The sequence below is a fragment of the Paraburkholderia sabiae genome (assembly GCF_030412785.1).
Lineage (GTDB): Bacteria > Pseudomonadota > Gammaproteobacteria > Burkholderiales > Burkholderiaceae > Paraburkholderia > Paraburkholderia sabiae.
This window is the reverse complement of sequence record NZ_CP125295.1, coordinates 5,226,572-5,284,242: the sequence shown is the minus strand read 5'-3', so window position 1 is coordinate 5,284,242 and position 57,671 is coordinate 5,226,572. Positions and strand designations below refer to the sequence as shown.

General features: G+C 63.6%; 50 protein-coding genes (2 of these 50 running past the window's edge). 35 read left to right on the top strand and 15 right to left on the bottom strand.

Translation table 11 applies throughout. From position 1 onward, the window contains the following. On the top strand, positions 1-609 hold the final stretch of the coding sequence (mdeB, locus tag QEN71_RS23700; RefSeq protein WP_201660128.1) for an alpha-ketoglutarate dehydrogenase. It extends 2,115 nt beyond the left edge of the window; the window shows 609 of its 2,724 coding nt (coding positions 2,116-2,724); the start codon falls outside the window, past its left edge; the stop codon is at positions 607-609. A 6-nt stretch (positions 610-615) separates the two neighbouring features. On the opposite strand, the gene QEN71_RS23695 is transcribed toward mdeB, so the two are convergent. Next, positions 616-1,017, bottom strand: a complete 402-nt coding sequence (locus QEN71_RS23695) for a YybH family protein (RefSeq protein ID WP_201660130.1) — start codon at positions 1,015-1,017, stop codon at positions 616-618. Between the two features lie 105 nt (positions 1,018-1,122). Beyond that, entirely contained in the window at positions 1,123-2,016 is an 894-nt protein-coding gene (locus tag QEN71_RS23690; protein WP_201660134.1) for an EamA family transporter, read from the bottom strand. 115 nt (positions 2,017-2,131) lie between these two features. Between QEN71_RS23690 and QEN71_RS23685 the strand changes: the two genes are divergently transcribed. The 3 genes from QEN71_RS23685 to QEN71_RS23675 all read left to right on the top strand — a co-directional run bounded on the left by QEN71_RS23685 (position 2,132) and on the right by QEN71_RS23675 (position 4,273). Further along, on the top strand, positions 2,132-3,031 hold the full coding sequence (locus tag QEN71_RS23685) for a LysR substrate-binding domain-containing protein (RefSeq protein ID WP_233472121.1): 900 nt from the start codon (positions 2,132-2,134) through the stop codon (positions 3,029-3,031). A 172-nt stretch (positions 3,032-3,203) separates the two neighbouring features. Continuing rightward, the gene (locus QEN71_RS23680; protein ID WP_201660141.1) at positions 3,204-3,875 is read left to right on the top strand and encodes a TetR/AcrR family transcriptional regulator; all 672 of its coding nucleotides are present in this window, start codon (positions 3,204-3,206) and stop codon (positions 3,873-3,875) included. Between the two features lie 242 nt (positions 3,876-4,117). Next, positions 4,118-4,273, top strand: coding sequence for a hypothetical protein (locus QEN71_RS23675; protein ID WP_407675447.1), 156 nt, complete (start codon positions 4,118-4,120; stop codon positions 4,271-4,273). Between the two features lie 97 nt (positions 4,274-4,370). Here QEN71_RS23675 and QEN71_RS23670 read toward each other — a convergent pair whose 3' ends face one another. The 3 genes from QEN71_RS23670 to QEN71_RS23660 all read right to left on the bottom strand — a co-directional run bounded on the left by QEN71_RS23670 (position 4,371) and on the right by QEN71_RS23660 (position 6,267). Then, a complete protein-coding gene (locus tag QEN71_RS23670; protein ID WP_028368672.1) occupies positions 4,371-4,532 on the bottom strand; it encodes a DUF1328 domain-containing protein in 162 nt (53 codons plus the stop codon). A gap of 180 nt (positions 4,533-4,712) precedes the next feature. Further along, positions 4,713-5,363, bottom strand: coding sequence for a LysE family translocator (locus tag QEN71_RS23665; protein ID WP_201660147.1), 651 nt, complete (start codon positions 5,361-5,363; stop codon positions 4,713-4,715). A gap of 88 nt (positions 5,364-5,451) precedes the next feature. Further along, the gene (locus QEN71_RS23660) at positions 5,452-6,267 is read right to left on the bottom strand and encodes an AraC family transcriptional regulator (protein WP_201660150.1); all 816 of its coding nucleotides are present in this window, start codon (positions 6,265-6,267) and stop codon (positions 5,452-5,454) included. A 503-nt stretch (positions 6,268-6,770) separates the two neighbouring features. Between QEN71_RS23660 and QEN71_RS23655 the strand changes: the two genes are divergently transcribed. From QEN71_RS23655 to QEN71_RS23620, 8 genes are all read left to right on the top strand, one after another. Next, on the top strand, positions 6,771-9,632 hold the full coding sequence (locus tag QEN71_RS23655; RefSeq protein ID WP_201660153.1) for a polysaccharide deacetylase family protein: 2,862 nt from the start codon (positions 6,771-6,773) through the stop codon (positions 9,630-9,632). After that, positions 9,622-13,590: a tetratricopeptide repeat protein gene (locus tag QEN71_RS23650; RefSeq protein ID WP_201660156.1), complete on the top strand. Its 3,969-nt coding sequence runs from the start codon at positions 9,622-9,624 to the stop codon at positions 13,588-13,590. The genes QEN71_RS23655 and QEN71_RS23650 overlap by 11 nt, the downstream gene beginning before the upstream one ends. 52 nt (positions 13,591-13,642) lie before the next feature. Continuing rightward, complete coding sequence (locus QEN71_RS23645; RefSeq protein ID WP_201660159.1) at positions 13,643-14,194, top strand: penicillin-binding protein activator LpoB; 552 nt, start codon at positions 13,643-13,645, stop codon at positions 14,192-14,194. A 106-nt stretch (positions 14,195-14,300) separates the two neighbouring features. Continuing rightward, a complete protein-coding gene (locus QEN71_RS23640; RefSeq protein ID WP_201660161.1) occupies positions 14,301-15,704 on the top strand; it encodes a PelD GGDEF domain-containing protein in 1,404 nt (467 codons plus the stop codon). Continuing rightward, positions 15,697-16,746, top strand: coding sequence for a tetratricopeptide repeat protein (locus QEN71_RS23635; protein ID WP_201660163.1), 1,050 nt, complete (start codon positions 15,697-15,699; stop codon positions 16,744-16,746). The genes QEN71_RS23640 and QEN71_RS23635 overlap by 8 nt, the downstream gene beginning before the upstream one ends. Next, positions 16,743-18,359 (top strand): GT4 family glycosyltransferase PelF, encoded by a 1,617-nt coding sequence (gene pelF, locus QEN71_RS23630; RefSeq protein WP_201660165.1) that lies wholly within the window; start codon positions 16,743-16,745, stop codon positions 18,357-18,359. Before QEN71_RS23635 ends, pelF begins: the two co-directional genes overlap by 4 nt. Further along, positions 18,359-19,732: an exopolysaccharide Pel transporter PelG gene (gene pelG / locus QEN71_RS23625; protein WP_201660167.1), complete on the top strand. Its 1,374-nt coding sequence runs from the start codon at positions 18,359-18,361 to the stop codon at positions 19,730-19,732. Before pelF ends, pelG begins: the two co-directional genes overlap by 1 nt. A gap of 18 nt (positions 19,733-19,750) precedes the next feature. Beyond that, positions 19,751-20,686, top strand: coding sequence for an endo alpha-1,4 polygalactosaminidase (locus QEN71_RS23620; RefSeq protein WP_201660169.1), 936 nt, complete (start codon positions 19,751-19,753; stop codon positions 20,684-20,686). A gap of 36 nt (positions 20,687-20,722) precedes the next feature. Here QEN71_RS23620 and QEN71_RS23615 read toward each other — a convergent pair whose 3' ends face one another. Further along, positions 20,723-21,346: a LysE/ArgO family amino acid transporter gene (locus QEN71_RS23615; RefSeq protein WP_201660171.1), complete on the bottom strand. Its 624-nt coding sequence runs from the start codon at positions 21,344-21,346 to the stop codon at positions 20,723-20,725. Between the two features lie 98 nt (positions 21,347-21,444). On the opposite strand from QEN71_RS23615, the gene QEN71_RS23610 reads away from it, so the two are divergent. Further along, positions 21,445-22,338, top strand: a complete 894-nt coding sequence (locus tag QEN71_RS23610; RefSeq protein ID WP_201660173.1) for a LysR family transcriptional regulator ArgP — start codon at positions 21,445-21,447, stop codon at positions 22,336-22,338. Positions 22,339-22,350: 12 nt separating this feature from the next. Here QEN71_RS23610 and QEN71_RS23605 read toward each other — a convergent pair whose 3' ends face one another. Continuing rightward, a complete protein-coding gene (locus tag QEN71_RS23605; protein WP_201660175.1) occupies positions 22,351-23,703 on the bottom strand; it encodes an NAD(P)/FAD-dependent oxidoreductase in 1,353 nt (450 codons plus the stop codon). A 127-nt stretch (positions 23,704-23,830) separates the two neighbouring features. Between QEN71_RS23605 and QEN71_RS23600 the strand changes: the two genes are divergently transcribed. The 3 genes from QEN71_RS23600 to QEN71_RS23590 all read left to right on the top strand — a co-directional run bounded on the left by QEN71_RS23600 (position 23,831) and on the right by QEN71_RS23590 (position 28,087). Further along, positions 23,831-24,784 carry a LysR family transcriptional regulator gene (locus tag QEN71_RS23600; protein ID WP_201660178.1) on the top strand — a complete coding sequence of 318 codons (954 nt, stop codon included), beginning with the start codon at positions 23,831-23,833 and terminating at the stop codon, positions 24,782-24,784. A gap of 260 nt (positions 24,785-25,044) precedes the next feature. Further along, positions 25,045-26,634: a purine-cytosine permease family protein gene (locus tag QEN71_RS23595; RefSeq protein ID WP_201660180.1), complete on the top strand. Its 1,590-nt coding sequence runs from the start codon at positions 25,045-25,047 to the stop codon at positions 26,632-26,634. Between the two features lie 61 nt (positions 26,635-26,695). Beyond that, entirely contained in the window at positions 26,696-28,087 is a 1,392-nt protein-coding gene (locus QEN71_RS23590) for an NAD(P)/FAD-dependent oxidoreductase (RefSeq protein ID WP_201660205.1), read from the top strand. A gap of 658 nt (positions 28,088-28,745) precedes the next feature. Here the strand turns inward: QEN71_RS23590 and QEN71_RS23585 are convergent. Then, complete coding sequence (locus QEN71_RS23585) at positions 28,746-29,117, bottom strand: cupin domain-containing protein (RefSeq protein WP_201660183.1); 372 nt, start codon at positions 29,115-29,117, stop codon at positions 28,746-28,748. Between the two features lie 151 nt (positions 29,118-29,268). Between QEN71_RS23585 and QEN71_RS23580 the strand changes: the two genes are divergently transcribed. Next, entirely contained in the window at positions 29,269-30,696 is a 1,428-nt protein-coding gene (locus QEN71_RS23580) for an aldehyde dehydrogenase family protein (protein ID WP_201660185.1), read from the top strand. A 15-nt stretch (positions 30,697-30,711) separates the two neighbouring features. Here QEN71_RS23580 and QEN71_RS23575 read toward each other — a convergent pair whose 3' ends face one another. Further along, positions 30,712-31,662: a LysR substrate-binding domain-containing protein gene (locus QEN71_RS23575; RefSeq protein WP_201660188.1), complete on the bottom strand. Its 951-nt coding sequence runs from the start codon at positions 31,660-31,662 to the stop codon at positions 30,712-30,714. Positions 31,663-31,800: 138 nt separating this feature from the next. On the opposite strand from QEN71_RS23575, the gene QEN71_RS23570 reads away from it, so the two are divergent. From QEN71_RS23570 to QEN71_RS23560, 3 genes are all read left to right on the top strand, one after another. Beyond that, positions 31,801-32,973 carry a M20 aminoacylase family protein gene (locus QEN71_RS23570; protein ID WP_201660191.1) on the top strand — a complete coding sequence of 391 codons (1,173 nt, stop codon included), beginning with the start codon at positions 31,801-31,803 and terminating at the stop codon, positions 32,971-32,973. 18 nt (positions 32,974-32,991) lie between these two features. Continuing rightward, positions 32,992-34,341, top strand: a complete 1,350-nt coding sequence (locus QEN71_RS23565) for an MFS transporter (protein WP_201660194.1) — start codon at positions 32,992-32,994, stop codon at positions 34,339-34,341. Between the two features lie 210 nt (positions 34,342-34,551). After that, positions 34,552-35,691 (top strand): IS481 family transposase, encoded by a 1,140-nt coding sequence (locus tag QEN71_RS23560; protein WP_290468217.1) that lies wholly within the window; start codon positions 34,552-34,554, stop codon positions 35,689-35,691. A gap of 180 nt (positions 35,692-35,871) precedes the next feature. On the opposite strand, the gene QEN71_RS23555 is transcribed toward QEN71_RS23560, so the two are convergent. Next, positions 35,872-37,143, bottom strand: coding sequence for an MFS transporter (locus tag QEN71_RS23555; protein WP_201662110.1), 1,272 nt, complete (start codon positions 37,141-37,143; stop codon positions 35,872-35,874). After that, a complete protein-coding gene (locus tag QEN71_RS23550) occupies positions 37,140-38,177 on the bottom strand; it encodes a PRC-barrel domain-containing protein (protein ID WP_201662108.1) in 1,038 nt (345 codons plus the stop codon). Before QEN71_RS23550 ends, QEN71_RS23555 begins: the two co-directional genes overlap by 4 nt. Positions 38,178-38,781: 604 nt before the next feature. Between QEN71_RS23550 and QEN71_RS23545 the strand changes: the two genes are divergently transcribed. The 4 genes from QEN71_RS23545 (at position 38,782) to QEN71_RS23530 (ending at position 41,854) form a co-directional block, all read left to right on the top strand. Beyond that, positions 38,782-40,167, top strand: coding sequence for an NCS2 family permease (locus QEN71_RS23545; protein WP_377792105.1), 1,386 nt, complete (start codon positions 38,782-38,784; stop codon positions 40,165-40,167). 101 nt (positions 40,168-40,268) lie between these two features. Then, on the top strand, positions 40,269-40,691 hold the full coding sequence (locus QEN71_RS23540; RefSeq protein WP_201662102.1) for an ArsR/SmtB family transcription factor: 423 nt from the start codon (positions 40,269-40,271) through the stop codon (positions 40,689-40,691). After that, positions 40,598-41,026 carry an SRPBCC family protein gene (locus tag QEN71_RS23535; protein ID WP_201662099.1) on the top strand — a complete coding sequence of 143 codons (429 nt, stop codon included), beginning with the start codon at positions 40,598-40,600 and terminating at the stop codon, positions 41,024-41,026. The genes QEN71_RS23540 and QEN71_RS23535 overlap by 94 nt, the downstream gene beginning before the upstream one ends. Before the next feature lie 51 nt (positions 41,027-41,077). Beyond that, positions 41,078-41,854, top strand: a complete 777-nt coding sequence (locus QEN71_RS23530) for a DUF899 domain-containing protein (protein WP_201662096.1) — start codon at positions 41,078-41,080, stop codon at positions 41,852-41,854. 42 nt (positions 41,855-41,896) lie between these two features. On the opposite strand, the gene QEN71_RS23525 is transcribed toward QEN71_RS23530, so the two are convergent. Together QEN71_RS23525 and QEN71_RS23520 are read right to left on the bottom strand one after the other, a co-directional pair. Next, a complete protein-coding gene (locus tag QEN71_RS23525; protein ID WP_201662093.1) occupies positions 41,897-42,079 on the bottom strand; it encodes a hypothetical protein in 183 nt (60 codons plus the stop codon). Positions 42,080-42,242: 163 nt separating this feature from the next. Continuing rightward, the gene (locus tag QEN71_RS23520; RefSeq protein WP_201662091.1) at positions 42,243-43,148 is read right to left on the bottom strand and encodes an NAD-dependent epimerase/dehydratase family protein; all 906 of its coding nucleotides are present in this window, start codon (positions 43,146-43,148) and stop codon (positions 42,243-42,245) included. Between the two features lie 394 nt (positions 43,149-43,542). On the opposite strand from QEN71_RS23520, the gene hutH reads away from it, so the two are divergent. From hutH to QEN71_RS23480, 8 genes are all read left to right on the top strand, one after another. Beyond that, positions 43,543-45,066 carry a histidine ammonia-lyase gene (hutH, locus tag QEN71_RS23515; protein ID WP_201662089.1) on the top strand — a complete coding sequence of 508 codons (1,524 nt, stop codon included), beginning with the start codon at positions 43,543-43,545 and terminating at the stop codon, positions 45,064-45,066. A 42-nt stretch (positions 45,067-45,108) separates the two neighbouring features. Beyond that, positions 45,109-45,804: a histidine utilization repressor gene (hutC, locus tag QEN71_RS23510; protein ID WP_201662087.1), complete on the top strand. Its 696-nt coding sequence runs from the start codon at positions 45,109-45,111 to the stop codon at positions 45,802-45,804. A gap of 61 nt (positions 45,805-45,865) precedes the next feature. Next, positions 45,866-47,554, top strand: a complete 1,689-nt coding sequence (gene hutU / locus QEN71_RS23505) for a urocanate hydratase (protein WP_201662085.1) — start codon at positions 45,866-45,868, stop codon at positions 47,552-47,554. An 8-nt stretch (positions 47,555-47,562) separates the two neighbouring features. Then, the gene (locus QEN71_RS23500; protein WP_201662083.1) at positions 47,563-48,174 is read left to right on the top strand and encodes a HutD/Ves family protein; all 612 of its coding nucleotides are present in this window, start codon (positions 47,563-47,565) and stop codon (positions 48,172-48,174) included. A 30-nt stretch (positions 48,175-48,204) separates the two neighbouring features. Further along, positions 48,205-49,419 (top strand): imidazolonepropionase, encoded by a 1,215-nt coding sequence (gene hutI / locus QEN71_RS23495; RefSeq protein ID WP_201662081.1) that lies wholly within the window; start codon positions 48,205-48,207, stop codon positions 49,417-49,419. Between the two features lie 2 nt (positions 49,420-49,421). Further along, entirely contained in the window at positions 49,422-50,813 is a 1,392-nt protein-coding gene (locus tag QEN71_RS23490; RefSeq protein ID WP_201662078.1) for a formimidoylglutamate deiminase, read from the top strand. A gap of 46 nt (positions 50,814-50,859) precedes the next feature. Then, positions 50,860-51,672 carry an N-formylglutamate deformylase gene (gene hutG / locus QEN71_RS23485; RefSeq protein WP_201662075.1) on the top strand — a complete coding sequence of 271 codons (813 nt, stop codon included), beginning with the start codon at positions 50,860-50,862 and terminating at the stop codon, positions 51,670-51,672. 333 nt (positions 51,673-52,005) lie between these two features. Next, positions 52,006-52,668: a hypothetical protein gene (locus QEN71_RS23480; RefSeq protein WP_201662072.1), complete on the top strand. Its 663-nt coding sequence runs from the start codon at positions 52,006-52,008 to the stop codon at positions 52,666-52,668. Between the two features lie 22 nt (positions 52,669-52,690). Here the strand turns inward: QEN71_RS23480 and QEN71_RS23475 are convergent, their stop codons facing one another. Next, positions 52,691-53,545, bottom strand: a complete 855-nt coding sequence (locus QEN71_RS23475; protein ID WP_201662069.1) for a LysR substrate-binding domain-containing protein — start codon at positions 53,543-53,545, stop codon at positions 52,691-52,693. Positions 53,546-53,669: 124 nt separating this feature from the next. Here QEN71_RS23475 and QEN71_RS23470 point away from each other — a divergent pair, with 124 nt between their 5' ends. Together QEN71_RS23470 and QEN71_RS23465 are read left to right on the top strand one after the other, a co-directional pair. Continuing rightward, complete coding sequence (locus QEN71_RS23470; RefSeq protein ID WP_201662066.1) at positions 53,670-54,893, top strand: aminotransferase class I/II-fold pyridoxal phosphate-dependent enzyme; 1,224 nt, start codon at positions 53,670-53,672, stop codon at positions 54,891-54,893. A gap of 120 nt (positions 54,894-55,013) precedes the next feature. Next, positions 55,014-56,405, top strand: a complete 1,392-nt coding sequence (locus QEN71_RS23465) for a DHA2 family efflux MFS transporter permease subunit (protein WP_201662063.1) — start codon at positions 55,014-55,016, stop codon at positions 56,403-56,405. A gap of 6 nt (positions 56,406-56,411) precedes the next feature. Here QEN71_RS23465 and QEN71_RS23460 read toward each other — a convergent pair whose 3' ends face one another. After that, positions 56,412-56,960: a hypothetical protein gene (locus QEN71_RS23460; protein ID WP_201662060.1), complete on the bottom strand. Its 549-nt coding sequence runs from the start codon at positions 56,958-56,960 to the stop codon at positions 56,412-56,414. A 108-nt stretch (positions 56,961-57,068) separates the two neighbouring features. Here QEN71_RS23460 and QEN71_RS23455 point away from each other — a divergent pair, with 108 nt between their 5' ends. Continuing rightward, a protein-coding gene (locus QEN71_RS23455) for a helix-turn-helix transcriptional regulator (protein WP_201662057.1) crosses the window boundary here: on the top strand, positions 57,069-57,671 show its 5' portion. The gene runs 318 nt beyond the window's last position; 603 of the gene's 921 nt are visible here — the first part of the coding sequence; it begins with the start codon at positions 57,069-57,071; the stop codon falls past the right edge of the window.

Here is a 57,671-nt window from a genome sequence, read left to right as displayed (position 1 = left end):
GTCACCAACGAGAACTACGCGCAGCCTTCGTTGCCTGCTGCCGTGTCTGTCGACAAGATTCGCGAGGGCGTGCTCAAGGGCATGTATCCGCTCGATGACGCATCGCTCGCAACGGCGCACGTGCAGTTGCTCGGCTCGGGCGCGATTCTCGGCGAAGTGCAGGCGGCGGCGCGCATGCTCAAGGAAGACTGGAACATCGAAGCGTCGGTGTGGAGCGTGACGAGCTTCACCGAACTGCATCGCGACGGCGTTGCAGCGGAACGTGCAGAGCGCCTCTCCGACGATGAAAGCACCACGCCCTATGTGACGTCTGTTTTCTCAGCGACGAATGGCCCGGTGATTGCCGCAACCGACTACGTGCGCGCCGTGCCCGAACTGATCCGCGCGTATGTGCCGCGCCGCTACGTGACGCTCGGCACCGATGGCTTCGGGCGCAGCGATACCCGTGCCGCGCTGCGGGCGTTTTTCGAAGTGGATCGCGGGTCGATTGCGATTGCCGCGTTGAAGGCGCTTGCCGATGACGGCGCCATTGCGCGTGACATCGTCAGGCAAGCACTCGATCGATACGCCAAGCGCGCCACGGACAACAGCACGCCCTGGGAGAAGTGACGTACTTTAAGTCTGCGAAGCGGTCTGCGGCACGAGGAGATTGGCGTCACGCGCGAGCAGCCAGCGGCCGTCGGTTTCCTTGCGCAGAATCGTCATCGTGTTGCCGGCGAGGCGCATCGGCGGCGCGGAGCCGTCCTTCGGCGTGATCGAGATTTCGAGGTGCGAGCGCAGGAAGGCCCAGTCGCCCAAAACCTGAAGTTCGAGAATCTCGCTTTTGCCGTCGATTGAAATGTTTTTCTGGCCCTCGGACGCCGCCATGAATGCGGCTTTGCCGAACGGTTTCTGGCCGGGCACCATGAAAATCACATCGTCGGTCATCAGGGACAGCACGGTTGCCGTGTCGCCGGCCTTGCTGGCGGCAAGCCAGGTGTCGATCAACTGGCGGATGGCGCGTTCGTCGTCGGTCATGATGGAGTCCTCGCGGTTCAGGTTCGTCTGTTCATGCGTCGATTCATACGTCGATTCGATTCTAGACGCCCGACGTCGCGCATCATTCGCGCCCGGCCGCAGCCCTCACCGCGACGTGACAATCACACCGACACTCGCGCTCACGACGAACAGCGTTCCCGCCAGTTGCAGCGCCGTCATCGGCTGATGCAGCACGATAAAGCCCGCAAGCGCGCCGATGGCCGGTTCAAGGCTCATCAGAATGCCGAACGATGCAGCGGGCATATGACGCAGCGCGATCATTTCCAGCGCGTACGGCAAAAGCGGCACGAGCACGGCGAGGCCAGCCGTCGCGGCGAACTGCATCGGCGCGATATGCACGCCATGCTCGGTCAGGCCGAACGGCGTCGCGACGAGCGCCGCCGCGATCAGCGATACAGAGAGCCCTTCGAGTCCATTGAACAGCGCGCCCGTCTTTTTCATCAGAACGATATAGCTGCCCCAGCCGCATGCCGCGCCCGCTGCAAGCAGCATGCCGACGGGGTCGCCGATCCAGCCCGCGCGATCGCGCGCGAGCAGGAGTACGCCCGCGACCGCCAGCAACGGCCACAGCAGCGCACGCAGACGCCGCACGCCGAGCGTAGCGACCGTCAGCGGCCCCAGAAAGTCGATCGCGACGGCGAGGCCGAGCGGAATGCGCTCGATCGCCGAGAAGAAGCACAGCGTCATGCCCGCCATCGCGACGCCGAGCACGCCCGCGGCCAGCCAGTGCGCGCGCGAGTAGCTGCGCAGCTTCGGACGCACGACGATGGCGAGAATCACGGCTGCCCACGCGAGCCGCAGCCACGTCGTGCTAAACGCGCCGAACGCGTCCATCGTCGGCGCGGACAGCGCGGCGCCGAACTGCACGCACGACATCGACATCAGGCCGAGCAGCGCGGCCACGCCGACGTGGCGCTTCGGCGCGGCGGGCGGCGTGGCGTCGAAGGTGAGGGGATCGGCGAGCGTGGAGTCTTTCATGTATGTGAGTAGTGGGGCACAACGGCGACGCACAGCGGGCGAGGAACGATCATGATATCGGTGAAACGGGCGTTAAGATAAGCTGATATTCCTTATGCCGATATCACGATTCTTAATGATGCGCGACTTCGACAGCAGTCTTCTCCGGGCCTTCGTGACGGTCGCCGAAACGGGCGCCGTCAGCGCGGCGGCCGTGCGTCTCGCGCGCACGCAGGCGGCCGTGAGCATGCAGTTGCGCCGACTCGAAGAGGACATCGGCCAGCGTCTGCTGGAGCGTTCGCCGCGCGGCGTGCGGCTGACGGACGCCGGGCATCGGCTGCTGCCGTATGCGCACGCGATCCTCGGTGCCGGCGAAGACGCGCGTCGCGCGCTCGAAGTCGGCGACGTGGCGGGCACGGTGCGGCTCGGCATGCTCGAAGATGTGGCCGTCGGCCGTTTGCCGCGCGCGTTGCGGCGCTTCTCGGCCGCGCATCCGCAGCTCGCGCTGGAGATCGTCGTCGATGCGAGCGCGGCGCTGTCGCAACGTCTTCACGATGGCGCGCTCGACGTGCTCGTCGGCGATCCCGCGATGGTCGACGCGACGCCGCTCGTCGCGTGGACACAGCCGCTGTTCTGGGTCGGCGCGCGTGGTTACCTGCCCGATCCCGACGCACCGTTGCCGCTCGTCGCGTTCGGCGGCGCGTGTCTGTGGCAGCAGCAGGTGATGACGATTTTGCGGCGCGCGGGCATCGCGTGGCGGGTCGTCTGCACGAGTACGAGCCTGCCTGCCGTGCAGTCCGCCGTCGAGGCGGGGCTGGGCGTATCGGTGCTGCTCGACGGCAATATCCGCAGCGACACGATGCGTGTGCTCGGCGCCGCCGACGGCCTGCCCGAGCCGCCCGCCGCCGATCTCGGCCTGTTCGTGCGGCATGCGGCAAGCACCCGGAAAGCCGCCGTCGATGCGCTTCAGCGCTTTCTCTGCGAGGAACTCGACCTGGGCCTGAGCGACCGGCCATCGAGGGCGGCGCGCCGCTGAACGGGTGCGAATTCCTGGGGCGCACGCGTGATAACCTCGCTCGACGGGATCGCGCTGAAGTTTCCCACCATTCCACAATCGCCGTGATTGATGCACACTGCGTGCGTCAACGTTTGATGCGCAATGATGTTGCGCACTCAACAATCAACCTTCATTCATTCACGGAGCTTCTTTGCCCACGACTCCCACGTCGCGTCGGCGGCCCAAACAGGCGCGTGCCGAATTCGCGCTCGACAGCATCATGGAAGCCGCTGCCCGCACGCTCGAAGCGCATGGAAAGGCGGGGCTGACGACACAGCGCGTCGCCGATACGGCGGGATTCAGTATCGGCGCGATCTATCAGTACTTTCCGAACAAGGAAGGGCTGATCGAAGCGCTCGCGCGACGCGAACTGGACCGCCTGACGGCGATGATGAAAGAGGCGCTCGTGCAGCCAGCGCCGTTCGGCACGGGGCTCAACGCGCGCCGCATGATCCGCGTGGTCGCGGCGTTTATCGGCGACCGTCCGCGCCTCTATGGGATCCTGCGCGCCGAGTGGGCGGCGGCTGCGCCCGACTCGCCGCTCGGACAAGGGATGCTGCGCTACTTCGGCCTGATTTCGGGCACGTTGAACCGCGAGAACCCGGATCTGGGCAAGCGCATCGGCAACGACGAAGCGCGCTTCGTGCTGTTTCGCGCGATCTCCGGCGTGCTGCTCGCGACGGCGCTGGAGCGTCCGCATTACTTCGGCACCGACGCCTTCGAAGACGAAATGGTGCGCCTGATCCTCGGCTTCCTGAACTACAGCCTCGCCGTGGATACCCCGCGGCTCGCGCGAGAGGACGACAGTTTTACAAGCGCGTGAAAGCCGGAATCATTTCGCCATCGTTTCTCCGATATGCAACGGCGGGCTTGCGGGCCGTTTTTCCCTGATGTCATATTGAACGTCCGACGGCCGCAAGCGCAGTGCGCATGCCGGCCGCTTTCAGCGCATATCAATTCGACGCCGCCGCGACGACATGTCTGTCGACCGCGCGAACGGTGCGATCGGGGAAACGCATGAACCATCATCAGCTTGAGTCGGATATAGAACATCTCGAGCATGTCATGGCGCGCATTTCAGGAACGGATCATCTGCCGCTGTCGTACTGGCGCAAGCGCGTCGACGACGTGACGGCCGCCGCGCGCATTCCCGCGCAGCAGACCCGCGCAAGAAAGCTCGATGAAGTGCTTAGCGCGCTCGAATCGCGCGCAGACGTCTGATCGCAGTGATGTAGATGCTGCGGCGGCAACTATTGCAAGCGGACGCGCGACAAATTGCACGTCCGCCTGCGTTGCCGGCATGGATCCGCGAGCAGCGTTAGCGTCGGATCACGCCCATGAGCAGCGTGACGAGAAAGATCACGATAAAGATAAAGAACAGCACCTTTGCTATTTCAGCAGCGCCTGCGGCAATGCCGCCGAATCCGAAGACGGCCGCAATGATGGCGATGACGAAGAAGATGGCAGCGTATCGAAGCATGGAATCCTCCATCGGTGTTTGGCTGAACGGATCGATGCAATGACCGATCCACGGGCGCGGAAACCGCGTCGGCAGACACAGGCGCCGCCGTCACCGCATGGAGCAACACCCATGCCTATCGACACGGACGTCGCCGGAACCCGTTATCTGCGACATCAGGAAGCATAGCTCCTCGCTGCCTCATAGCCAGTCGCGTGCGAGCATCGCCAGCACGCTTGCGCCAATCGCGAGCAATACGACGCCCGTCACGCGTTCGATCGACGCGCTATGGCGCGTGAAGCGCGCAACCACGGCGGGATGCCCGATCCCCATCGCTACCAGCAGATCCCAACCGAACACGGCCGCGAACATCCAGACGCCGTAGACGATCTGCGCGCCGAAAGGCGCGTCGCGTGCCGCGAGCAACGCGAACAGGCTTGCATAGAAGAGCGCGTTCTTCGGATTGAGAATCGCGGAGGCGAAACCCGTTGCGAATCGTGTGAGCCACGCGCTCGGCCTCGGCGCGGACGATTCATCGCGATCGGGCGTCGCGATCGAAGCCGCGCTCGCATGCCGCAGCATCAATCCGCCCAGATAGAGCAGATAGACGCAGCCCGATGCCTGCACGAGCGCGAACGCTACGCCATGCCGATGCAGCGCCGCCACGCCGCCCACCGCAAGTGCGATGAAGACGCCGTTCGCGCACGCGATGCCGAAGCACACGGCGCCCGTCTTGCGCCATCCGCGTAAAAGCGCGCTGCGTGCGATCAGGAAGAAATCCGGGCCGGGGCTGAGCAGGGCAAGAAGATGCGCGCCCGCGACCATCGCGAATTGCTGAAGAGAAAGACCCATCTCGACTCCTTGTGTGTGCGGGGAGTCTGCGGGACAGGTGCGCGGAGATATTGAAGAAAAGTGCGCGATGCGAAGCAGGGCACAGCGCTTATGAACCGGCCGCGCGTCGATAGGCGCCCGGCGTCATCGCGACGCGCTCCTTGAAGGCGCGCTGGAAATGCGCCTGATCCGCGAAGCCGAGGTCATGTGCGACGGCAGTGAGCGCCTGGCCATCGCGCAACAGGCGGCGCGCGGCGTTGATGCGCAGATCCAGTTGATAAGCGTGCGGCGCCATGCCCGTCGCAGCGCGAAACGCGCGAATGAACGCATAGCGGCTCATGCCCGCCATCTGCGCGAGCTGCTCGATGGGCAGGCGCTCGCCGTACGCGTCATGCAGCAGATCGGTGATGCGTCTCAGGCGATCGGCTGCGATGCACGGCACAGGCGGAAGCTCGCGCGCTACGCCGAGCCACGTGCGCTCGCTGACGAAGAGAATCAGCGCCGCTTCCTTCTCCGCGCTATCCGCGTCCGAGAACAGCAGCCGGTTCAGCGAGCAATAACGCAGATACGCCTCGCGGTCGTGATTGATCGACGGACGCGCGAGCACGTCGTCGGCATCTGCGCTGCCGCTTTCGCGCAGCACGGCGCTCGCCCACGCGACATCGAGATGCAGCATCTGGTAGCTCCACTCGCTGTCCGTATCCGGATTGCACGAATGAACGCGCGTCGCGGGAATCAGCACCAGACTGCCCGGACCGAGGCGCGCGCGATCGTCGCCGCAGACATAGTTGCTGTGGCCGCTGTCGACGGCGCCGATGGAGAGCGTGTCGTGCGTATGCGGCACGTAGCACGCGCGCGAGCCGAAAGCGAGCCGGCTTTCGACAAACGGCAGCTGCGGGTCGCGCCAGTAACGTTGATCGTTCATGGACCGATGATCGCATAAACGCAACGCCGCGTGAGTTGCACCTCATCGCAACCGCGAAATCGTTTGCGCGCCTTTCCATTCCTGACAATTCGACTTTTAAAATGAGTCAGGCATGCATGAAATAGTCGGTAATAAGAACCGGTCGAATTGAAAAATAATGAAAATCGAATATCCGTTCGCGATTATCTGGTTAAACGTTTGCGAGCCTTTCTCAGCATAAATCGATATTCACGGAGCATGCAGTTATGCCGTTTTCAGCCCCGTGATATTTTTGCGACACCCCTTCTCAGGCAGTCGGAACGCGCTAAAATGCGCGCCGATTCACAGAGATAGCGCTTCGTATCCTCTGATCTTTCCAGTCTGCAGATTTTCCTCAAGTGCGCGGCGCATTGTCCGTTATTTGACATATGGCCATGCGCTGCTGATCGACGGGACGTAAATCCCAGGAAAACCGGTTTTTTAATGCCGGTCGGTAAAAAAGAAATAACCGAAGAAAAAATCGTATGCGAGCGGGGATTCAAACGATATTCGAAGCGCAATCGGCGCTCGACGGGGTGTTGCAAGGCTTCGGCCTCACAGTGCACAGAACGATGATGGCGCAACCGCGCGCGCTCGTTCGTGCGCTTGCGCACGCTCGTGTGGTTGCACTGGCTGCGACGGCTGCGTTCGCGATGCATGGCGTCGCTGCGCAGGCGCAATCTTCGACCGGGGCGGCCACCCAGTTGCACGCGCAGGCATCGAACGGTGCTGCGTCGCCGCGCGTCAATCTCGCGTTCTTCTATGGCTCGCGTGTGCCCGTCGGCGAATTGCAGGCGTTCGATGCCGTCGTGATCGATCCCGCCAGCGGCTTCGACCCCGATGCGCATCCGCTGCGTCACACCGTCTGGCTCGCGCGCACGCACGCCGATGCCGCGCAAGCCACGCCGGACACATTCATCGGCGCGCAGATCGAACCGTTGTGGAAGCGCGGCTATCGCGGCTTCCTGCTCGACACGCCCGCGGCCATTGCATCGATCGACGCAATCCACGCCGCGCATCCCGATGCGCGTCTCGTGATCGGCGGCGAGGGCGCGTTGCAGGCCGCACAGCCGCACGCGAATGCGCTCTATGCCGTGATCGGGCCGTCGCTGGTGCGCGATGCGCAGAACGGCAACGTCGCCGCGAGCGAGCGCGATGCGCGCGCCGCCGCCGCGAAAAACTTCACGCAATCGACAGGCGTGCCTGTCGTTTCGATCGAAACCTGTCCCGCCGACGACCGCGCATGCGCGCGCACGACGGCGGCACAAGTGCTCGCGCAGGGCGTGACGCCCTACGTGACGAACGCGTCGCTGAATCAGGTGGGCATCGGCGCGATCGAAGTGCTGCCGCGCAAGGTGCTGATCGTGCAGGACAGCGAGGTCGACCTGCCGCTCGACGAAACGCCCGGCGTGCGCGATCTCGCGACGCCGCTCAACTATCTCGGCTACGACGTCGAATACGCGAACGTCAACGAGCCGCTGCCCGACGGCATCACGCCGGACCGCTACGCGGGCATCGTCGCGTGGCTGCAGAGCGATGAAACGGCGAATAGCGGCGCGTGGCGCACGTGGGTCGATGCGCGCATGGCCGCGCATGTGCCCATGGTGTTCATGGGGCAGTTCGGTTTCGACGCGGCGGAAGACGAAGGCCGCGCGCTCGATCTGCAAGCCGTCGCGGGTCCGTTTACCGACAAGATCGAGGTTGTGTCGCGCGATCCGATGGTCGGCTTCGAAGTCGATCCGAAGCTCGGCGCGCGCGATCTGACAGGCGTGCAGGTCGGCAGCGCGAGCAAGTCGCTGTTGCGCGTGAAGAGCGGCGAAGCGACGCTCGACCAGATCGCGATCACGCCGTGGGGCGGCTTCGCGATGAGCCCGTACACGGTCGTGTCGCTGAACGGCATCGGCCAGGAGCGCTGGGCGATCCAGCCGATCGATTTCCTGCGTCAGGCGCTGCGCCTGCAGGCGATGCCGTCGCCGAGCGTCACCACGGAAAACGGCCGCCGCCTCTTTATGACGCACGTGGACGGCGACGGCTTTGCGTCGCGCGCGGAATTCCCCGGCGCCGACTATTCGGGCGAAGCGCTCTATCAGCAGATTTTCACGCGCTACAAGGTGCCGATGACGCTGTCGGTGATCGAAGGCGAAGTGGGGCCGAAGGGTCTGTATCCGCAGATTTCGCCGCGTCTGGAAGAGATCGCGCGCAAGATGTTCGCGCTGCCGTACGTGGCGATCGGCACGCACACGTATTCGCATCCGTTCGAATGGGAGAACGTCGACGCGAAGACGGGCGAGCGCGTGGATCGCGGCGGCGGCGACACGGCGTTCTCGCTGAACATTCCGAACTACACGTTCAATATCGATCGCGAAGTAACGGGCTCGATCGATTACATCAATTCGCGTCTCGCGCCAGCCGGCAAGAAGGTGACGATCCTGCAATGGCCGGGCAACTGCGAGCCGCCCGCGATCGTCGTGCGCAAGACGTATCAGGCAGGCGTCGACAACGTGAACGGCGGCGACACCGTCATCACGAAGAGCGCGAACAGCTGGACCAATATCGCGCCCATCGGCGTGCTGAAAGGGCCGGGCGCGTATCAGGTCTATGCGCCGAACCAGGACGAGAACGTCTACACGAACGACTGGCTCGGCCCGTTCTACGGCTTCACGCGTGTGCTCGAAACGTTCGACATGACCGACAAGCCGCGCCGCTTCAAGCCGATCGACATCTACTACCACATGTACAGCGGCACGAAGGTCGCGTCGCTGCGTGCGCTCGACCAGATCTTCGCAGCGGTGCTCAAGCAGCCCGTGCTGCCCGTGCATATGACGGACTACGCGCACAAGGTGCTCGACTGGCGTACGTTCGCCGTCGCGCGCTCGGTGCAGAGCGAAGGCGCTAACGCGAAGTCCGATGACTGGCTCGTGCGCGGCAACGGCGAAGTGCGCGAACTGCACTGGCCGCAGACCACTGCGCCCGACCTGCATGCGTCGCGTGGCGTGACGGGCTATGCGCCGGGACCGGACGGCACGTATATCCACATCACGGACGGCGCGGCGCGCGTGTCGTTCGACGAACCGGGTACGTTGTCGAAGGCGAGCGCGCTGCCATATATCGCCGAGGCCAACGGTTTCGTGCGCGATTTCAAACGCGACGCGAAGGGCATGTCGTTCGAGTTTGGCGGCTATTACGAGCCGTTCGTGAAGCTCGCGAATGCGCAGACGTGCAGCGCGAGCATCGCGGGCCGCCCCGTGCCACTGAAACACGACGGCGCCTTCGTCCGCTTCGATACGGCCCCGCTCAACGCCCTCGAAGTCCACTATCAGCCCGTCGAGATCCGCTGTGAACGATAAAACGAACGACAAACGTCCCCGTATCGTTCCGACGTGGCTCATCTACACGCTCGCGGGCGTGGTGGTCGCGACGATGTACGGCGTGTCGCCGCGCGGCGGCTTGCGCCAGCGCGTCGCGTCGGTCGGCGCGCCGAGCGAGCTGAGCGTCGCGTATCTGGAAGCGTGGTCGAAGGTTCAGCCCGATAACGAAGAGTTTCTGTCGCTGCTGGGCGCGCAGTATCTGTATCTGGGTCGCACCGACGACGCCGAGCGCATCGCCGCACGCATGGAAAAGCTCGGTTCGGACGACATGCTGCGCAGCGCGATGATGCTGCATCTGTCGGTGACGGAGCAGCGCACGTTCGCGATTCCCGAAGACGATCCGCGCCGCGTTCCCGCGCTTGAAAACCTGCGCGCGCGTCTGACGCAGGCCGCGAAGTTGCCGTGGGCGCCGCGCGATCTCGAATGGCTTGCGCAGCGTTCGGCCGCCGTCGGCATGCCCGATCTCGCGGCGCAACTGTACGCGCGGCTGTCGGCGAACGATCCCGACGGACGCAACAAGTGGGACACGCAGATCACGCGTTACGCGCTGCAGGTCGGCGACTATCGTGCCGCTGCCGATGCGTGGTTCCGTCAGGAAGCCGCCGCGACGACGCGCGACGAGCAACGCCGCTGTTTTGTCGCGGGCATCCGCACGCTGCAGTCGGGCAATCTGCTGAACGACGCGCTGACGGCCGCCGACGCACATCTCGGCCCGCTCGCCGACGATCCCGCGACGCTCGTCGTGCTGTTGAATCTTGCGCGCGCGGCGAACCGTCCCGATGCCGTCGACCATTACGCGAAGCTGCTCGCGAAGTACGCGCTGGCTGAGCCGACGCCTATGCACGATGTGGCGCAGGCAGGGTATGCGTATATGGATGGTCCTGTGGCTTATCGCCGGGGCGCTGCGCTGGTGAGTCTGCGTGCAGCGATGCGCGCGGCAGCCGATGAAGAGCAGGGCGGCGTTCGCGTGATTCGCGTCGCCGCGGCAGCAGTACCGCAAGCCGTGAGCAGCACGAAGGGCGCGCAAGGCCCGCAAGAAACGAACACCCCCAGCCGCGACGCAATCCGCTCGGACCCGAGCGTCGCGAACGTCGTGTTCCAGGCCTTCGTCGAATCGGGCGATCTGGCGAGCGCGCAGAAGATCGCCGCGCAGCAGGTGCAGCGCGATCCGCGTTCCGTCGAATGGGTCAAGCGTCTCGCACAGGTCGCGGAATGGAATCGCGATCCGTCGCTCGCGCTGAAGTCGTGGCTCGACTACGCGCAACTGTCGAACGATCAGGTCGGCTGGCAGAACGTGCTGCGCATCGCGCCGATGCTCGACGATGACGAGGCGTATCTGACGGCGCTCGTGCACGAAGCGCGCGCGACGCCGAACGATCTGAAGCTGATCGACAACGTGACGGCCACGTATGAACGTCTCGGTCGTCCCGACGACGGCCTCGCCTTCCTGCGCTCGCTGCCGCGCGCGCAGAACGCCGACGCGCTCGACCAGCGCATCGGCCAGCTCGCCGAACGCGCGGGCCACGACGATCAGGCGCTCGCGACGTATCGGGCGGTGCAGGCGCGTCATCCGAACGATGCGAACGCGGCGCTGCGCACGGCGAGCGTGCTGTATCGCCAGGGCGACTATCGCGCGTCGCTGGCTGCGCTGAAGACGGCGCGCGCGGGCGCGAAAGATACCGACGAAGACTTCTGGCGCAACTATGCGGAACTCGCGCGTCTGCTGCAACTCGACGACGACGCGAACGAAGCGTATCGCCATCTGATCGCGAGCGGCGCGGCGACGTCCGAAGACCTCGGCGACATGACGTACTTCTACGATCCGTATCCGATCGATGCGGGCCGCGTCGCCGAGTTGCGCTATCGCCGCGATCACACGGTGCGCGCATTGCAGGACGCGATCTTCTATTACACCGACGCTCAGGCGATGGACCGCATCGCGTTCCTGCTCGCGAGTCTCACGCCGGAAGAACTGAAGGCGGCGGAAGCATCGCCCGCGCTGCTCGGCGTGCGCGCCGAATACTATCGCCTGATCAACGAGCAGCAGAAAGCGCTCGCCGATCTGAAGCGCGCCGTCGATCTGCCCGGCGCGAGTTCCGATCTGCGCGCGGCGTATCTGTGGACGCTCGTCGACTACGGCAGCGACGGCGATCTGCGCGAAGCGTTGAAGCGCTGGCGCGGCAGCGCCGATCAAAGCTCGGCGTTGTGGGAACCGTACGCCGCCGCCGAAATGCGCCTGAACCGTCCTGTCGCCGCGCTCGAATATCTGCGCCGTCAGTCGGCGATGATGTCGCGCGATCCGCTGTGGCTGCTGACTTACGCCGATGCGCAGGAACAGGCGGGCCACGACGGCCTCGCGTGGTCGATCCGCAAGAAGGTGTGGCTGCAGATGCAGCAGGACGAAGCGCGGCTCGTGAAGCTGCACGGTGCGCAGCGCGCGGCAATGCGCGGCCGCACCGCGCAGGACGCCGAGACACTCGAAGATCTGCGCGGCCGGCGCGTGACGCTCTCCGCCGAATACGCGACGGGCGATGAATCGGCGGCGCTGCTCGACAGTCTGATGTCGGCGAAACCGGCATCGACGGACAACGCGATTGCGCGCCGCACGATGATCGGCACGGCGAAGGGCTTGCCGGGTGGCGCTCCGCTCGACGGCGCTGGTTTGCCCGTGAATGCGCGTGTACGCGGCGCCGTCGCGAAGGACGTTGCCGTGGCGTGGGCGATGTCGAAGGAAAGCAATCCGCTCGCGAAACGCTGGCTCGCGCAGCAGTACGCCGAGCGTCTGTCGCGTCCCGTCGACGCGCAGCTGACCATCGCGCTCGCCGAGAACGACATCCCGACGATGGAGCGCCTGCTCGCGCAAGAGCGCTCGCGTCTGCCGATCAACGACCGCATCGACGCGACGATTGCCGTCGACCGGCCCGACCGCGCGCAGCAACTCGCGTTCGATGCGCTCGACGGCGCGCCGGAAGACACCGACCTGCATACGCGCGTGACGGAAACCACGCTCGACTGGCCGCAGTTCGTTGGCGCGGAAGTGGAGAATCACATCGAGCATCCGCTCGATTACGTGGAGACGACGCTTGCCGCGAGCCGCAAGATCGCCGAGCGTTATCTCGTCGGCGTGACGGCCGTTCAGCACTTCCAGCATTCGACCGATATCACGCAGCTGACCAACGTGCCGTCCGTCGACCGCTGGCTGAACATTTCCGGCGAGCGCCGCACGCGCGACACGTCGTTCTCGATCACGGGCGGCCGCCGCATCGCATCGGATTCGTTCTATACGCTCGATCTCGCGGGCCAGGTGGGGCGCAACTCGGCGCTGACGCTCGGCTTGCGCGCGGGCCGCAATCAGGTCGCCGACGAAAACCAGACGCTGCTCGTGGGCGGCATGAAAGACAACCTGATCGGCGACTTCACGTATCGCGCGACGGATCGCATCACGTTCACGGGCAGCATCGAGGCGGACCGCTTCTATAGCCAGGCGCGGACTTACCTCGGTAGCGGCGTGCTGTCGACGGGCGAAGTGAGCTACCGGATTCGCACGAATTATCCGGACTACACGCTGCGCGCGCTGATCACGCATGGCGGCTACGGCGCGAGCGGTCAGGCCGACGCGCTGATGACGCGTCTCGTGCCGACGGCATTGCAGCCCGCGACGCCGCAAGACTTCATGCCCGACACGTACACGCAGTACGGTTTCTTCTTCAGCTTCGGCGACGAATTGCTCGAGCAGTACACACATGCGTGGCGTCCGTTTCTCGACGTCGGCATCGTGCACGACTCGATTCAGGGCTGGGGGCCGGACGTGAGTCTCGGCATTGCGGGCACGGTGTTCGGCGGCGATCACGCTGCCGTGTATCTGTCGCATCAGCGCGTGTCGAAGATCGGCACGCCCGTCACGGTGCTGGGTGCGCGCTATCGATGGTTCTACTGATGCCGGAGACGGCGACATGAGCGAAATAACGACATTTCTGAGGAGTGGTTCGATGAGCAACATCAACGGGTGGTCACGTTTGATCAAGTGGGTGGCGGCCGCGGCCGCATCGGCGCTGGTGCTGGGCGCATGCGGGTCGATTCGCCAGGCGGGCTCGCCCGCGCTCGAATCGAAGGATGCCGTCGCCGTCGTGACGATGGCGAACTTCACCGAAACGCCGGCGGCAGGCAGCAGCGCGGCGGCGATTGCAGCGAACGCATTGCGCGCGAACGGTTTCGCTGACGTGCGCCTCGCGCCCGTCGACGCATCGGCGAACGCGATGTTCGATACCGCGCAGCGCGATATCGGCGAGAAGAAACTCGCATGGGCGCGCGAGCAGCGCGTGAAGTACGTGCTGACGGGCGCCGTGGAAGAGTGGCGCTACAAGGTCGGTGTGGACGGCGAGCCCGTCGCGGGCGTGACGTTCGAACTGATCGACGTGGCCTCGGGCCAGGTCGTGTGGAGCGCGACGGGTTCGAAGAGCGGCTGGACGCGTTCGAGCCTGTCGAGCGTCGCGTCGTCGCTGATCGGCAACCTGCTGTCGCCGCTGCGCACGCGCGGCTGATGTATCGCATGTGGATGAGCGCCGCGCATCGCCGCGACGCTCATGCGCTGCAATCTGCTGCATTTTGCAATACCAGAGTAATTCGACACGTGATGAGGAGTCGGCTGTGAATACCGTCACCGCGCAAAGCGCCGCCAATGCGGCGAAGCCGCGTCAATCGAACCCGTTCGGCAACCTGAGCGCGTGGCGGCGTCTCGTCGCGCCTGCGGTGTCGCGTCCGTTTTCCATCGCGGAGACGATCGTGTTCATCGGCGTGGCATTCGCGGTGTCGTATGCACTCGACCGCAACGATCCGTTCCTGATGCGCACGGGGTTTCCGTGGCTGTGGTTCGCGCCGCTGATCGTCGCGCTGCGCTACGGCACACTGCTCGGCATGCTGGGCTGCGCGATGCTGATCGGCGCATACCAGGCGATGAACCACGGCAGTGCCGCCGCATGGCCGACGCTGTTCTTCACGGGCGGCGTGCTGCAGACCATCGTCGCGGGTCACTTCGGCGACACGTGGGGCAGCCGCGCGCAACGCGCGAACGCGATCAACGATTACCTCAACGACCGTCTCGTCGCGATCACGAACAGCCACTATCTGATGCGCCTGTCGCACGAGCGGCTCGAGAAGGACTTGCTGACGAAGCCGACCACGTTGCGAGACTCGATCACCGAGCTGCGCCGCATTTCCGTCGCGCATGGTCTCGATACGAAGCCGCGTCATTCGGGCGACATGGCGGGCACGCGCGAGCTGCTCGAATTCGTCGCGCAGGCGTGTCAGATCGAAGTCGCGGCGCTGTATCCCGTGCATGACGACAAGGTGGGGCGTGAAGCACTCGCGCGCGTCGGTGACGCGTTCGATTTCGATCCGCGCGACGATCTGGCTCAGCGCGCGCTCGAAACGCGCGCGGTCGCGCATCTGAAGAGCGAAGACCGTCCCGTGACGAACACGGATCTGCTCGTGTGCGCGCCGCTCATTTCCGCCGACGGCCGCATGCTGGCAATGCTCGCGATCCGCCGCATGCCGTTCCTGTCGCTGAACTTCGACAACCTGCAACTGCTGCTCGTGCTGCTCGGCTACTACGCGGACGGCGTCGAACACTCGCAGCAGGTGCGCGACATCCTGAAGGCCGTGCCCGATTGCCCGTACGAATTCGCGCTCGACGTGAACCGTCTCACGCGACTCGAACGGTCGGCGGGAATCACGTCGTCGCTGGTGGCGCTCGTGTTCCCGCACGACGATGCCGGCGACTCGTTCTTCGAACACGTGATGCGCCGCCGCCGGTCGCTCGATCTGATGTGGCCGGTCAAGGCGGCAGGGCAGTCGGTGCTGCTGAACCTGATGCCCGCGACGGATGCGACGGGTGTCGACGGCTATCTCGCGCGGATCGAATCGAGTCTGCGTTCGCAGTTCAATCTCGACCTGGAAGGCGCGCGTATCGGCGTGCATACGCTGCATCTCGGCGGCGACGAGCCGGGCGTGGCGTTGAAGCGTCTTCTCACGCGAAGTGGCCTCGATGGGTAAGATCATCACAAACCGCCCGGCGGGCGGCGTCATCGGCTTCATGCTGTCGGTGCTCGCGGCGCTCGGCATCGTCATCGTCGCGTGCGCGCAGGGCGTGGGCATCGTGTATTTCGCGGAAATGCCGACGACGTACGATCCGCTCCTGTCCGTGATCGCGCTCGATGTTGTATGCGGTGCGTTGCAGGCGCTGCTGTTCCGCCAGCTGCTGCCGCTGCGTTATCGTGAGCCGCGTGCATGGAGCCTGCTGCTGCTCGGTCTCGCGTGCACGTTTGTGCCGCTGTGCGGCGGACTCGTGGTGCTGGTCAGCTGCATCTGGGCCGCGCTCTCGCCCGCATCGCATCCCGAGGACGAAATGGGCGACGTGCCCGCACCGGAGTTCGTCACGTATCTGATGTCGCGCGTGTCGCATGGCGGCGGCGCGCGCCTGCAGGCGCGTCTGATCAACACGAAGGTCGCCGCGGCCGATCGTCTGTCGGCGCTCGTCGCGATCCAGAACATGCCGACGCGCACGACGGGCACGCTGCTGCGCGACCTGCTCGCCGATCCCGTCGAAGACGTGCGTCTGATTGCCTACGGCACGCTGGATCAGGCGGAAAACGACGTGATGCAGCGCATCTTTCATACGGCGAAGACGCTGGAGTCGGCGGAGTCGGACGGCGATCGCCGCGCGTTGAACCGTCAACTCGCCGAACTCTATTTCGAACTGATCTATCAGAACCTCGTGCAGGGCGCCGTTTATCGGCACACGCTCGAGCAGGCGGACCGCTATGCGCGCGCCGCGCTGGAGATCGACGACAGCGACGCCGCGTTGTGGATGATTCGCGGCCGCCTTGCGCTGACCAACGGTAACGCGGACGAAGCCGCGCGCTACATGGACCGCGCGCAATCGCTCGGTTTTCCGCGCGAGCGTCTGGTGCCCTGGCTCGCCGAAGTCGAATATCTGCGCGGCGATTACGCGCGCGTCTCCGAACTGCTCGCGTCGCTCGGCAATGCCGCGACGCTGCCGATGCTCAAACCTGTTGCGCGTTACTGGTCAACATGAAACCGTCACTGATGCGCCGCGCTGCGGACGCCGATGTTTGCCTGCTGCTCGAAGGCACGTTCCCGTTCGTGCGCGGCGGCGTGTCGAGCTGGGTCAATGAAATGCTCCGCTCGTATCCGGAGCTGCGCTTTGCGATCGCGTTTATCGGCAGCCGCGAAGAGGACTACAAGGGCGCGGCGTATGCGCTGCCCGACAACGTCGTGCATTTCGAAGCGCACTATCTGTACGAAGCAGGATCCGCCGATGCTCAGGCCGCGCGCGAAATTCCCGGCGATGCCGATGCATTTGCGAAGTCGGCGGCGCTGCACGAGGCCTGGCGCAACAGCGGCGAGGTCGAGCCCGGCGCAATGATGGCCGACATGGTGCAACTGATCGGTGACAAGGCGCCGCTGAGTGAAGAACAGTTCCTGACGAGTCGCGCGGCGTGGGACTTCATCGTCGATCAATATCATCGCTATTGCACGGACCCGTCGTTCACCGATTACTTCTGGACCGTGCGGATCATGCACAAGCCGCTGTGGCAGCTCGCGCGTGTTGCGGAGCAATTGCCGCCCGCGAAGGTGTATCACACGGTATCGACGGGTTATGCGGGCTTTCTGGGCGCGTTGCTGCATTACCGCACGGGCCGTCCGCTGCTGATCTCCGAGCACGGCATCTACACGAAAGAGCGCAAGATCGATCTGCTGCAAAGCCAGTGGATCCGCGACAACCGCGGCGCGTTCGAACGCGACATTTCGAAGATCAGCTATTTCCGCGAACTGTGGGTGCGCTTTTTCGAAGCGCTCGGCAAGCTCGCGTACGACGCCGCCGACGACATCGTCGCGCTCTATGAAGCGAACCGTCAGCGGCAGATAGCAGACGGCGCGCAGGCCGAACGCACGCGCAATATTCCGAACGGCGTCGACGTGGAAGGGCTCGCGCCGCTCGTCGAACTGCGCGAAGTGCGGCCGCGTAACGTGGTCGCGCTGATCGGCCGTGTGGTGCCCATCAAGGACATCAAGACTTTCATTCGTGCGCTTTTCATCGCGTCGCGCACGATGCCCGATATCGAAGGATGGATCGTCGGTCCCGAGGAAGAAGACCCCGCGTATGCGCAGGAATGCCGTGCGCTGGCGGAGAGTCTTGGCCTCGCGAAGAACGTGAAGTTTCTCGGCTTCCAGCGTATACACGACATTCTGCCGAAGGTCGACGTGATCGCGCTGACGTCGATCAGCGAGGCGTTGCCGCTCGTCGTGCTCGAAGGTTTCGCGGCCGGTATTCCGTCGATCACGACGGACGTCGGTTCGTGCCGTCAACTGATCGAAGGTTACGGCGAAGAAGATCGCGCGCTGGGCGTTGCGGGCAGCGTCGTGCCGATTGCGAACCCTGCTGCGTTCGCGCAGGCGGTGATCGATCTGCTCGGCGACGAACCGCGCTGGCTCGCAGCGCAAGAGGCGGGTCTGCAACGCGTGCGGCGTTTCTATACGAAGGCGCAAATGACGGATCAATATCGCGTGCTGTATGAGCGCCTGATGGCTGCGCCGTCGCGCGTCAAGGCCGCCGACGGCAAGCAGACCGGCTGTCCGATGCATGCGGGCAGGGCGGCAGCGGCACAGACGGAAGAGGTGCGCTGATGGCAGGCATTGGTTTCGAGCTTCGCAAGATCCTGAAGCACCAGACGCTGCTCGGCGTCGCGCGCGCTTACGCGTATGCAGGGCTGATCAGTTCGGGTCCGCTGATCCTGTCGATCTTCGGCATTCTGATCATCGGTGTGATGAGCCTCGCGTTCGTGATACCGAAGTACGCGATCGTGCAGTTCCAGGTGTCGGTCACGTACATCATCGCGTGCAGTCTGATACTGACGGGTCCGCTGCAGCTGTCGTTCACGCGCTTCATTTCGGACCGGCTGTTCGAGAAGCGCGACGACCTCGTGCTGTCGAACTATAACGGCGTCGTGCTGGTGTCGACGGGGGCTTCGGGCGTGCTCGGCATGCTGGCCGTTCTGTTCGCGTTTCGCGGCGAACCGCTCGTCTACCGGCTGCTGATGGTGGCGGGCTTCGTCGTCGTCAGCAACATCTGGATCGCCGTGATCTTTCTGTCGAGCGTCAAGCAGTACCGGCAGATTCTTTATGTATTCGCACTCGGCTATGGATGCACCGTCGCGTTCGCGCTGATGCTGAACACGCATGGTCTGTCGGGGCTGCTCGGCGGTTTCGTCGCGGGCCATATCGTGTTGCTCGCGGGGCTGTCGGGGCTCATCTATCGCAACTATCGCAGCGAGCGTTTCGTCTCGTTCGAAGTGTTCCAGAAGCGCTTTGCGTATCCGTCGCTCGCGATGGTCGGCTTCCTGTTCAATCTCGGCGTGTGGCTCGACAAGTTCATGTTCTGGTACGCGCCGGGCACGGGCTCGAAAGTGATCGGGCCGCTCAATGCATCGGTGATTTACGACATTCCCGTGTTCATCGCTTACGTGTGCGTGATGCCGGGCATGGCGACGTTCCTCGTGCGTATCGAAGCGGATTTCGTCGAGTACTACGACCGCTTCTACGACGCCGTGCGCAGCGGCGCAACGCTGCGCCATATCAACGACATGCGCGACATGATGGTCGGCAGCGTGCGCGCGGGTCTCTATGAGATCGTTAAGATTCAGGCTGTGGTGCTGCTGCTGATTCTCGCGTTCGGTCATCTGGTGCTCGATGCTGCGGGGATTTCATCGCTGTACATGCCGCTGATGATCGTCGACGTGATCGCCGCGAGCCTGCAGGTGCTGCTGCTCGGTCTGCTCAACGTGTTCTTCTATCTCGATGCACGACGCACGGTGCTGCGGCTGTGTATTGCATTCGTGCTGTTGAACGGTATCCTGACTGGCGTTACCCTGCTGATGCAGCCGGACTTCTACGGCTACGGTTTCGCGCTGACGCTGCTGATTCTTGTCGTCGCCGCGGTGCAACTGCTCGATCGCAAGTTCAGCAAGCTCGAATACGAAACCTACATGCTGCGCAACTAGGCGCCACGTGTTCCCATCATGACAGCCAGTTCTCTCGCCCGTCTGGGCGTTTCGTGGATCGTCATCGCCTGCGCGGCCGTGGTCATCCTGTTGCTGTCGGTGGCGTGGGTGCGGCCCGCGCTGGCCGCATGCAAGCGGGTGTCATCGACGGGCATCGGGGCCGTCGCGTTCTTCTACGGCGCGAACGTGCAGGCCGAGCGCTTGGAACAGTTCGATACCGTCGTGATCGAGCCCGACAGCGGCTTCGATCCGCGCACGCATACGGCGCACTGTCCGAACTGGTACGCGTATGTGAGCGTCGGCGAAGTGACGAAACAGCGCGCGTACTACGCAAAGATGCCGAAGACGTGGTTCGCGGGCAGCAATGCGGCGTGGTCGTCGACGGTCGTCGATCAGACGGCGCCGGGCTGGCCCGCGTTCTTCGTCGACGAGATCGTGAAGCCGCTGTGGGAGCGCGGCTATCGTGGCTTTTTCCTCGATACGCTGGATTCGTATCAGCTCGTCGCGAAGACGGACGTTGAGCGTGCGCAGCAGCAGGCGGGCATCGTCGCGGTGCTGCATGCGTTGAAGGCGCGCTATCCGCAGGCGCAACTGATACTGAATCGCGGCTTCGACATTCTGCCGCAGGCGCACGATCAGGTGACGGCCGTCGCGTTCGAATCGCTGTTCGGCCGCTGGGATCAGGCGAATCAACGTTACGACGACGTGCCCGAGAACGATCGCGAATGGCTGCTCGGACAGGCAAAGCAGATTCACGATCGCTACCGTCTGCCCGTCATTTCAATCGATTATTGCCCGCCGGATGACGATGCGTGTCGTCGCGAGATCGTGCAGAAAATCGAAGCGCTCGGCCTGGTGCCGTATGTGACGGATGGTGGATTGCAGACGGTCGGTATGGGCGGCACGCTGCTCGCCGACGGCGCGCCGCTGAAGAAGGTGAAGTTCAAGCGCTGATTTGCAACTCGGCAAATCAGCGCTTTAATCAATGCGTCAACGCAACTGCGTGACGGCCAGCAGCAACACCATGCTGCCGATCGCGCCATCCAGCACACGCCACGCCGTTGCACGCCTGAAAAGCGGCGCAAGGGCTCGTGCGCCGTATCCCAACGCTACGAACCAGATCGCGCTCACCGCCATCGCGCCGACCGCGAATGCGGCGCGCGAGCCTTGCGCTTCGCGTGCGCCTGCCGTGCCGATCAGCAGAAACGTATCCAGATAGACGTGCGGATTGAGCCACGTGAACGCGAGCGTCATCAGCACGATGGGCACGGCCCGCTGCGCGGGCGGCGCAGTATCGCCTTTTGCATCGGTGTCGAGCACGGCATGGCCGGGGCGCAACGCGCGCCGCAGTGCGCTGATGCCGAACCACGCGAGATAGGCGAGACCCACATACAACAGCGCGTGGATAAAGGTCGGATAACGCTCGACGAGCACCGACGCGCCACCGACACCCGCGCCGATCAGCAGGAAATCCGACAGCGTGCACAGCAGCACGATCTTGCCGATATGCGAGCGCATGATGCCTTGACGGAGCACGAACGCGTTTTGCGCGCCGATAGTGACGATCAACGAGGCGCACAACGCGGCGCCATGCGAAAAAGCCAGCCAGTTCATGATGGTTTGGAGAGAGAGGATGAATCGGATGGCGAGAGTGTGCCGCGATCGCTAGAATAAGAGAAGCTCATTTCGGTAACGCCGATTAAGGAACGCTAATGCTCGACTATCCTTTGCTGGATGCGCTCGCGGCCGTCGTGCGTCACGGTTCGTTCGATCGCGCGGCTGCTGCGCTGAACGTGACGCCGTCTGCCGTTTCGCAGCGGGTGAAACTGCTGGAAGAGCGCGTCGGCAGCGTGCTCGTCAAGCGCGGGCAGCCGTGCACGGCGACGCGTTCGGGTGCGCTGCTATGCCGGCATACGGAACGCGTGCAACTGCTCGAAGCCGAGCTGAATGGACGCATGCCCGAACTGCCCGGCGCGCTGCTCGAACCGTGGCCGACCTTACGCGTGGCCGTGAACGACGACAGCGTGGGTACGTGGTTCATCGACGCCGTCGCGGGCTTCTGTGCGGAGCGCGGCATGCTGCTCGATCTCGTCATCGACGATCAGGACCATACCGCGCAGCGGATTCGCGACGGCAGCGTGCAAGGGGCGGTGACGACGCAGGCGGAGCCGGTGCAGGGCTGCCGTTCGACGCGTCTCGGGCGTATGCGCTATCTCGCCGTCTGCACGCCCGCGTTCTACGAGCGCTATTTCAGCGAAGGCGTCAGCCGCGACACGCTGCGCCGCGCGCCATGTGTCGATTTCAATCCGAAAGATCAGCTGCAGGCGCGCTTCGTGCACAAGCTCACGCGCGCGGAGGTCGATGCGCCGACACACTGGATTCCGCACGTGTCCGGCTTTTTGCGTGCGTGTGCGACGGGCCTGGGTTGGGGCATGTGCCCCGAACGGATGATTGCGGGGCAACTCGAAAGCGGCGAACTGATCGACATGGCGCCGGGCAAGCATCTCGACGTCGATCTCTACTGGCAGAGCTGGCGCCTGTCGATCGGTTGGCTCGACGATTTCGGGGCGGCGCTGCGCAAGCGGTCCGCCGAATTTCTCGACTGACCGCTTGCGTTATCAATGCAGACGGATCACAGGGTGCACGCGACGACGCAGCCAGTGGCTCGCCGTATCGAGCGCCATGCGCGCGAAGCCGCTGACCGTCATCACGTGCCGGCGATAGATCAGCCGGTACACGACAGTCGCAAGCCAGCCGTCGACGAACACGGGCCGCTCGCGCAATCCGCTCAGACTGCCGATCGTCCCGACATCGCCGAAACCGACCAGCGTGCCCGCGTCGCGATACGTGAACTCGGGCAGCGCTTCGCCGCCGACGCGGCACTTCAGCGCGCGCGCCAGAAACATTGCCTGCTGATGCGCAACCTGCGCACGCGGCGCAAGAAAACCGTCGGCATGCGAAGGGCAGGCGGCGCAGTCGCCTAATGCGAACACGTTCGCGTCTGTCGTGGTTTGCAGCGTGCGCTTCACGAGCACCTGTGCATTGCGGTTCACGTCCACGCCGTCGAGCACGCGCAGCACGGGCGGGCCCGCGATGCCTGCTGTCCAGATCGCGATATCGCTCGGCAGTTGCTGGCCGTCGTGCGTGCAGACGGCGTCGGCGCGCACTTCCGTCACGCGCGTCGTCGTGAGCACGTCGACGCCGAGACTGCCGAGCATCCGCTGCGCACGTGAAGAGATACGCGGCGACAGCGCAGGCAACACGCGGTCCGTGCCTTCGATCAGCCGGATACAGAAGTCGCGCTCCGGATCGAGTGCAAAGAGGCTGTAGCGATGCATCAAACGGATGCTGTCGCGCAATGCCGCCGCGAGTTCGACGCCCGTTGCGCCCGCGCCGATGATGTTGATCGACACCGGCTGCACGTGCTGCGCGCCGCTTACGCGCCGCACATGGTTCGCTCGCGTGCATGCATCGAGCAGCTTGCGGCGGAACGATTCAGCATGCGTGATTGACTCCAGCGGCAGCGCATTTTCTGCCGCACCCTTTACGCCGAAGTAGTTCGTCACGCTGCCGAGTGCGAGCACGAGTGTATCGAACGCGATGTGACGCGCAGGAAGCACTTCGCGGCCGTCTTCGTCGCGCGTTGCGCTGATCGTGATGCGTCGCTGCGTACGATCGAGCGATTGCAGCGCGCCCTGTTCGAACTCGAAGCCATGACGGCGAGCCTGCACGGCATATTGCAGTTGATGCGTGGCGGGATCGATCTGGCCGGACGCGGCTTCGTGCAGCAGCGGCTTCCAGAAGTGCGTCGGCGAGCGGTCTACCAGCACGATGTGCGCATGCCCGCTCTTGCCGAGCGAGTCGCCGAGACGCGTCGCGAGTCCCAGTCCTCCCACGCCGCCGCCAACGACGACGATTCGGTGCGGCGCAGTGCATGTGCTGCTTGCGGTGTGTCGATCGATCGTAGTCATGATGCGTACTCTCCTGAACGTTTTTCAATGCAATTCATGCGCGAACATCATCAGTGAGGTCGAGTATAAAATCGGGGAAATCAGCAGCACAATTTAATGTTTGTACAGAACATATAGGTTTTCACTTATGTTAAAGGCCGCGACGTTTCGACAATTGAAGGCGCTCCACACGGTGGCGAAGCTCGGCAGCGTGTCGGGCGCGGCGGAGGAGTTGCGTCTGACGCAGCCCGCCGTGTCGCTGCAGATCCGCCTGCTTGAAGAGGCAGCGGGCGCACCGCTTTTGCAACGCGTGGGACGCGGCGTGCAACTGACGGCCGCGGGGGAAATCCTCGCGCGCTATGCGCTTGAAATCCTCGATCTATGGAACGGCGCCGCCGACGATCTCGCCGCGTTGCATGGCGAGCAGGGCGGCACGCTGCGCATCGGCGCGATCACGACGGCCGAGTATCTGATCCCGCCGTTTCTCGTGCGCTTCACTGAAGCACGTCCGCAGGTGAAGGTGCAGTTCAAGGTCGGCAATCGCGCGGACATCATCCGTATGCTCGCGACGCATGAAATCGATCTCGCCGTGATGGGCAGCCCGCCGCGCGAACTGCGCACGGTTGCCACCGTGTTCGCAAAGCATCCGATGGCGTTCGTCGCGTCGCCTTCGCATGCGCTGATGAAGAGAAAGCGCCTCACGCTCGGCGATCTGGAGTCGGCGAATCTGTTCGTACGCGAACGCGGATCGGGCACGCGTTCGACCGTCGAGAACCTGTTCAGGCAGGCGGGCCACAAGATCCATATCGGTTCCGAGCTGTCGAGCAACGAGGCGATCAAGCAGCTGGTCGAAGCGGGGCTCGGCATTTCGTTTCTGTCGCTGCATGCGTGTACGCTGGAATTTCACGCGGGACTGCTCGCGTTGCTGCCGCTGCCCGACAACCCGATCGAACGTGACTGGTACGTGATGCATGTGTCGGACAAGCGTCTGCCGCACGTCGCAAGCCTGTTCCGCGATTTCCTGATCGAAGAGGGCATGAAAGGCAGCGTGCCGATTCCGATGCCGTCCGTCGCGGCCTTGAAGAAACGCCGGCGCGTGTGAAATCTGCCGATTTTTTTCGACGTTATGCTCTCCGAGCGGTCTTTTGCTGACTTTCGAAAGCCCGCTCGCCGAGCCTGAAAGCCTTGCAGCATAAGCCTGACGCCTTACATCGACCGATATCGAAGTAAAGGTTGCGCCGACGATATTTGTACTCGAATTGTTTCTCTTTACAGTGGCGTCCAGACATTTGTTAAAAAAGCGGACGCCGGAAACCTGTGGCGAGCCGTGTGATTTCCCTGGCCGTCAGAGGAGTCGGAGACATGAGCAGCCGTAACGAGAGCAACAACAGCAGCATCACCACCGTCGAAACCTTCGGTTTCGAGCGCATCCCCGACCAGTCCCGCTATGCGCGGCCCATCGATCTGTTCCGCCTGCTGTTCGGCGGCTGCAATACGTTTTCGACTTCCGTGCTCGGCAGTTTTCCCGTGCTGCTCGGCCTGTCGTTCTGGGCGGGCGTCGCGTCGATCGTGATCGGCGTGCTGGTCGGCTCGTGCATTCTCGCGCCGATGAGCCTGTTCGGCATGCGCAACGGCACGAATGACCCGGTGTCGTCGGGCGCGCACTTCGGCATTCATGGACGGATCGTCGGCTCGTTTCTCGCGCTGCTGACATCCGTTGCATTCTTCTCGCTGGCCGTGTGGAGTTCCGGCGATGCGCTGGTAGGCGGTGCGAATCATATGCTTGGCCTGCCCGTGAATGGCTTCACGTTGAGCGTCGCATACGGCATCTTTGCAGTGCTCGTGCTGACCGTGTGCATCTACGGTTTTCGCTTCATGCTGTGGGTCAACAAGATTGCCGTGTGGACGGCGAGCCTGCTCTTCATCGCGGGCATCTTCGCGTTCGCTGGCCCGTTCGACAGCCACTATGCGGGCAAGGTGGCGCTGGGCGCGGTGGGTTTCTGGCCGGCCTTCGTCAGCGCCGTGCTGGTTGCACTGAGCAATCCCGTTTCGTTTGCATCGACGATGGGCGACTGGGCGCGCTACATTCCGCAGAACACGCCGAAGCATCGCACGATGCTCGCCGTGATGATCGCGCAGATCGCCACCTTCGTGCCGTTCTTCTTCGGCCTCGCGACGGCGACGATCATCGCGCAGAAGGCCCCCGATTTCATCGCGTCGAACAACTACGTCGGCGGATTGCTGGCGATTTCGCCGAACTGGTTCTTCCTGCCTGTGTGCCTGATTGCGATTATCGGCGGGATGTCGACGGGAACGACGGCGCTGTACGGCACGGGTCTCGACATGTCGAGCATGTTCCCGAAGCTGCTGAATCGCGTGCGTGCGACGCTGCTGATCGGCAGTGCGGCGATCGGCTTCATCTTCCTCGGGCGTTTCGTGTTCAACCTGGTCGAAAGCGTGTCGACGTTCTCGGTGCTGATCAACACATGCAGCTGTCCGTGGATGGTGATCATGATCATCGGTTACGTGACGCGTCGCGGCTTCTATCTGTCGGACGATCTGCAGGTGTTCAATCGCGGCGGTCGCGGCGGTCACTACTGGTTCACACACGGCTGGAACTGGCGCGCGATGGGCGCATGGATTCCGAGCGCGCTGACGGGCCTGTGCTTCGTCAATCTGCCGGACCAGTTCGTCGGTCCGCTTGGTGAACTCGCAGGTGGCCTCGATATCAGCATGCCTGTTTCGCTGACACTGGCTTGCACGCTCTATGTGACGCTGCTGCAATGCTTCCCGGAGCCGGATGGCGTGTATGGTCCGCAGGGCCGACGATGGTTGCGCGGCAGCTACAAGGCCACGCATGCACGGATCCGGCAGGTCGAACCGAGTCCCGCGCGAGGCAACAGAATGTCGGCGCCGCGCGAAGAAGTATTCGACACGCAGGACGCTGCGTAATAGAACTGAGCATGCCCTTCGCGGCATCGTGAACAAAGCATTGAATAGAGCAGGTGAGAAGATGAGCGAGTCGGTCAAACGCGCATTCGAAGGTGTCAAGCTGTTCCCGTTCTGGCTGGACAATCCGGCGGCGCCGGATGTCGAGCGAGAACTGATCGGGCCGACCACGGCCGATCTGGTGATCGTCGGCGGCGGCTTTACGGGTTTGTGGGCCGCTATTCAGGCAAAGGAAAACGATCCGCGCCTCGACGTCGTGCTGATCGAAGCCGGCAAGATTGCGTATGGCGCATCGGGGCGTCCGGGCGGGATCATTTCCACATCGGTGATGCACGGTTTGCCGAATGCGACACGTGTGTTCCCGAAAGATCTCGACGTGCTCGAACGTCTTGGTCAGGAGAACCTCGACGGCTTCAAGGAAGCGCTGGTGCGTTACGGCATTGAAGCGGATGTCGAGTGGAACGGCGAGATGACGGTGGCCGTCGAAGAGAAGCATGTGCCGCATTTGCAGACGGATTTCGAACTGCACGTGTCGCATGGTCACGATGTGGTGTTGCTCGACAGCGAGAAGGCTCGCGAGCAATTGAATTCGCCGTTGTTTGCGGGCGCGATGTGGTCACGTAATCGCAGCGGCACGATTCATCCTGCGAAGCTTGCGTGGGGCCTAAAGGCGGCTGCGTTGAGGCTCGGTGTACGTTTGCATGAGCATTCGCCGCTGACGAAGCTCGAAGAACACGGCAACAGGATGATCGTCTATACGCAGGCGGGGCGGATCGAAACGCCGCGCGTGCTGCTGGGTACGGGGACGGCGAATGTGGGCGTGTCGGATATCAACCGACGCGTGATGCAGGTGCGCGATCACATCATCGCGACGAGTCCGCTGACGGATGAGCAGATGGCGCGTATTGGCTGGAAGAACCGCCAGGGCGTGTATGACACGCGCACGCAACTCAATTATTTTCGCTTGACGAAGGATAACCGCATTATTTTTGGCGGACGTGTCAGTTATCACTTTGGCGGCAATAACAACCCTTCGCAGGATCGTGATGAGCGTACTTACTATAAGCTCGCCGAGGCTTTTTATCGGACGTTCCCACAGCTCGATGATGTGAAGTTCACGCACGCGTGGGGTGGGCCGATTGATTACTGCTCGCGTGGCGCTGTGTTTGCCCGGAAGTATCACGGGGGGAAGACTGTTTTTGTCGCCGGGTATACGGGGTTTGGCGTTGCCGGTAGTCGGTTTGGGGCGCGCATGGGGCTCGAGATGCTCTGGAATCGCGATACGTTGATTACTTCGCTCGATATCTCGCGGAAAGGGCCTTCGTATATTCCGCCCGAGCCTGTGCGGTGGATCGCCGCCAAGATCACTTTTAATGCTTTTGATGGGGCTGATGATCGGGGTGGGTGGAGGAGGTGGTGGATTAACTCCATTAAGGCTCTTGGGTTTCCTATGTAGTTTTTTTGTCTGCGACGCAGTCGCTATTTTGGTTTTTTGCTTTTTGTTTTTTTGCTGCGCTGGCATCCGCGAATTCGTATCGGTGCTTCAGGCGTTGCCCCTGTGCGGGGCGGCACCTACTTTTCTTTGCAGCGGCAAAGAAAAGTAGGCAAAAGAAAGCCGCTTCAAACCTCCGGTGCCCGCCCGGATAACGCCACGGCACACGGTCTTTGAGCTGTCGCGCAGTGACGCCAACACTCCGTAGAAAGCCCGCAGTCACGCGCGCGCGGCGCGAACGACGACATCCACCTGGGGCACGTTCGGTCGGCTTGTTTTTGCGCGTTTGCCGTCGGTCTGATTGCGGCGTTATGTGCTCCAGACTGTGTGTGGGGCTTTCGCGGCGTGCGCGGTTGACTGCGGGCTTTCCACAAAGTGCAGACGTTGCTGCGCGATGGCTCAGAGACCGTGTGCCGTGGCGTTATTCTGGCAGGCACCGGAGGTTCAAAAGCGGCTTTCTTTTGCCTACTTTTCTTTGCCGCTGCAAAGAAAAGTAGGTGCTGCCCCGCACAGGGGCGACGCCTGAAGTACGGATACGAACTCGCGGATGCCAGCGCAGCAGCAAAAACCTAAACAGAAAAACCGCGCAAAAACCGCGCGGTTTTAAAGAAAAAAGCAACGATCAACCACAATAAACAATACTGTACTTCTTGGTAGCAACAGGCATATGCCAGGTCCCAGAAAAGCCCTTATGAAGAACAAACGCATCCCCAGCGCGATAAGTATCGCGACGCCCATCATCGCCAGTAATCTCGACTTCGCCTTCGATGAGAACGCACACTTCATGAATGGGCAGATCGGAAAGCTTCAAAGTACCGGCATCGCACTGCCACACACCAGCGGTCAAGACATTGTCAGCATCAGAAAAAGCAGTCAAAGCATGCGGTGCTTTAGCGCCATCGAGAATCACATCAGCGGGATCATGCAACGCAGGTTGCAGCCCGGTAGCGCCAGGACCTTTAGCATCGATGCGAGTAAACGTAACATTGCTCATAAAACACAGTCTCCGGAAAAAGATCAAATAAGGAACCGCGAGTCTGAGCCAAACCCGCATCGCAATGAATTTCGATTTGAAGACATGTAGTTTGAGGGCGGTCGATGTAACGCATCGACTGAAACGGGCAGAACCCAATAGAGGAAACATCATGCAGCACGCCACGCAGTTCTATATCGACGGCAAATGGGTCGACCCGATCGAGCCGAAAACGCTCGACGTCATCGATCCGTCCACGGCACAGCCCTTCGCGAAGATCTCGCTGGGTAGCGCTGCCGATGTCGATCGCGCCGTCGCCGCCGCGAAGGCCGCGTTCGCTACGTATTCGGAAAGCACGGTGCAACAGCGCATCGATCTGCTGCAATCGATCCTCGAGGTGTACCGCAAGCGCTACGACGATATGGTCGAAGCCATCAGCCACGAAATGGGCGCGCCTAAACAGTTCGCGCACGACGCGCAGGCGTGGACGGGCACAGCGCATCTGGAAACGATGATCCGCACGCTGCAGAACTTCGAATTCGAGCAGATGAAGGGCAGCATGCTGATCCGCAAGGAACCCGTCGGCGTGTGCGGTCTGATCACGCCGTGGAACTGGCCCGCGTTGCAGATCACGACGAAGGTCGCACCCGCACTCGCGGCAGGCTGCACGATGGTGCTGAAGCCGTCGGAACTCGCGCCGATGAGCGCGCTGCTGTACGCCGAGATCCTGCATGAAGCAGGCGTGCCCGCAGGCGTGTTCAATCTCGTCAACGGCGAAGGGCACGTAGTGGGCGATGCGATGTCGCGTCACAAGGACATCGACATGATGTCGTTCACGGGCTCGACGCGCGCAGGCGTGCAGGTCGCGAAAGCCGCAGCCGATACCGTCAAGCGCGTGCATCAGGAACTGGGCGGCAAATCGGCGAACCTGATTCTCGAAGATGCTGACTTGCGCGATGCCGTCACGCGCGGCGCGCGCGCATGTTTCGACAACAGCGGTCAATCGTGCGATGCACCCACGCGCATGTTCGTGCCGCGTGCACGGATGGACGAAGCACTCGGCTACGCGAAAGACGTGGCCAATGCGCTCGTCGTCGGTCCTGCGAATGCGGCATCGAGCGATCTCGGTCCCGTCATCAGCCAGCAGCAGTACGACAAGATCCAGTCGATGATCGAAGCGGGCGTGCATGAACGTGCCGTGCTCGCGGCGGGCGGTCCGGGGCGTCCCGAAGGTGTGGGCGAAGGCTACTACGTGCGCCCGACGGTGTTCGGCCATGTGACACATGACATGACCGTCGCGCGTGAAGAAATCTTCGGACCCGTGCTGTCGATTCTCGGCTACGACACGGAAGACGAAGCCGTCGCGATGGCCAACGACAGCATCTACGGTCTCGCGGGTTATGTGCAGTCGGCCTCGCTCGAACGCGCACGCGCCGTTGCAAAACGCTTGCGCACAGGCACGATCTATCTGAACTACGCGGAGTACTCGCCGGAAGCGCCGTTTGGTGGCTATCGCCAATCGGGCAATGGGCGCGAGTACGGCGAGTTCGGTCTCGAAGATTTTCTCGAGATCAAGGGCGTGGTCGGTTACGCGAAATAAGCCTTGAAACAGGGCTTAAAATAGCAGTTCGATCGAATGAAACAGACGGCGGCGGTCCGCGTCCTGCGACCGCGCGCCTTCGTCGATCACTTCACGCAGACATTCGATAAAGCACGCCCCCGCCGGACTGACGGGCACGCCGCGCCGCGACGTGATGCTGACAATCGTCTCGTCCACCACTTCGCGCAGCGGCAAGGCGCGCAAGTTCTCCTTCGCGATGTTCACCTCGACGAGCGGCCACGGAAAGATACTCAGGAAATCCGTCTGCTGAACGAGGCCCAGCACGATCGCGAACGAATGCGCGAGATGAATCGTGTGCGGCACTTTCATGCCGCGCTTGCGGAACAGGTTATCGGACATCGACTCGCGGCTCGCGGGATCCCAGTTCAACACCCATTCGGCGTCCTGCAACTCGTGCAGCGTGCGGCATTCGCCTAGCGGATGACCGCGCCGCGCGACCACAGCGGAATGCGTCGAAAAGAGCGGCACGTTATGAAACTCCGATTGCGGCGACGCAGGCGGCGGACGTCCGATCGAAAAATCCAGGCTGCCGTCGCGCAGTCGCGGCTGCACGACGGCCAGTAATCCTTCGAAGAATTCCAGCTGCACGTCGGGCATTTTCTGCTTGAAGCGATTGACGGTCTCGGGCAGAAACGTCAGCGCGAGCCACGGCGTCACGCCCACGGAAAGCTTGCCTGCCGCCGCGCCGCGCATCGCTTCGAGTTCGGCTTCGGCGCGCGCGAGTTGCCCCAACACGAGCCGCGCATGCACGACCAGCGCGCGGCCGTAATCAGTGAACGCGACGCCCGATGTGCCGCGTATCACGAGCGGCGCGCGCAGGTCCGCTTCGAGTTCGCGCACGGACTTGGTCACGGCGGCGGGCGAAAGCCCCAACTGCCGGGCCGCGGCGCGGATGCTGCCCGTTTCCGCGATCGCGGCGAGCGTGCTGAGTTGATGGAGTTTCATGTCGGACGGATCGAAGTTGGCGGCGCGGGTGGCATCGCAAGTGGCAACTGCTGGTTGCCACCGTAACCGTTTCACGCCTGCCCGTCAAAAAAACGGTTGGCTATGCTGGGTTCACAGACATCCGAAGGAGACAGCAGCGTGAACACGATGGTCATCCCCGCCGGCATCGCCGGTCTCGAAGAAGAAATGATTGCGCTGCGCCGCCGCATTCACGCGCATCCCGAGCTTGCGTACGAAGAGCACGTGACGGGCGATCTGGTCGCAGAAAAGCTCACTGAATGGGGCTACACGGTCACGCGTGGACTGGGCAAGACGGGTGTCGTCGGGCAACTGAAAGTGGGCAGCGGCACGCGCAAGCTGGGCCTGCGCGCCGATATGGATGCGTTGCCGATCCACGAACAGACGGGCCTGCCGTACGCGAGCAAGCTGCCCGGCAAGATGCACGCATGCGGCCACGACGGCCACACGGCGATGCTGCTTGCGGCAGCGAAGCATCTTGCGCAGGAGCGTTCGTACGACGGCACGCTGAACCTGATTTTTCAGCCCGCCGAAGAGGGCCTCGCGGGCGCGAAGAAAATGATCGAAGACGGTCTCTTCGAGCGCTTTCCGTGCGACGCCGTTTTCGCAATGCACAACATGCCCGGTTTTCCGACGGGCAAGTTCGGCTTTCTGCCGGGCTCGTTCATGGCGTCGTCGGATACGGTCATCATCAAGGTGATCGGGCGCGGCGGCCATGGCGCGATGCCGCACAAGGCCGTCGATGCCGTCGTCGTGTGCGCGCAGATCGTGCTCGCGTTGCAGACCATCGTGTCGCGCAACGTCGGGCCGCTTGACATGGCGATCATCACCGTCGGCGCGATTCACGCGGGCGAGGCGCCCAACGTGATTCCCGAGTCGGCGGAAATGCGTCTCTCCGTGCGCGCGCTGAAGCCCGAAGTGCGCAACTATCTGGAGACGCGCATTCAGGAAGTGGTGCATGCGCAAGCGGCCGTGTACAACGCGCGCGCCGAGATCGACTATCAGCGGCGTTATCCCGTGCTCGTCAACGATGTGCAGATGACGCAGTTCGCCACGCAGATCGCACGCGACTGGGTCGGCGACGATGGGCTGATCGCGAACATGCAGCCGCTGACGGGCAGCGAAGACTTCGCGTTCATGCTCGAACGATGTGCGGGTTCGTATCTGATCATCGGCAACGGAGACGGCGAGGGCGGCTGCATGGTGCACAACCCCGGCTACGATTTCAACGACGATTGCCTCGCGACAGGCGCTGCCTACTGGGTGCGTCTTGCGCAGGCGTTTCTCGTCTGACGCGTTCGGGAGACGGACATGACGTACACAGCCGCATCGACCTCCACGCCGGACGACAGCGCATCGACGAGTGAAGTGCAACCGCAGCGCGCGAGTCACGCGAAAGCCATCGCCGCGATCACGCTCGGCAACGGCCTCGAATTCTTCGACTTCACGATCTACAGCTTCTTCGCGACGATCATCGGCAAGCTGTATTTCCCGGTGGAGGGGCAGCTCACGCAACTGATGCTCGCGGTCGGCACGTTCGGTGTCGGCTTCATCATGCGGCCGGTGGGCGGCGTGGTGCTCGGCGCGTACGCGGACCGCGCGGGACGCAAGGCCGCGATGAGCCTCACGTTGTGGCTGATGACGCTTGGCTCGGCGATCATCGCGTTCGCACCGACGTATGTATCGATCGGGCTGGCCGCGCCCGCGCTGATCATCCTTGCGCGGCTGATTCAGGGCTTTGCGCTGGGCGGCGAGATCGGCGCATCGACGTCGTTGCTGATGGAGTACGGCAGCGACCGTACGCGTGGCTTTTACGGCAGCTGGCAGTTCGTGAGCCAGGGATTGAACACGGTGGTCGGCTCGCTGCTGGGCGTCGCGCTGGCCGCGATGCTGTCGACGCATGCGCTCGAAAGCTGGGGCTGGCGTGTGCCGTTCGTGATCGGCATGGCGATGGGGCCGATCGGCGTGTATATCCGGAAGCATCTGGACGAAACGCTGCCGATTGCTTCTTCATCTGGCGATGCATCCGTGCTCGAAGCCGCGGCCGTCGCGAGGCCTGTGCGTGAGATTTTCGGCACGCATTTGCGCTCGATTGCTGCGGGTGTGGTGACGACGATTGGCGGCACGGCGGCGAATTACATCGTGCTGTTTTATCTGTCGACGTATGCGATCAAGATTCTGCATCTGCCGATGTCGCTGGCATTGTGGGCGTCGTGGACGGCCGCGTTTGTTACGGTGATCTGTTCGCCGTTTGCGGGGTCGTTGTCGGATCGGTATGGGCGAAAGCGCGTGCTTTGGATTTCGCGCGTGTTGTTGATTGCTGCTGTGTATCCCGCTTTTATGGTTATTAATGCTGTGCCTACTGTGCCTGTGCTGCTCGGTGTTGTTGCCGGGCTCGGCGTGCTTGTTGCGTTTACGGCTGTGCCTAATATCGTCATGCTGCCTGAGATGTTTCCGCGTGAGATTCGCGCGACCGGGATGTCGATTGTTTATTGTCTCGGTGTTTCTATCTTTGGTGGGTTTGCACAGTTTTTTGCTACCTGGTTGATTCAGCTTTCTGGTAGTACGCTTGCGCCGGCGTGGTATTTGATTGGATGTGGCGTGGTTTCTCTTCTGGCTCTGCCGTTTGTTCGTGAGACTGCTGGGAAGCCTATCGATTAAGGTTTTTTTGTCTGCGACGCAGTCGCCAGTATTTGGTTTTTTTGCTGCTTTTGGCTGGCATCCGCGATTTCGTATCCGTACTTCACGCGTCGCCCCTGTGCGGGGCGGCACCTACTTTTCTTTGCCGCGGTGTACAGACTGGAGACATAGCTGACAGGTGTACAGGGACATGGTTGACACTTTCGGGTAATCAAACGCCCGGATTCAACCATGCCCTGGGAAGCAAAAAACACCATGAATCTCCGCGAAGAATTCGTCAGCCTGGCCGCCACACAGGCCCTGTCATTCAGCGAGCTATGCCGGCGCTACCGGATCAGCCGCCAGACCGGCTACAAGTGGCTGGACCGTCACAAGGCCGAAGGCCCCGGCGGGCTGGCCGACCGCTCCCGACGCCCGCACCACAGCCCCCTGCGCTCACCTGAACACATCGAAGCGCGGGTGCTGGAACTGCGTCGCGAACATGGCTGGGGCGGACGCAAGATCGAACGGCGCCTGAAGGATCTGGGCGAGACAGAGGTGCCCGCGCCCGCCACGATCACCGAAATCCTGCGCCGCCATGGGCTCATCGATGAACAGGCGTCGCAGCAGCGCCAGCACTGGCAGCGCTTCGAGCACGCGCATCCGAACCTGCTGTGGCAGATGGACTTCAAGGGCGACGTCCAGACGCTGAAGGATGGGCGCTGCATGCCGCTGACGGTCATCGACGATCACTCGCGCTACAACCTCGTGCTGAGCGCCTGCTCGCGTACGACCACACAGGTCGTGCAGGCCGAGCTTGAGCGCGCGTTCCGCTGCTACGGGCTGCCCGCGCGCATCAACACCGACAACGGCGCGCCGTGGGGCTCGCCCAGCGCGCCGGGGCAGCTCACCGAACTCGCGGTCTGGCTGATCCGGCTGGGCATCCTGGTGAGCTACAGCCGGCCGTATCACCCGCAGACCAATGGTAAGGACGAACGGTTTCACCGCACGCTGAAGGCCGAAGTGCTGGACCGGCAGGCCTTCAGCACACATGCGCACATGCAGCAGGCACTGGATCGCTGGCGGCACGTGTACAACGTCGAACGTCCGCACGAGGCACTCGGGATGGCCACGCCCATCACGCGCTACGCGTGTAGCCTGCGCGCGATGCCCGAGCGGGTGCCCGAGCCCGAATACGGCCCCGGCGATGAAGTGTTGCGGGTCAATGCCAGCGGCGTGGTGCGCCTGCGCGGCCAGAAACTGAAGCTGTCGATCGCGCTCAAGGGGCTGCAGGTAGCCGCCCGCATGAGCGAGAAGGAAGACGGGGTGATCGAGATCTGGTTCGCCCATCAGCGGGTCGCAAAACTTGACCTGAAGACTCCCAAACCCTGACCATCAGGTGTCAACGATGTCCCCGTACAGGTGTCAACCATGTCTCCAGTCTGTACACCGCGGCAAAGAAAAGTAGGTGCCGCCCCGCACAGGGGCAACACTAGCAAACCGATACGAATACGCGGATGCCAGCGAAAGCCAAAAACAAAAACAGGCGACTAGCGTCGCAGACAAAAAACCTTATTCAGCCCGCTTAAGCGAACGATCATCCCCAGCCGCAGGCTCCTTCTGCAAACCCCGCCCCGCATCGCGGGTCTCAGGCATAGCGACCCAAACGAGCAACACAGCAAGCGCCCCGGCCGCAGCGAGTCCAAAAAAGCTAACAGCACTACCAAACCGATCGGCGATAAACCCGGCGACGGCTGTAGACAAGGTAGCCCCAATCCCGGCCCCGAGGCCAAAAAGCCCGATAGTCAGGTTATAACGCCCCTTACCGCCAGCCACATCGGCGGCAATCAACGGCAGCATCACGCCGAACACGGCGGCGCTCAAGCCGTCGAGCATCTGCACAGGCACGAGCAGATACGGGCTGCTCACGCCCGCAAACAGCAGCGCGCGCAACGGCAGCGCAGAAAACCCGAGCAGCAGAAGCGGCCGGCGTCCCCAGCGCTCCGCCGTGCGCCCAACCCACGGCGACAGCATCGCGACGATCGCCTGCGGCACGATGATGCAAGCGGCAATCACCAGCTGCACGTTGTCGCCCATGCCCGCCGTCACTTCGCCTGCCGCGAGATTCAGCATCGCCGCATTCGACAAATGGAACAGCACCACGCACGCCGCGAAAACCAGCATGCGCCGGTCGCGCAGCAGTTCGAAGATCGATTCCTTCTCTTCGGCTTCGTCGTGCTCTTTCTTCGCGGGGGCGTTCGCGGGCGGATGATGATGCTCGGGCATCGTGATCATCGACAGCGCGATCAGCGCAGGCGCCGCCAGCGCCGCCGTCAGCCAGAACACCGCGCGCGCCGAGAAGTATTCGCCGAACAAACCCATCAGACCCGCCGCGACCGCGCTGCCGATCGACGCCCAGCGCGCATTGCGCCCCAGCCGGTCGCCGAGATCCTGGCGTCCGACAAGCGCGAACGAGATCGCCGCCATCGCAGGCACGAGCATGCAGCTCGCAAAGCCGTGGAAAACTTCCGCGGCCATCACGGGCAGCACGGTCGGGCTCGCGGCGAGCAGCACGGCGCTCAGGATGATCGCGATGATCGCCCAGGCGGCGGCCCCTTTCTTGTTGCGCAGCGCATCGACGGCGGCGCCGCCTGGCACCTGGCTCACCATCGCGCTGATGGTGCCGACGGAGAGGGCGAGTCCGATTTCGCCCTGCGTCCACTTATGGGTTGCGAGGTAGGAAGCAATGAACGGCCCGAATCCCGTCTGCACGTTGGCGACGAAGAAGTTGAGCCAGTCGAGGGCGCGGAGACTGCGTGCGTTGACCATGGAACGGCTCGTCATCGTGAAGTGCGTGCGGTTGAGGCCGCCGCAGCGGACGACGAGGGGCCCGTGGCCGCAGAAGACGCGGCGACGGGTGGCGGTGCAGGAGGCGGCGCCGGCGAGACGGCACGAATCGGCTTGTCCGTTTCGTACGATGGCGACGCCTTGATCTGCGCGTCGTTGAGATCCATCAGCGGACGCAGCGTCTTGTCCTTCGTGACGAAGCGCAGCGCTGACCAGTTCGCGGCAATCGTCCGTCGATCCGGGCTGATGATGCCGCTCACGTCGAGCACCACGGCCTGCGGCTGCGCGTTCGCATCGATCAGCACGTCGATCACGCGGCCCACCTTGCCGCCGTTCGGACGCTCGACATCCGCGTCCATCAGTTCCATCTGGCCAGGAGGCACGGCAGGCGCGGCCGTGACGCCGCCCGCAAGCGGCGTCGCAAGCGAGGCCGACGGCTTCGGACGGTTCGTCGCGGCGAGCTGGTTCGGCGGCGTCGTGATCGTGATGGGCGCGCCTTTCGCAGTCGGCGTGAAGCGGAACGCGGTCCACGGAAATCCGACCTTGCGATCGCCGATGCCGAGAAAGCCCTGCAGATTGACGATCATCTGGCGCGGCGTGCCGCTCGCGTCGGCCGTCATGTCGACGGCGCGGCCGAGCACCTTGCCGTCGGACTTCTGCACTTCGCTGTCGAGCAGACCGTGCATCGTATTGCGATCGAGCGTGCGCATCACGATGATGGGCGCGGGAGCGGGCGGCGGCGGAGGCGGCGCGGGCGCAGCGACGGGCGGCGGCGGCTCGGGCTTGTGCGGGCGGACGACGGGCGGACGCGGCTTCTTCGGCTCTTTGGGTTCAGGCGCTTCGGCGGGCTCCGGTTCGGAGGCGGGCTCGAGAGCGGGCACCACGAGCGGCGTCACGGTGGCTTCGGTGATGGGCGCAGGCGGCTGCTCGGTCGGTCCGAACAGGCTGCAGCCCGACATCATGGCGGCAAGGGCCGCAAAAACGGCCAACAGCAAAAGACGGAAGGCTGGACGTAGGAAACCGCCATTCATCAAGAGGGACTCCGTGGCCAGGGCGGCGGGTCGATGCCGATGCGGTCGCAAGGAACGATCCAGTCGTTCACGCAGGCATCGAAAGCCTCGCCGGCAATGCGTTAAAGGCTAGGTTTGCCGAGAGTTTAACCCGTGACGCTGAAAGGGCCTTGTTTCGTCTGCTTTGATCGGGCGTGCGCGGGCCGCGTGGAGCGGCTCTGAGAGCGCATTTATGCATGCCGCAAGCGTAGGTGTTAACACCCGGGTCGGCGGCCATCGTTCCCATGCTTCAAACGATATAAGCATTGCGACATGCGCGGCATGTTTTTATTGCGATGGGAGATATATTTCGATTCGCCTAACCTTCGCTTCAGCATAAAAAGAACGGCGTGAGCGTGTGTCGTGGGCTGGTGAAAACGGTACGCGATGTCATTCGATCGTCCGACGACGGATTACCCGCCGTAACGAGGACGATGCGCACCTGCGCCAGACGGAAAGTTCAGGAAAGCAACACACATTCACTACTCAACGAGACGAACCTGATGACGGCGAGCCCGAGTGTGGCCGCCGTTTCAGCATGCTGATAAAGGAGGCACTCATCATGATGGAACCCCAGGCCCAGAGCATCGCGGAAGCCGGCAGCGAGGCGTTCGACGACACTCGCAACGGCCAGACGGCCTCCAACGCGGCCTTCATCGACCGCTTTTTCGACATCACCGCGCGCGGCAGTACGGGACGACAGGAAATCGTCGCCGGCATCACGACCTTTCTCGCGATGGTCTATTCCGTGTTCGTCGTGCCCGGCATGTTCGGCAAGGCGGGCTTCGACACCAGCGCGGTATTCGTCGCCGTGTGTCTGACGACGGCGTTCGGCTCGCTGCTGATGGGCATCTGGGCGCGTCTGCCCATTGCGATCGGTTGCGCGATTTCGTTGACGGCCTTCACTGCGTTCGGCCTCGTGCTCGGCAAGGGCTTGCAGCCGAACGTCGCGCTCGGCGCCGTGTTTCTGATGGGCCTCGTGTTCACCGCGATCTCCGTGACGGGCGTGCGTTCGTGGATCCTGCGCAATCTGCCTGCGGGCGTCGCGCATGGCACGGGCATCGGCATCGGGCTCTTTCTGCTGCTGATCGCAGCGAATGACGTGGGTCTCGTCGTGAAGAATCCGGGTCCGGGGCTGCCCGTCTCGCTCGGCCATATCACGTCGCTGCCTGTGCTGATGTCGGTGGGCGGACTCGCCGCCATCTTCGGTCTCGTGCGCCGTCGCGTGCCGGGCTCGATCCTGATCGTGATCGTCGCGATCTCGGCGCTCGCGTTGCTGCTCGATCCCGCTGTCGCGTTTCATGGCGTGTTCGCGTTGCCGTCGCTGAGTGCGCCGGGGCATGCGTCGCTGATCGGCGCGATGGACATCAAGGGCGCGCTGTCGCTCGCCGTGCTGCCGAGCGTGCTGGCGCTCGTGATGACGGCCGTGTTCGACGCGACGGGCACGATCCGCGCGGTTGCGGGGCAGGCGGGCCAACTCGACGAGAACGGCCGCATCATCAACGGCGGCCGCGCGCTGACGGCCGATTCGCTCAGTTCGATCTTCTCGGGCTTCATGGGCGGTGCGCCGGCAGCGGCGTATATCGAATCGACGGTCGGCGTCGCGGCGGGCGCGAAGACGGGTCTCGCGGCGGCTGTCGTCGGTCTGCTGTTCCTCGTCGTGATGTTCTTCTCGCCGCTCGCCGCGCTCGTGCCTTCATATGCAACCGCGCCCGCGCTGATGTACGTCGGCCTGCTGATGCTGTCGAGCGTGAGCAAGCTGCATATGGACGACATGGTCGATTCGATGTCCGGTCTCGTGTGCGCCGTGTTCATCGTGCTGACGGCGAACATCGTGACGGGCATCATGCTCGGCTTCTGCACGCTGGTGATCGGCCGCGTCGTGAGCGGCGAGTGGCGCAAGCTGAATGTCGGCACCGTTGCGATCGCGGTCGTGCTGGCTGTGTTCTATCTCGGCGGCTGGGCGATCTGATCCGGCCGATGTCTGCGACATGCAACGCAAATCAAAAGTAAAAAGCGGTCGCAGACACATCCATTCTTGACATCGCGATCCCGCGTTCTACACTTAACCTCATGGTTAAGTTTCAGGATGCCGCCCTCGATCGCACGTTCGCCGCGCTCGCCGACCCGACGCGGCGTGCGCTATTGGCGCGTCTGTCGGCTCGCCACGATCTTTCCGTTTCCGAACTGGCCGAGCCGTTTTCGATGTCCTTGCCTGCCGTCATGAAGCATCTCGACGTGCTTTCGGATGCCGGCCTCATCACGCGCACGAAGACGGGCCGCACGGTGGCGTGCCGTCTTGCGGCCGCGCCGATGGAGCAGGCGATGTCGTGGCTGCAGCACTATCAGCAGTTCTGGGCCGAAGCGCTCGATCAACTGGCCGCCTACGTGGAGGAAACCGCATGTCCGCCCGCCCCAGTCTCACGCTCCAGCGACACATCAGCGCGTCCCCGGAAAAAGTCTTCAGCGCGTGGACGGACCCGCAGCAGATCGTGAAGTGGCTGCATCCCGGCAGCTGTGACGTGGTGTTGTCGGAGATGGAATTGAAAGTGGGCGGGCGCTTTCACATGGTCATGCACGCGCTCGATGGCGAAATCCACGACGTGAGCGGCGTGTTCCGCGAAGTCGTCATCAACGAAAAACTGGTCTACACATGGGCATTTCGTTCGACGCCCGAACGTGAGTCCATCGTCACGTTTTCGCTGAAGGCAGATGGCGTGGGTACGTGGTTGACGCTCACGCATGAAGGGTTCTTCGATGAAGCCGCGCGCGACTCGCATCGCGGTGGATGGACGGAAGCGCTGGAAGGACTCGGACGCTATTTCTCATGAAGACCGCGCCTGCTTGTAACGCGTTAGCGGGTCGCGCAACTGGAGGAACTGATGGAAGAGCACACAATCGTTTCAGGCGAAGCATGGCTGGCCGCGCAGCGTGCGCATCTCGCGGAAGAAAAGGCCTTCACACGCGCACGCGATGCGCTTGCAAAGAAGCGCCGCGCGTTGCCGTGGACGAAGGTCGACAAGACCTATACGTTCGACACGCATGAAGGCAGGAAGACGCTCGCCGATCTGTTCGCGGGACGCAGTCAGCTGATCGTCTATCACTTCATGTTCGGGCCGGACTGGGAGCAGGGCTGTCCGGGCTGTTCGTTCCTGTCGGATCACATCGACGGCGCGCTCGTGCATCTCGCGCATCGCGACGTGACGTATGTGGCCGTCTCGCGTGCGCCGCTCGAGAAAATCGATGCGTACCGCAAGCGCATGGGCTGGCGGTTCCCGTGGGTGTCGTCGTTCGGCAGCGACTTTAATTACGACTTCAACGTGTCGTTCACGCCGGAACAGGAAGCGGCAGGCAAGGTCGAATACAACTTCGAAATGCAGGACTACGCGTGCGACGAACTGCCCGGCATGAGCGTGTTCTGCAGGAATGAGAAGAGCGAAATCTTCCGCACGTTCGCATCGTTTGCACGCGGCGGCGAGCCGCTGATCGGTACGTACACGCTGCTCGATTATCTGCCGAAGGGCCGCGACGAAGACGAGAACAAGATGATGGGCTGGATGCGCCGTCACGACAGCTACGACGATGGCGTAACAGGCACGACGCTGGACGAGAGCAAGCAGGGCGCGAGCGCCTGCTGTCATGAAGCGGCGCAGAAGTGATGAAGTCGACGCAACACTGAAACGCGTCGTTCGGGCCTGCGTTTACAGCGACATTTCGAACGCCGGCCTGAGAAACTGTTCGATGGCCATCACGATCAGCCCCATCGCGCCCGACGCGAGCGTCAGCGTGCCGTACTCGTCGTAACGCGAGTCGTACAGGCACGCGATCACAAAGAGGATCGCGAGCAGGTTGGTCAGCCAGTCGAAATTGAGTGCAAGCAGCATTGAATGATCCGGGCTCGAGCCGATCGATCGGGTTCGTCATGAACCCGATCCAACATCGCCGATTCTAGCGATGCGAGCTTACGGATACGCAACAGCGGAGCTTACAGCGTGTGCGCTGGCCAACCTTCGCAAACCGCTTCGACACGCTTGCTTACGCGCTTGATTACGCGTCCTTCATCATGTCGTGCCCGATCCATTCGATGACTGACGTGTGCGTCGGCTGCCAGCCGAGCAGGGTGCGCGCGCGAGTGCCGCGCACGCGGCTGTTCGAGCCGAGTCCATACGACGCCATTTCATAGCCCCATTCGCCGATCGCCTGATCGAGCGGCCAGTCCTGTGCCGGGCCGAGATGCATCGCCTTCGCGATCGCATCCGTCATCTCGCGAAACGACGCCTCGCCGCTTTCGACGAAATAGAACGTGCCGGCAGGGCTCTTCTCGAGCGCGAGACGGTACAGCTCGACTACGTCGTCGATGAACACGTTCGACCAGATGTTGCCGCCGCTGCCCACGTGCCGCACGACGCCGCTCTTTTGCGCCTGACGCACGAGTCGCGGCAGTTGCACGCTCGCGCTGCCTTTCACGGCGCCGTGCCCGTAGATCAGCGTGTTGCACAGCACCGACGAGCGGACGCCGCGCTTCGCCGCGTCGAGCACGAGATTGTCGATCGCGACGCGCGCCGCCTTGTCGGCCGTCGGCTCGGGCAGCGTGTCTTCCGTGTAGATCTTCGCGTCGCCGCGCTCGCCGCCCGACGCATCGCCGACGATGCTCGAACCGCTCGTATGCAGGAAAGGCTTGTTCGAGCCTGCGAGCGCGTCGATCAGCGCTTGAACCGCGCCGCGATGGTCGCTGCTCGCCGCGTTGATGACGGCGTCGGCGGCTTGCGCCTGCGCGATGAGCAGATCGCGGTCGTCGAGCGTGCCGACGACGGGCTCGATGCCGAGGCGTTTCAGTTCGGCCGCATGTTCCGGATTACGGATCAGACCCGTCACGCGATGCCCCGCGCGCACGAGACCCGCTGCAATCGATCCGCCGATAAAGCCGCTCGCGCCAGTGATGAAAATGTTCAAGACGTTCTCCTTCGCTAGAGAAAACTTCGATGACGTCAGTATGGCGGCGAGCGAGTCTTGCAAAAACCGCGTCAGTCTCAAATCAATTTTGAGCTGGAATCAAGAATCGAAGCGCGGTGTGAAGCAGGGCGAGCGCGCGGGGTCGGGTTTTTGTCCGCTTGCCAACCCGAAAATTGAACGTGTATATACAAGTTATCGGCTCGCACCCAGGCGGCTGCGGCGAACCCGGCCCGGTAGAGGCGGCAGGCCAGATGCGCGGAAAACTGCCAGAACCATGCCAGCCAGCGCGCTCCGCCTAATGGAAACCCCTTACGCCAACTCGCGAAATTTGAGTTGTATATACAAGCTGGCGCCGCTACACTTTCTCGAAATTGTATAGACAGGAACTCACATCATGATCCTTACGCCCGGCTCCCTGACCCTGACCCAACTGCGCCAGATCGCACGCGAACAGGTCACCCTCGAACTCGATCCCGCGAGCTTCGCCGCTATCGACGCCTGCGCTCAAGCCGTCGCGGACATCGCCGCGAAGGGCGAGCCGGCGTACGGCATCAACACGGGCTTCGGCCGTCTGGCTAGCACGCATATTCCGCACGACCAGCTCGAACTGCTGCAACGCAATCTGGTGCTCTCGCACGCTGTCGGCGTGGGCGAGCCGATGTCGCAGCCAGTCGTGCGTCTCCTGATGGCGCTGAAGCTGTCGAGCCTCGGCCGCGGCCACTCGGGCATTCGCCGCGAAGTGATGGAAGCGCTGATCAAGCTGTTCAACGCCGACGTGCTGCCTGTGATCCCCGTGAAGGGTTCCGTCGGCGCATCGGGCGACCTCGCGCCGCTCGCGCATATGTCGGCCGTGCTGCTCGGCGTCGGCGAAGTGTTCGCGAAGGGCGAGCGCGTCGCGGCGACGGAAGGTCTGCGTCTCGTCGGCCTCAAGCCGATGACGCTGCAAGCGAAGGAAGGCCTCGCGCTGCTGAACGGCACGCAGGCTTCGACGGCGCTCGCGCTGTACAACATGTTCGCGATCGAAGACCTGTATCGCACGGGCCTCGTCGCCGGCGCATTGTCTGTCGATGCTGCCGCCGGTTCCGTCAAGCCGTTCGATGCGCGCATCCACGAACTGCGCGGTCATCAAGGCCAGATCGATGCAGCCGGGTCGTATCGCGCGCTGCTCGACGGTTCGGCGATCAATCTGTCGCACCGCGATTGCGGCAAGGTTCAAGACCCGTACAGCCTGCGCTGCCAGCCGCAAGTGATGGGCGCGTGCCTCGACCAGATGCGCGCCGCCGCGCAAGTGCTGCTCGTCGAAGCGAACGCCGTGTCGGACAACCCGCTGATTTTCCCGGATACGGGCGAAGTGCTGTCGGGCGGCAACTTCCACGCCGAGCCCGTCGCGTTCGCCGCCGACAACCTCGCGCTCGCCGCATCGGAAATCGGCGCGCTCGCCGAACGCCGCATCGCGCTGCTGATCGACGCGACGCTGTCGGGTCTGCCGCCGTTCCTCGTCAAGGATGGCGGCGTGAACTCCGGCTTCATGATCGCGCACGTCACGGCGGCCGCGCTCGCATCGGAGAACAAGACGCTGGCGCATCCGGCATCCGTCGATTCGCTGCCCACGTCGGCGAACCAGGAAGACCACGTGTCGATGGCGACGTTCGCCGCGCGCAAGCTCGCCGATATCGCCGACAACACCGCGAACATTCTGTCGATCGAACTGCTGGCCGCCGCGCAAGGCGTCGATCTGCGCGCGCCGCACAAGACGAGCCCGGCGCTGCAAAAGGTGATGGACACGGTGCGCGCCGAAGTGGCGCACTACGAGCTCGACCACTACTTCGCGCCCGACATCGCCGCAATCACGAAGCTCGTGCAGGACGGCACGATCGCGAAGCACAGCCCGTTCTCGTTCATTTCCGAGCAACGTTAAACCTCACGGCACAGCCAAGGCAGCGCGACCGAGATGCCCAGCATGAACGCACCCGCCTATCAGGGAATCAAGGACTTCATCCTCGCCCGCATTCACGCGGGCGAATGGAGCGAAGGCCATCAGGTTCCATCGGAGAACGAGCTTGCACGCGAATTCAACGTCGCGCGCATGACGGTCAACCGCGCGCTGCGCGAGCTGACAGCCGAACAGGTGCTCACGCGCGTTCAGGGTTCGGGTACGTTCGTCGCGCGGCCGAAGTACGAATCGACGCTGGTCGCGATCCGCAGCATTTCGGATGAGATCGTCGCGCGCGGTCATCGTTATCACGCGGTTGTGCTGCATGTCGGCGCCGCGATCGCCGACGAAGAACTCGCCGCCGAAATGCAGATGAGCGCGGGCAACCCGATCTTTCATTCGCGCGTGCTGCACTTCGAGAACGACGAACCCGTGCAACTCGAAGAACGCTGGGTCAATCCCGCCGTCGCACCCGAGTACGCGTTGCAGGACTTCACCAACACGACGCCTAACCAGTATCTGGTGCGCGTCGCGCCGCTGCAGCGCGTCGAGTACCGCATCGAAGCATCCGCGCCGGATGCCGACGACCGTCGGCTTCTGACGATGGACGACGCCGAACCTTGCCTCGTGCTGCACCGTCGCACGTGGTCGCAAGGAGTGGTCGCTTCGGTGGCCAATCTCTGGCACCCCGGCAACCGTTACCGGTTCACCGGCCACTTCTGATCTCTGATTTCGTTTGAGTTCAAGCTCAAGTTCTATCTTCGACTTCGCTTCCGAGGGCAACATGAACAACCCGAAACACATCGACCCGCGTCTCGACCCGTCCCGCACGATCCGCGCACCGCGCGGCAGCGAGAAAACCTGCAAGACCTGGATCGCGGAAGCCGCGTACCGCATGATCCAGAACAACCTGGACCCGGAAGTCGCCGAGCATCCGCATGCGCTCGTCGTGTACGGCGGCATTGGCCGTGCGGCGCGCAACTGGGACTGCTACGACCAGATCCTCGCGTCGCTGAAGAATCTCGAAGAGAACGAAACGCTGCTGATTCAATCGGGCAAGCCCGTCGGCGTGTTCCGCACGCACGCCGATGCACCGCGCGTGCTGCTCGCGAATTCGAATCTCGTGCCGCACTGGGCGAACTGGGATCACTTCCACGAACTCGACCGCAAGGGCCTGATGATGTACGGCCAGATGACGGCGGGCAGCTGGATCTACATCGGGTCGCAAGGCATCGTGCAGGGCACGTATGAGACGTTCTTCTCGGTGGCGAACCAGCACTTCAACGGCGATCCGAAGGGCCGCTGGATTTTGACGGGCGGTCTCGGCGGCATGGGCGGCGCGCAGCCGCTCGCGGCGACGATGGCAGGCTTCTCGATGATCGCCGTCGAATGCGACGAAACGCGTATCGACTTCCGTCTGAAGACGCGTTACGTCGACAAGAAGGCGAAGACGCTCGACGAAGCGCTCGCGATGATCGACGAAGCGAAGAAGACGGGCAACCCGGTTTCCATCGGTCTGCTCGGCAATGCCGCCGACGTGTTCGCAGAACTCGTTGCACGCAATATCACGCCGGACTGCGTGACCGACCAGACGAGCGCACACGATCCCATTCACGGCTATCTGCCGCAGGGCTGGAAGATCGAAGACTGGCGCGAACGCATGAAGACGGACCCGCAGAGCATCGTGACGCCCGCCAAGCAGTCGATGGCGAAGCAGGTTCAGGCGATGCTCACGCTGCAGGAACGCGGCGCCGCGACGCTCGACTACGGCAACAACATCCGTCAGATGGCGCTGGAAATGGGCGTGCAGAACGCGTTCGATTTCCCCGGCTTCGTGCCCGCGTATATCCGTCCGCTGTTCTGCGAAGGCAAGGGCCCGTTCCGCTGGGTCGCGCTGTCGGGCGATCCCGAGGACATCTACAAGACGGACCAGAAGGTCAAGGAACTGATCCCCGACGATCCGCACCTGCACAACTGGCTCGACATGGCGCGCGAGCGCATCGCGTTCCAGGGCTTGCCGGCGCGTATCTGCTGGGTCGGCGTGAAGGATCGCTATCGTCTGGGCCAGGCGTTCAACGAGATGGTCAAGAAGGGCGAACTGAAGGCGCCGATCGTGATCGGCCGCGATCACCTCGATACGGGTTCGGTCGCGAGCCCGAACCGCGAAACGGAATCGATGAAGGACGGTTCGGACGCCGTCAGCGACTGGCCGCTGCTCAACGCACTGCTGAACACGGCAGGCGGCGCATCGTGGGTCTCGCTGCATCATGGCGGCGGCGTCGGCATGGGCTTCTCGCAGCACTCGGGCGTCGTGATCGTCGCCGATGGCTCGGACGCCGCGCATGAACGCCTCGGCCGCGTGCTGTTCAACGATCCCGCGACGGGCGTGATGCGTCACGCGGACGCCGGCTACGAACTCGCGCAATCGACCGCGCGCGAAGCCGGTCTCAACCTGCCGATGCTGGGCCGCTGAGCGTGACGATGAGCGTGACCAACACAACGCTCATTCGCGGCGCGGATCTCGTGGCGTCGCCGTGGAAAAACGGCGGCGGCGTCACGCGCGAAGTCGCCGCGTTTCCCGAAGGCGCGGCGCTCGATGCATTCGTGTGGCGCGTGAGCGTCGCCGATGTCGGGCAGGCCGGTCCGTTCTCGCGCTTCGCGGGTATCGACCGGACGCTCGCGTTGTTGTCGGGCGCGGGCATGCTGCTCGATGAAGCGGGCGGTGTTACGCATGCATTGCGCGAGCCGCTGGCTATCGCGCGCTTCGCAGGCGAGACGGCGATCGATGCGCGTCTCGTCGACGGCGCGACGCGCGATTTCAATCTGATGGTGCGGCGTGGCGCGGCAACGGGCGATGTCGACGTGTGGCGCGATGCTCACAGCGCACAGCTCGATGCCAACGTCGTGCTGCTGTTCTGCGCGCAAGGCGAGTTGCATGTCACGACGGGCGACGGCGCATCGGAACGCACAACGACGCTCGTGACGAACGACACCTTGCGCATCGACAACGCACGCGCGCTTGCCTGCGACGTCAAAGGAACAGGCGCATTGCTCGCCGTCACGATCCGCTACACGGAACCACCGCAAGCCTGAACGCTTGCTCACCACACAGACAGCCCTGCCATGAAGCAAACCGTCTGGAACCATCTGAAGCTCTGCCCGCAGGGCGATCCCAATCAAACGATCGACGACGCCGCGATCGCCGTCGAGAACGGCCACATCGCGTGGCTCGGCGCTGCGCGCGAATTGCCCACGCAGTACGCCGCGTGGCCGCGCGAAGACCTCGGCGGCGCGTGGGTGACGCCCGGTCTCGTCGATTGCCATACGCATCTCGTGTACGGCGGCCAACGCGCCGATGAATTCGCGCAGCGTCTCGCGGGCGTCAGCTACGAAGAGATCGCGAAGCAGGGCGGCGGAATTGTCTCGACGGTGCGCGCGACGCGTGCCGCCGACGAAGCGTCGCTGTTCGCGCAATCGGCGGCGCGCCTTGAAGCGATGCTCGCCGAAGGCGTCACCGCCATCGAAATCAAATCCGGCTACGGGCTCGATCTGCAAAGCGAGCGCAAGATGCTGCGCGTCGCGCGTCAGCTCGGCGAGCGTTATCCCGTGACGGTGTACACGACGTTTCTCGGCGCGCATGCATTGCCGCCGGAATTCGCGGGCCGCGCCGACGATTACATCGACGAAGTGTGCGAGCGCATGCTGCCCGCACTCGCCGACGAAGGACTCGTCGATGCCGTCGACGTGTTTTGCGAGCGCATCGGCTTTTCGCTCGAGCAGAGCGAGCGCGTGTTCAATGCGGCGGCGCGTCGTGGGTTGCCTGTGAAGATGCACGCGGAGCAACTGTCGAACGCGGGCGGCACGGCGCTTGCCGCGCGGCATCGCGCATTGTCGGCGGATCACCTGGAGTTTCTCGACGAAGCGGGCGTCGTCGCGATGAAGGAATCGGGCACGGTCGCCGTGCTGTTGCCGGGCGCGTTCTACTTCATCCGCGAAACGCAGTTGCCGCCTGTCGACCTGCTGCGCCGCTACGGCGTGCCGATTGCGATTTCGACGGACAGCAATCCGGGCACGTCGCCCGCGACTTCGCTGCCGCTGATGATGAACATGGCGACGACGCTGTTCCGCATGACAGTGCCCGAAGTGCTGCAAGGCGTGACGCGTCACGCGGCGCAGGCGCTCGGCAAGGCGGACACGCACGGCACGCTTGCCGTGGGTCGCGCCGCCGACTTCGCGGTGTGGTCGGTGCAGTCGCTTGCGGAGCTTGCTTACTGGATCGGCCGGCCGCTGTGCGAGCGCGTCGTGCGCGGCGGCGAGACGGTCTTTACGCGGAATTGAACATGACTCAAGCCAATCAATCGCTGTTTGCCGATAACGCGTTTTTGCCCGAAGGCTGGCGGCAAAACGTGCTGCTGCAATGGGATGCTAGCGGCGCTCTAACGTCAGTCACGCCCGATACGCAAGCGCCCGCCGGCGTCGCGAGAGCGCACGGCCCGGTGTTGCCCGGCATGCCGAATCTGCACTCGCACGCATTTCAGCGCGCGATGGCGGGCCTCACCGAATACCGTGCAAATGCCGTCGACAGCTTCTGGAGCTGGCGCGACCTGATGTACCGCTTCGCGGCGCGCATCACGCCGGAAGGGCTGGCGTCGATTGCGCAATGGCTGTACATCGAAATGCTCAAGGCGGGCTACACGTCCGTCTGCGAATTTCATTACGTGCATCACATGCAGGACGGCCAGCGCTATGCGAACGAGGCCGAACTCGCGCAGCGCGTGGTCGATGCCGCGGGCGCGAGCGGCATCGGCATCACGATGCTGCCCGTGCTGTATCAGTATGCGGGCTTCGGTGCGCAGCCGCCGCGCGACGATCAGCGCCGCTTCATCAATACGCCCGACAGTCTGCTCGCGCTGCTCCATACGCTGCGCCGCGCGCGCCCCGAACATGGCGCGTTGCGCTATGGCGTAGCGCCCCATTCGCTGCGCGCGGTATCGAACGATTCGCTGCGCACGCTGCTGAATGGACTCGATGCGATGTCGCCAGGCGCGCCCGTGCATATCCATATCGCCGAACAGACAGCGGAAGTGGACGCCTGCATCGAAACGGAAGGCGCGCGGCCCGTGCAATGGCTGCTCGACCGTTTCGATGTCGATCAGCGCTGGTGCCTCGTGCACGCGACGCATATCGACGCGAATGAAACAGCGAACCTCGCGAAGAGCGGCGCGATTGCGGGCCTGTGCCTGACAACGGAAGCAAATCTCGGCGACGGTATTTTCCCCGCGCACGATTATCTGGAGCAACAGGGGCGCATCGGCGTCGGCAGCGATAGTCATATCGGCGTCGACTGGCGTGCGGAACTGCGCCTGCTCGAATACGGTCAACGTTTGTCGAGGCGTCAGCGCAACGTGCTCGCGTCGACGCAAACACCGCGTGTCGCGGACCGTCTCTATGCGGCGTCGCTGGAAGGCGGCGCGCTCGCGACGGGACGTGCTGTTGGCGCACTGAAGACGGGCGCGCGCGCCGATTTCATGGTGCTCGATGCGAATCATCCGAACATCGCGGAGCAGACGAGCGATGCGTGGCTGTCGGGCGCCGTGTTCTGCGAGCATGGCGAAACGCCTGTGCGCGACGTGTATGCGGGCGGCGCGAAGGTCGTCGACAATCGACGTCATCGCGACGAGGAGCACGCGTATGCGAACTATCGCGCGGCGCTTGCCGAACTGCTGAAGTAAAGCGCAAGGTACGCGCTACGACTCAACCTTGGGAAGCCCTGACGACATGACTGCCACTAACGATTTGCCTGTCTTCTCGCTGCATCGGGGAACGTTGCCGTTCCTGATTTCGATCCCGCATCTGGGCACGCGCATTCCCGCCGATATCGCCGCGCAGATGACGGACGTCGCCACGCGCACCGACGATTGCGACTGGCATCTCGACCGCCTTTATGCGTTTGCGAAACGCATGGGCGCATCGATTCTCGCGCCCACGTACGCGCGCTACGTGATCGACCTGAACCGTCCGCCCGATGGCGCAAATCTCTATCCGGGACAGGACACGACAGGCCTGCTGCCCGTCGATACCTTCGACAAGGAGCCGCTCTATCGCGACGGCTGTCTGCCCGACGATGCCGAAGTCGCACGGCGTCGCGATCTGTACTGGCAGCCGTATCACGAAGCGTTGCAGGGGGAACTGGCCGCATTGAAGGCGCAGCATGGCAAGGTGCTGCTGTGGGAAGCGCATTCGATCCGCTCGCACGTGCCGCGTTTCTTCGACGGTCGTTTGCCCGACTTCAACTTCGGCACGTCGAACGGCGAGAGCGCAGTGGCAGGACTCGCCGAAGCGCTGGCGAAAATCGTCGAAGAACATGGCGGCTATACGGCCGTCGCGAACGGACGCTTCAAGGGCGGCTATATCACGCGCCACTACGGCCAGCGTGAACAGGGCGTGCATGCGGTGCAGCTGGAGCTGTCGCAGATCACGTATATGCAGGAGCAGATGCCGTACGCGTACGACGAAGCGCTCGCGACGAAGATCGAACCGCTGCTGGAAAAGCTCGTGAAGACGGCGCTCAATCGCGTCGCTTCTGCCTGAACACGGCCACACAGAAGCGTATCTAAACGGAGCATGCGCGCGCGGACATCGCGCTCCGCGCGTCCTCCGCATGCTCCGTTGCCACCGCACATGGAACGCAACGTCCCATGCGGGGTCAATTCATCAGTGAAGTGCACACGCGCTGCGATGCGCGCCAGTGTTGTCTTTGTGCTGCATCCGCCGTGCGAATCTGGTTGCGCGCCGCGTAGCGATGCGTCTATCTTTGTCGGACGCGGCGCACGGGCATGCGCCTTGCGGCGCGTGCGGCCCGCTCGATGCAGGTACAGAGGCACACAGGCGCCAGCAGCAAGACTGATGAAGGAAGACCCAGCGATGGAATATTCCGACGAATCCCTGCTACCCATCTGGCGGGCCAATCTTGGCCTGCTGACGCGCGACGTCGGTGCGGCCGCGCGGCTCGCGCGGATGATGACTTTCTCCGCGTCGTATCTGAAGCTGATGCTCGCCGGCCAGCGCGACTTCAGCGAAGAATTCGTGCGTGGCGTCGAAGCTGTGACAGGGCTGCCGGGCGGCTGGATGGATGCGCCGCACGAGGCGTCCGACGTCCCCGGTAACGCGCGCGACGCAATCGACAACGAAGCGCCGCTCGCGCGCTTTCGCGGCACCGCGCATCCTGTGCGCAAGAAGTCAGTGTTGCGTCCGCCCGAACCGATCTTCGGCCAGCAGCCGCAGCGCCGTCCCGAAGACGATGTGCTCGAAGCCGAACTGCATCGGCGGCAGGCGTATTTCCGCAAGGTGCGCGATCTCGCCGTGCAGGAAGTGCGGCGCTTCGAGCGTTCGCTTACGCATCCGCCCGTGGAGTTTGCATCGGTGCGCGCGAAAGTCGAAGACGTGCTGTCGGCAGCGGAACTCGACGATCCGATCACGGCCGATCTCGCGGGCCGTCTCGAACAGATCGACAAGCATCGGATCATGCTGTTGCGTCACACCGAGCGGCTGCATGCGTTGCTCGTGCAACTGGGCGAAGAGGGTTGAGCATCGGGATATCGCGCGGGGCTCAGTCCCGCAGTTCGCTGAGAATCTGTTCAGCGAGATAGTCGCAAGGCGGCCGGTTCGAGCGTGCGCTGCGCGCGAGGATGATCTCCAGTTCAGGCAGTTTCGGCAGACCATGCTGGCGCCCCAGCGTGACGAAGCGCTCGGGCACCGCGCAGCGCGCGAGCGGCGCAACCGCGAGACCCGCATCGACCATGCTGAACAGGCCCATCAGACTCGGGCTCTCATACGACGTGCGATACGCGATCTTCGCGCGTTCGAGCGTCTGGATCGCATTCGCGCGCGCAACACTGCCGACACCGAACAGCGCAATCGGCAGCGGCCGCTCCTTCCACACTTCACGTCCCGCCGTGGACGTGCCCGCCCAGACCATCGGTTCGAGCCGGATGAATTCGCCCGCCAGGCCCTTCACACGCGTGACGCACGCGAGGTCGATCTTGTTGTCCTTCAGAAGCGGCGCGAGCGCATTGCTCGGCAAGCTGACCACCTGAATTTCGACCTTCGGATACGTCGCCGAGAAGGTGCGCAGCACGGACGGCAGCAGCGACGACGCGTAATCGTCCGGCACGCCGATCGCCACGCGACCTGTCACTTCGGGATGCACGACAGACGCCCACGCTTCGTCGCGCAGCGCGAGCATGCGGCGCGCGTAGCTGAGCATCACCTGGCCGTCCTGCGTGAGCGTGACGCTGCGCGGCCCGCGCACGAAAAGCGGCTTGCCGAGCGCCGTTTCGAGCGAGCGGATCTGCATGCTCAGCGCCGATTGCGAACGATGCACGAGCGCTGCGCCGCGCACGAAACTGCCCGTGTCGGCGATGGCGACGAACATCGCGAGCACGTCGAGATCGAGGGCTTTCATCCGTATCTGCGCTATCAGAAATATTGATCGAAATGTTCAATATAACGCGTTTGTCTGAACTCGGGGGCGGCTGCATACTAGGTTTCATACGCTGGCTTCATACCGAACTTCAAACGGGGACCTCATGACCACGCCGACCACCTACGACGAATTCAAACAGCTTGCGATGCGGCTCGACATGTCGCGCGGCAAGCCGTCGCCCGAACAGTTGGACCTGTCGCGCGCGCTGCTCGACGAAGCGGGTACGGCAGGCTTCATGTCGCGCGACGGCATCGACTGCCGCAACTATGGGCATCTGCCTGGCTTGCCCGAGGCGCGCGAACTGGGCGCGCAACTGCTCGACGTCGACCCGGCGCAAGTGGTTGCAGCAGGCAATTCGAGCCTCGAACTGATGCACGATGCGCTCGCGTTCGCGATGCTCTACGGCATGCCCGGCGATGCGCCGTGGAGCAAGCAGGGCGAGGTCGCGTTTCTGTGTCCCGTGCCGGGTTACGACCGGCACTTCGCGATCTGCGAGGCGCTCGGCATCCGCATGATTCCCGTGCCGACGACGCAGGACGGCCCAGATATGGACGTCGTGGAAGCGCATGTGAAGAGCGATGCGTCGATCAAGGGCATCTGGTGCATGCCGCTCTACAGCAACCCGAGCGGCGCAATCTGGTCGCGCGAAACGATCGAACGTCTGGCCGCGATGCCCGCCGCCGCGTCCGATTTCCGGCTCTTCTGGGACGATGCCTATCGCTTTCATCATTTGACGGACACGCTGCATACGACACCCAACATCGTCGAACTGTGCGAACGGGCGGGGCATGCGGATCGCGCGCTCGTGTTCGCGTCGCTGTCGAAGGTGACGGTGGCGGGCGGCAGCATCGCGTTTCTGGCGTCGTCGGCGCGCAATGTCGGCTGGTGGCAGAAGCACATGGGCGTGCGCACGATCGGTCCCGACAAGCTGAACCAGTTGCGCCATCTGCGTTATCTGCGCGATCGCGCCGGTCTCGAACGTTTGATGGCGCAACATCGCGCGCTGCTGCGGCCGAAGTTCGACGCGGTGGTGGCTGCCTTCGAAGCGCTGCTCGCGGACGTGCCCGATGTGTCGTGGAATCGTCCGGAGGGCGGCTATTTCATCAGCCTCTATGTGCCGAAGGGCTATGCGAAACGCACGGTCGCGCTGGCAGCGGAAGCGGGGCTCGTGCTGACGCCGGCAGGCGCCGCATATCCGTACGGACGCGACGAAGAAGACCGCCATCTGCGTATCGCGCCGACCTTCCCATCGCTCGATGAAGTGAAGCTCGCGGCGCGCGGCATCGCGCTTTCGTTGCTTCGCGCGCTCGAAGAAACGGCGCGCTGACAGCGGAACGGGCGCGGAAGCATACGTAGAAGCGAACGTAGAAGCGGGCGCAACAAACCGTAATACCGTGCGGTGCAGCGGTGCTCGCCACACGCGGGCGTTTTGCGGTAAAAGAAAAGGATGACCGACCGCGCCCGCATCATTCCGCTGATCGTTGCCTGTCCGCTGTTCCTGCAAAACCTCGATACGTCGATCATGGCGACCGCGCTGCCTTCCATCGCGCGCTCGCTCGGCGTCGAGGCGCTGCATCTGAATCTCGCGATCACTTCCTATCTGCTCAGTCTCGCCGTGTTCCTGCCGGCGAGCGGCTGGCTTGCCGACCGCTTCGGCGCACGCCGCGTGTTCTGCTCGGCGATCGGCCTGTTTTCAGTGGCTTCGGCGTTATGCGGCATCGCGACGTCGCTGCCGCAGCTCGTCGTGTTTCGCGTGTTGCAGGGCATGGGCGGCGCGATGATGGTGCCCGTCGGGCGGCTGATCCTGCTGCGCAGCGTGCCGCCCGCGCGGATGGTCGCGGCGATGGTGTGGTTCACGGTGCCGGGCGCCGTGGGGCGGCTGGCCGGGCCGTTGCTCGGCGGGGCTGTGGTCACGATCACGTCGTGGCGCTGGATCTTTTTGCTGAACGTGCCGTTCGGCGTGATCGGCGTGTTGTGCGCACTGGCCTTCATCGACGACACGCACGAAGCGATCGACGAGCGCTTCGATCTGCCTGGCTTCGTCCTGCTGTCGACGGGGCTCGTCGGTCTGGTCGGCGGTCTCGATACGGCGGGGCGCGGGCTCGTGCCGCCGTGGGTGACTTTCGCGTTCACGGGCACGGGCGCGCTGTCGATGCTGCTGTACTGGCTGTATAGCCGCCGTCACGCCGACGCGATCATCGATCCCTTGCTGCTGCGCTTCAAGGCGTACCGGACGGCCGTGCTCGGCGGGATGCCGCTGCGCATCGGCATCGGCGCGTCGCCGTTTCTGATGCCGTTGATGCTGCAACTCGGCTTCGGCCTGTCGCCGCTCACGTCGGGGTCGCTGAGCGTCGCGACGGCGGTGGGCTCGCTCGCCGTGCGTGCCGTGATGGGCACGGCGATCCGGCGCATCGGCTTTCGCACGGTGCTGATCGTCGCGACCTGCATGACGGGCTGCTTCTACGCGTGCTACGGGCTCTTCACGCCCAACACGCCGCATCTGCTGATCTTCTGCGTGCTGCTGGTGGGCGGCCTGTTCAATTCGCTCGCGATGGTCACGCTCAACACGCTCGGCTACTCCGACATGCCCAAGCCGCGGATGAGCCGCGCGACGGCGCTCTCGGGCATGGCGCAGCAACTGTCGGTGAGTCTCGGCGTCGCGTTCGGCGCGTCGCTGCTCGCGCTGACGGCGCATCTGCACGGCGGCAGCGCCGCGCACCTCACCGCGCGCGATTTCTCGCCGGCGTTCTTCGTGGTCGGCGGGGCCGTGTTGTGCTCGCTGTTCTTCTTCGTGAAGCTGTCGAAGGACGAGGGCGCGGAACTGCGGCAGCGATCATGAGCCCGCTCAGCCGCGCCTGCGCCGCGCGACGAACTCGCCTTCCAGATTCCACGTGACGCCGTCCGGCGCGAGCGCGACGCCCGTCCAGCGGAACGCGTCGTCGGTGATATCGGTGAAATTCCAGCGGATCGGCGTGCCGTCCGCATGCGTGCCGATCTGCACGATATCGCGGCCGATTTTCCGGCCGACCAGTTCGTCGCGCTGGCCGATCGCCGGATTGATGTAGGTGACGCGCCACGCTTCGATCGAAGCGTCCCACACGCGCAGCGTCGTGCCGTACATGTCGAAGCCAGGCTCGCGCGACGCGTTGCGATCCGCGCGGCGCGGCATGATCCACACGTCCTGCACGGCGCGGCCTTCGAGCGCCCAGCCGAAGTGAATCTCGCCCGTCAGGTGCCGCTCGCGCACGTCGACGCGATAGTGCAGCACGTCCATGTCCCAGCTGCCGATGAGCCAGCCGTAGAGGTCATGCGCGGCGTCGATGTCGGCTGCGCGGCCAGGCGCGCCGAGTGCTGCATGAAACCCGCGGGCGAGACCTTGATCCAATGCATTCATTGAACGTTGCTCCTTGTGCTGAAGTCGATTGAAAGGGAGGCGGGTGTATCGTGCCGCGCCCGCCGACGTTGTGATAAAACGAGCATACGAATCCCGCGAGGTGACATCTTGGGAAAAATTGCCGTCGAACTCGAAGCCGCGCTGGCACGCCGCGACGCGCTGGGCATGCCCGGCAACACGCAGATGCGCACGATCGCGGCGGGCGACGGCTGGCAGGTGACGGACGTGCTGTGCACCTTCGGCCCGCGCGACCGGCCGTTCGAGGAACGGCACGCGGGCGTGTGCATCGCGATGGTGGCGGCGGGCGCGTTCGGCTATCGCTCGGCAGCAGGGCGCGAACTGCTCACGCCCGGCTCGCTGCTGCTCGGTAACGCGGGCGAATGCTTCGAGTGTGGCCATCGGCATGCGCCTGGCGACCGCTGCGTGTCGTTTCACTATCAGCCTGCGTACTTCGAACGGCTTGCCGCCGACATGGGTTTGTCTCGCGCCGAGGCATCGTTTCGACACGGCCGTATGCCGCCGCTGCGTGCGTTTTCGGGGTTGATCGCGCGCGCTTGCAGCGGCGCGGCGCATGATGCGTCCGATGCCGCATGGGACGAACTTGCCGTCGAACTCGCCGACACCACGTTGCGCGCGACCCAACCCGATGCGAAGCGCCATGCCGCATCGACGAGCGCGAGCGCGTGGTCGCGCGTGACGCAGGCCGCGCGC

Excerpts from the sequence above, each read along its gene's own strand:
- QEN71_RS23695 (WP_201660130.1), bottom strand. The coding sequence starts at position 1,017 with ATGACCGACGACGAACGCGCCATCCGCCAGTTGATCGACACCTGGCTT.
- QEN71_RS23690 (WP_201660134.1), bottom strand. The coding sequence starts at position 2,016 with ATGAAAGACTCCACGCTCGCCGATCCCCTCACCTTCGACGCCACGCCG.
- QEN71_RS23685 (WP_233472121.1), top strand. The coding sequence starts at position 2,132 with ATGATGCGCGACTTCGACAGCAGTCTTCTCCGGGCCTTCGTGACGGTC.
- QEN71_RS23675 (WP_407675447.1), top strand. The coding sequence starts at position 4,118 with ATGGCGCGCATTTCAGGAACGGATCATCTGCCGCTGTCGTACTGGCGC.
- QEN71_RS23670 (WP_028368672.1), bottom strand. The coding sequence starts at position 4,532 with ATGCTTCGATACGCTGCCATCTTCTTCGTCATCGCCATCATTGCGGCC.
- QEN71_RS23665 (WP_201660147.1), bottom strand. The coding sequence starts at position 5,363 with ATGGGTCTTTCTCTTCAGCAATTCGCGATGGTCGCGGGCGCGCATCTT.
- QEN71_RS23660 (WP_201660150.1), bottom strand. The coding sequence starts at position 6,267 with ATGAACGATCAACGTTACTGGCGCGACCCGCAGCTGCCGTTTGTCGAA.
- QEN71_RS23655 (WP_201660153.1), top strand. The coding sequence starts at position 6,771 with ATGCGAGCGGGGATTCAAACGATATTCGAAGCGCAATCGGCGCTCGAC.
- QEN71_RS23645 (WP_201660159.1), top strand. The coding sequence starts at position 13,643 with ATGAGCAACATCAACGGGTGGTCACGTTTGATCAAGTGGGTGGCGGCC.
- QEN71_RS23635 (WP_201660163.1), top strand. The coding sequence starts at position 15,697 with ATGGGTAAGATCATCACAAACCGCCCGGCGGGCGGCGTCATCGGCTTC.
- pelF (WP_201660165.1), top strand. The coding sequence starts at position 16,743 with ATGAAACCGTCACTGATGCGCCGCGCTGCGGACGCCGATGTTTGCCTG.
- pelG (WP_201660167.1), top strand. The coding sequence starts at position 18,359 with ATGGCAGGCATTGGTTTCGAGCTTCGCAAGATCCTGAAGCACCAGACG.
- QEN71_RS23620 (WP_201660169.1), top strand. The coding sequence starts at position 19,751 with ATGACAGCCAGTTCTCTCGCCCGTCTGGGCGTTTCGTGGATCGTCATC.
- QEN71_RS23615 (WP_201660171.1), bottom strand. The coding sequence starts at position 21,346 with ATGAACTGGCTGGCTTTTTCGCATGGCGCCGCGTTGTGCGCCTCGTTG.
- QEN71_RS23610 (WP_201660173.1), top strand. The coding sequence starts at position 21,445 with ATGCTCGACTATCCTTTGCTGGATGCGCTCGCGGCCGTCGTGCGTCAC.
- QEN71_RS23605 (WP_201660175.1), bottom strand. The coding sequence starts at position 23,703 with ATGACTACGATCGATCGACACACCGCAAGCAGCACATGCACTGCGCCG.
- QEN71_RS23600 (WP_201660178.1), top strand. The coding sequence starts at position 23,831 with ATGTTAAAGGCCGCGACGTTTCGACAATTGAAGGCGCTCCACACGGTG.
- QEN71_RS23595 (WP_201660180.1), top strand. The coding sequence starts at position 25,045 with ATGAGCAGCCGTAACGAGAGCAACAACAGCAGCATCACCACCGTCGAA.
- QEN71_RS23590 (WP_201660205.1), top strand. The coding sequence starts at position 26,696 with ATGAGCGAGTCGGTCAAACGCGCATTCGAAGGTGTCAAGCTGTTCCCG.
- QEN71_RS23585 (WP_201660183.1), bottom strand. The coding sequence starts at position 29,117 with ATGAGCAATGTTACGTTTACTCGCATCGATGCTAAAGGTCCTGGCGCT.
- QEN71_RS23580 (WP_201660185.1), top strand. The coding sequence starts at position 29,269 with ATGCAGCACGCCACGCAGTTCTATATCGACGGCAAATGGGTCGACCCG.
- QEN71_RS23575 (WP_201660188.1), bottom strand. The coding sequence starts at position 31,662 with ATGAAACTCCATCAACTCAGCACGCTCGCCGCGATCGCGGAAACGGGC.
- QEN71_RS23565 (WP_201660194.1), top strand. The coding sequence starts at position 32,992 with ATGACGTACACAGCCGCATCGACCTCCACGCCGGACGACAGCGCATCG.
- QEN71_RS23560 (WP_290468217.1), top strand. The coding sequence starts at position 34,552 with ATGCCCTGGGAAGCAAAAAACACCATGAATCTCCGCGAAGAATTCGTC.
- QEN71_RS23555 (WP_201662110.1), bottom strand. The coding sequence starts at position 37,143 with ATGACGAGCCGTTCCATGGTCAACGCACGCAGTCTCCGCGCCCTCGAC.
- QEN71_RS23550 (WP_201662108.1), bottom strand. The coding sequence starts at position 38,177 with ATGAATGGCGGTTTCCTACGTCCAGCCTTCCGTCTTTTGCTGTTGGCC.
- QEN71_RS23540 (WP_201662102.1), top strand. The coding sequence starts at position 40,269 with ATGGTTAAGTTTCAGGATGCCGCCCTCGATCGCACGTTCGCCGCGCTC.
- QEN71_RS23535 (WP_201662099.1), top strand. The coding sequence starts at position 40,598 with ATGTCCGCCCGCCCCAGTCTCACGCTCCAGCGACACATCAGCGCGTCC.
- QEN71_RS23530 (WP_201662096.1), top strand. The coding sequence starts at position 41,078 with ATGGAAGAGCACACAATCGTTTCAGGCGAAGCATGGCTGGCCGCGCAG.
- QEN71_RS23525 (WP_201662093.1), bottom strand. The coding sequence starts at position 42,079 with ATGCTGCTTGCACTCAATTTCGACTGGCTGACCAACCTGCTCGCGATC.
- hutH (WP_201662089.1), top strand. The coding sequence starts at position 43,543 with ATGATCCTTACGCCCGGCTCCCTGACCCTGACCCAACTGCGCCAGATC.
- hutC (WP_201662087.1), top strand. The coding sequence starts at position 45,109 with ATGAACGCACCCGCCTATCAGGGAATCAAGGACTTCATCCTCGCCCGC.
- hutU (WP_201662085.1), top strand. The coding sequence starts at position 45,866 with ATGAACAACCCGAAACACATCGACCCGCGTCTCGACCCGTCCCGCACG.
- QEN71_RS23500 (WP_201662083.1), top strand. The coding sequence starts at position 47,563 with ATGAGCGTGACCAACACAACGCTCATTCGCGGCGCGGATCTCGTGGCG.
- hutI (WP_201662081.1), top strand. The coding sequence starts at position 48,205 with ATGAAGCAAACCGTCTGGAACCATCTGAAGCTCTGCCCGCAGGGCGAT.
- QEN71_RS23490 (WP_201662078.1), top strand. The coding sequence starts at position 49,422 with ATGACTCAAGCCAATCAATCGCTGTTTGCCGATAACGCGTTTTTGCCC.
- hutG (WP_201662075.1), top strand. The coding sequence starts at position 50,860 with ATGACTGCCACTAACGATTTGCCTGTCTTCTCGCTGCATCGGGGAACG.
- QEN71_RS23480 (WP_201662072.1), top strand. The coding sequence starts at position 52,006 with ATGGAATATTCCGACGAATCCCTGCTACCCATCTGGCGGGCCAATCTT.
- QEN71_RS23475 (WP_201662069.1), bottom strand. The coding sequence starts at position 53,545 with ATGAAAGCCCTCGATCTCGACGTGCTCGCGATGTTCGTCGCCATCGCC.
- QEN71_RS23470 (WP_201662066.1), top strand. The coding sequence starts at position 53,670 with ATGACCACGCCGACCACCTACGACGAATTCAAACAGCTTGCGATGCGG.
- QEN71_RS23465 (WP_201662063.1), top strand. The coding sequence starts at position 55,014 with ATGACCGACCGCGCCCGCATCATTCCGCTGATCGTTGCCTGTCCGCTG.
- QEN71_RS23460 (WP_201662060.1), bottom strand. The coding sequence starts at position 56,960 with ATGAATGCATTGGATCAAGGTCTCGCCCGCGGGTTTCATGCAGCACTC.